At 59.7% G+C, this 57,671-nt stretch carries 49 protein-coding genes and 1 tRNA gene (1 of these 50 running past the window's edge); 44 read left to right on the plus strand and 6 right to left on the minus strand.

Annotation, left to right across the window (positions count from 1 at the left end; translation table 11 throughout):
- Positions 1–268: 268 nt before the first annotated feature.
- Positions 269–1,780, plus strand: coding sequence for an IMP dehydrogenase (locus tag AB5Z14_RS05590; protein WP_089571691.1), 1,512 nt, complete (start codon positions 269–271; stop codon positions 1,778–1,780).
- Between the two features lie 58 nt (positions 1,781–1,838).
- Here AB5Z14_RS05590 and AB5Z14_RS05595 read toward each other — a convergent pair whose 3' ends face one another.
- Positions 1,839–2,702 (minus strand): SinI family restriction endonuclease, encoded by an 864-nt coding sequence (locus AB5Z14_RS05595; protein WP_368130647.1) that lies wholly within the window; start codon positions 2,700–2,702, stop codon positions 1,839–1,841.
- Between the two features lie 111 nt (positions 2,703–2,813).
- Between AB5Z14_RS05595 and AB5Z14_RS05600 the strand changes: the two genes are divergently transcribed.
- Together AB5Z14_RS05600 and leuS are read left to right on the plus strand one after the other, a co-directional pair.
- The gene (locus AB5Z14_RS05600) at positions 2,814–4,163 is read left to right on the plus strand and encodes a DNA cytosine methyltransferase (protein ID WP_368130648.1); all 1,350 of its coding nucleotides are present in this window, start codon (positions 2,814–2,816) and stop codon (positions 4,161–4,163) included.
- A 213-nt stretch (positions 4,164–4,376) separates the two neighbouring features.
- Entirely contained in the window at positions 4,377–6,953 is a 2,577-nt protein-coding gene (gene leuS, locus AB5Z14_RS05605; RefSeq protein ID WP_368130649.1) for a leucine--tRNA ligase, read from the plus strand.
- A gap of 104 nt (positions 6,954–7,057) precedes the next feature.
- Here leuS and AB5Z14_RS05610 read toward each other — a convergent pair whose 3' ends face one another.
- A complete protein-coding gene (locus AB5Z14_RS05610) occupies positions 7,058–7,630 on the minus strand; it encodes a DUF3558 domain-containing protein (RefSeq protein WP_368130650.1) in 573 nt (190 codons plus the stop codon).
- Positions 7,631–7,999: 369 nt separating this feature from the next.
- On the opposite strand from AB5Z14_RS05610, the gene rimP reads away from it, so the two are divergent.
- The 24 genes from rimP to ffh all read left to right on the plus strand — a co-directional run bounded on the left by rimP (position 8,000) and on the right by ffh (position 34,846).
- Entirely contained in the window at positions 8,000–8,494 is a 495-nt protein-coding gene (gene rimP / locus AB5Z14_RS05615; protein ID WP_118267782.1) for a ribosome maturation factor RimP, read from the plus strand.
- A gap of 1 nt (position 8,495) precedes the next feature.
- Entirely contained in the window at positions 8,496–9,743 is a 1,248-nt protein-coding gene (nusA, locus tag AB5Z14_RS05620; protein WP_368130651.1) for a transcription termination factor NusA, read from the plus strand.
- A 91-nt stretch (positions 9,744–9,834) separates the two neighbouring features.
- The gene (gene infB, locus AB5Z14_RS05625; RefSeq protein ID WP_089571695.1) at positions 9,835–12,549 is read left to right on the plus strand and encodes a translation initiation factor IF-2; all 2,715 of its coding nucleotides are present in this window, start codon (positions 9,835–9,837) and stop codon (positions 12,547–12,549) included.
- An 11-nt stretch (positions 12,550–12,560) separates the two neighbouring features.
- On the plus strand, positions 12,561–12,971 hold the full coding sequence (gene rbfA / locus AB5Z14_RS05630; protein ID WP_006234038.1) for a 30S ribosome-binding factor RbfA: 411 nt from the start codon (positions 12,561–12,563) through the stop codon (positions 12,969–12,971).
- Complete coding sequence (locus AB5Z14_RS05635) at positions 12,964–14,007, plus strand: DHH family phosphoesterase (RefSeq protein ID WP_368130652.1); 1,044 nt, start codon at positions 12,964–12,966, stop codon at positions 14,005–14,007. The genes rbfA and AB5Z14_RS05635 overlap by 8 nt, the downstream gene beginning before the upstream one ends.
- Positions 14,008–14,022: 15 nt before the next feature.
- Positions 14,023–14,955 (plus strand): tRNA pseudouridine(55) synthase TruB, encoded by a 933-nt coding sequence (truB, locus tag AB5Z14_RS05640; RefSeq protein WP_368130653.1) that lies wholly within the window; start codon positions 14,023–14,025, stop codon positions 14,953–14,955.
- On the plus strand, positions 14,952–15,959 hold the full coding sequence (ribF, locus tag AB5Z14_RS05645) for a riboflavin biosynthesis protein RibF (protein WP_368130655.1): 1,008 nt from the start codon (positions 14,952–14,954) through the stop codon (positions 15,957–15,959). The genes truB and ribF overlap by 4 nt, the downstream gene beginning before the upstream one ends.
- The gene (dnaG, locus tag AB5Z14_RS05650; protein WP_368130656.1) at positions 15,952–18,060 is read left to right on the plus strand and encodes a DNA primase; all 2,109 of its coding nucleotides are present in this window, start codon (positions 15,952–15,954) and stop codon (positions 18,058–18,060) included. The genes ribF and dnaG overlap by 8 nt, the downstream gene beginning before the upstream one ends.
- A 110-nt stretch (positions 18,061–18,170) precedes the next feature.
- Positions 18,171–19,520: an RNA polymerase sigma factor RpoD gene (gene rpoD / locus AB5Z14_RS05655; RefSeq protein ID WP_055286388.1), complete on the plus strand. Its 1,350-nt coding sequence runs from the start codon at positions 18,171–18,173 to the stop codon at positions 19,518–19,520.
- 164 nt (positions 19,521–19,684) lie between these two features.
- Positions 19,685–19,759: transfer RNA gene (locus AB5Z14_RS05660), tRNA-Asn, on the plus strand.
- A 194-nt stretch (positions 19,760–19,953) separates the two neighbouring features.
- Positions 19,954–20,310: an Asp23/Gls24 family envelope stress response protein gene (locus AB5Z14_RS05665; RefSeq protein WP_022093773.1), complete on the plus strand. Its 357-nt coding sequence runs from the start codon at positions 19,954–19,956 to the stop codon at positions 20,308–20,310.
- 27 nt (positions 20,311–20,337) lie between these two features.
- Complete coding sequence (locus AB5Z14_RS05670) at positions 20,338–21,999, plus strand: DAK2 domain-containing protein (protein ID WP_117765715.1); 1,662 nt, start codon at positions 20,338–20,340, stop codon at positions 21,997–21,999.
- A 10-nt stretch (positions 22,000–22,009) separates the two neighbouring features.
- Complete coding sequence (gene recG, locus AB5Z14_RS05675; protein WP_368130658.1) at positions 22,010–24,187, plus strand: ATP-dependent DNA helicase RecG; 2,178 nt, start codon at positions 22,010–22,012, stop codon at positions 24,185–24,187.
- Complete coding sequence (gene rsmD, locus AB5Z14_RS05680; protein ID WP_368130659.1) at positions 24,184–24,840, plus strand: 16S rRNA (guanine(966)-N(2))-methyltransferase RsmD; 657 nt, start codon at positions 24,184–24,186, stop codon at positions 24,838–24,840. Before recG ends, rsmD begins: the two co-directional genes overlap by 4 nt.
- Entirely contained in the window at positions 24,833–25,330 is a 498-nt protein-coding gene (gene coaD, locus AB5Z14_RS05685; protein WP_117564151.1) for a pantetheine-phosphate adenylyltransferase, read from the plus strand. The genes rsmD and coaD overlap by 8 nt, the downstream gene beginning before the upstream one ends.
- 68 nt (positions 25,331–25,398) lie before the next feature.
- Entirely contained in the window at positions 25,399–25,896 is a 498-nt protein-coding gene (locus tag AB5Z14_RS05690) for an ATP synthase subunit B family protein (RefSeq protein ID WP_040358176.1), read from the plus strand.
- Entirely contained in the window at positions 25,896–26,450 is a 555-nt protein-coding gene (locus tag AB5Z14_RS05695) for a YceD family protein (protein WP_055309521.1), read from the plus strand. Before AB5Z14_RS05690 ends, AB5Z14_RS05695 begins: the two co-directional genes overlap by 1 nt.
- 64 nt (positions 26,451–26,514) lie before the next feature.
- Positions 26,515–26,694, plus strand: a complete 180-nt coding sequence (rpmF, locus tag AB5Z14_RS05700) for a 50S ribosomal protein L32 (RefSeq protein WP_022094017.1) — start codon at positions 26,515–26,517, stop codon at positions 26,692–26,694.
- An 87-nt stretch (positions 26,695–26,781) separates the two neighbouring features.
- Positions 26,782–27,801 carry a phosphate acyltransferase PlsX gene (gene plsX, locus AB5Z14_RS05705; protein WP_368130660.1) on the plus strand — a complete coding sequence of 340 codons (1,020 nt, stop codon included), beginning with the start codon at positions 26,782–26,784 and terminating at the stop codon, positions 27,799–27,801.
- Between the two features lie 123 nt (positions 27,802–27,924).
- Positions 27,925–28,167, plus strand: coding sequence for an acyl carrier protein (locus AB5Z14_RS05710; protein ID WP_006234023.1), 243 nt, complete (start codon positions 27,925–27,927; stop codon positions 28,165–28,167).
- Positions 28,168–28,170: 3 nt separating this feature from the next.
- Positions 28,171–28,896, plus strand: a complete 726-nt coding sequence (gene rnc, locus AB5Z14_RS05715) for a ribonuclease III (RefSeq protein WP_368130662.1) — start codon at positions 28,171–28,173, stop codon at positions 28,894–28,896.
- Between the two features lie 10 nt (positions 28,897–28,906).
- Entirely contained in the window at positions 28,907–32,443 is a 3,537-nt protein-coding gene (gene smc, locus AB5Z14_RS05720; protein ID WP_368130663.1) for a chromosome segregation protein SMC, read from the plus strand.
- Positions 32,443–33,360: a signal recognition particle-docking protein FtsY gene (gene ftsY / locus AB5Z14_RS05725; protein WP_117629291.1), complete on the plus strand. Its 918-nt coding sequence runs from the start codon at positions 32,443–32,445 to the stop codon at positions 33,358–33,360. The genes smc and ftsY overlap by 1 nt, the downstream gene beginning before the upstream one ends.
- Before the next feature lie 10 nt (positions 33,361–33,370).
- On the plus strand, positions 33,371–34,846 hold the full coding sequence (gene ffh, locus AB5Z14_RS05730) for a signal recognition particle protein (protein WP_117637757.1): 1,476 nt from the start codon (positions 33,371–33,373) through the stop codon (positions 34,844–34,846).
- Between the two features lie 120 nt (positions 34,847–34,966).
- Here the strand turns inward: ffh and AB5Z14_RS05735 are convergent, their stop codons facing one another.
- Entirely contained in the window at positions 34,967–35,731 is a 765-nt protein-coding gene (locus AB5Z14_RS05735) for a DUF134 domain-containing protein (RefSeq protein WP_195535312.1), read from the minus strand.
- A gap of 216 nt (positions 35,732–35,947) precedes the next feature.
- On the opposite strand from AB5Z14_RS05735, the gene thyA reads away from it, so the two are divergent.
- The 4 genes from thyA (at position 35,948) to AB5Z14_RS05755 (ending at position 39,823) form a co-directional block, all read left to right on the plus strand.
- Positions 35,948–36,796 (plus strand): thymidylate synthase, encoded by an 849-nt coding sequence (thyA, locus tag AB5Z14_RS05740; protein ID WP_368130664.1) that lies wholly within the window; start codon positions 35,948–35,950, stop codon positions 36,794–36,796.
- Between the two features lie 9 nt (positions 36,797–36,805).
- A complete protein-coding gene (locus tag AB5Z14_RS05745; RefSeq protein WP_368130665.1) occupies positions 36,806–37,324 on the plus strand; it encodes a dihydrofolate reductase in 519 nt (172 codons plus the stop codon).
- Between the two features lie 109 nt (positions 37,325–37,433).
- Positions 37,434–38,348, plus strand: coding sequence for a TrmH family RNA methyltransferase (locus AB5Z14_RS05750; protein ID WP_117655408.1), 915 nt, complete (start codon positions 37,434–37,436; stop codon positions 38,346–38,348).
- Between the two features lie 125 nt (positions 38,349–38,473).
- Positions 38,474–39,823 carry an MATE family efflux transporter gene (locus tag AB5Z14_RS05755; RefSeq protein WP_195625085.1) on the plus strand — a complete coding sequence of 450 codons (1,350 nt, stop codon included), beginning with the start codon at positions 38,474–38,476 and terminating at the stop codon, positions 39,821–39,823.
- A 129-nt stretch (positions 39,824–39,952) separates the two neighbouring features.
- On the opposite strand, the gene AB5Z14_RS05760 is transcribed toward AB5Z14_RS05755, so the two are convergent.
- Positions 39,953–40,438 (minus strand): cob(I)yrinic acid a,c-diamide adenosyltransferase, encoded by a 486-nt coding sequence (locus AB5Z14_RS05760; RefSeq protein WP_368130666.1) that lies wholly within the window; start codon positions 40,436–40,438, stop codon positions 39,953–39,955.
- Positions 40,439–40,530: 92 nt separating this feature from the next.
- Between AB5Z14_RS05760 and ftsH the strand changes: the two genes are divergently transcribed.
- Together ftsH and AB5Z14_RS05770 are read left to right on the plus strand one after the other, a co-directional pair.
- A complete protein-coding gene (ftsH, locus tag AB5Z14_RS05765; RefSeq protein WP_195520463.1) occupies positions 40,531–42,423 on the plus strand; it encodes an ATP-dependent zinc metalloprotease FtsH in 1,893 nt (630 codons plus the stop codon).
- A gap of 82 nt (positions 42,424–42,505) precedes the next feature.
- Positions 42,506–42,997: a 2-thiouracil desulfurase family protein gene (locus tag AB5Z14_RS05770; protein WP_368130667.1), complete on the plus strand. Its 492-nt coding sequence runs from the start codon at positions 42,506–42,508 to the stop codon at positions 42,995–42,997.
- 180 nt (positions 42,998–43,177) lie between these two features.
- On the opposite strand, the gene AB5Z14_RS05775 is transcribed toward AB5Z14_RS05770, so the two are convergent.
- Both AB5Z14_RS05775 and AB5Z14_RS05780 read right to left on the minus strand, forming a co-directional pair.
- Positions 43,178–43,780: a Type 1 glutamine amidotransferase-like domain-containing protein gene (locus AB5Z14_RS05775; RefSeq protein WP_368130668.1), complete on the minus strand. Its 603-nt coding sequence runs from the start codon at positions 43,778–43,780 to the stop codon at positions 43,178–43,180.
- 539 nt (positions 43,781–44,319) lie between these two features.
- Complete coding sequence (locus AB5Z14_RS05780) at positions 44,320–45,402, minus strand: iron-containing alcohol dehydrogenase family protein (RefSeq protein ID WP_368130669.1); 1,083 nt, start codon at positions 45,400–45,402, stop codon at positions 44,320–44,322.
- 510 nt (positions 45,403–45,912) lie between these two features.
- Between AB5Z14_RS05780 and ileS the strand changes: the two genes are divergently transcribed.
- The 11 genes from ileS to AB5Z14_RS05835 form a co-directional block, all read left to right on the plus strand.
- Positions 45,913–48,690 carry an isoleucine--tRNA ligase gene (gene ileS, locus AB5Z14_RS05785; RefSeq protein WP_438265658.1) on the plus strand — a complete coding sequence of 926 codons (2,778 nt, stop codon included), beginning with the start codon at positions 45,913–45,915 and terminating at the stop codon, positions 48,688–48,690.
- A gap of 445 nt (positions 48,691–49,135) precedes the next feature.
- A complete protein-coding gene (gene lspA, locus AB5Z14_RS05790; RefSeq protein ID WP_253276051.1) occupies positions 49,136–49,663 on the plus strand; it encodes a signal peptidase II in 528 nt (175 codons plus the stop codon).
- Positions 49,663–50,676 carry an RluA family pseudouridine synthase gene (locus tag AB5Z14_RS05795; protein ID WP_225093519.1) on the plus strand — a complete coding sequence of 338 codons (1,014 nt, stop codon included), beginning with the start codon at positions 49,663–49,665 and terminating at the stop codon, positions 50,674–50,676. The genes lspA and AB5Z14_RS05795 overlap by 1 nt, the downstream gene beginning before the upstream one ends.
- A gap of 82 nt (positions 50,677–50,758) precedes the next feature.
- Positions 50,759–52,054 carry a glycosyltransferase family 2 protein gene (locus AB5Z14_RS05800; RefSeq protein WP_368130671.1) on the plus strand — a complete coding sequence of 432 codons (1,296 nt, stop codon included), beginning with the start codon at positions 50,759–50,761 and terminating at the stop codon, positions 52,052–52,054.
- An 81-nt stretch (positions 52,055–52,135) separates the two neighbouring features.
- The gene (locus tag AB5Z14_RS05805; RefSeq protein ID WP_346963831.1) at positions 52,136–52,558 is read left to right on the plus strand and encodes a prepilin peptidase; all 423 of its coding nucleotides are present in this window, start codon (positions 52,136–52,138) and stop codon (positions 52,556–52,558) included.
- Positions 52,559–52,589: 31 nt separating this feature from the next.
- Positions 52,590–53,837, plus strand: a complete 1,248-nt coding sequence (locus tag AB5Z14_RS05810; RefSeq protein ID WP_368130673.1) for a deoxyguanosinetriphosphate triphosphohydrolase family protein — start codon at positions 52,590–52,592, stop codon at positions 53,835–53,837.
- A 60-nt stretch (positions 53,838–53,897) separates the two neighbouring features.
- Positions 53,898–55,247: a replication-associated recombination protein A gene (locus AB5Z14_RS05815; protein WP_368130674.1), complete on the plus strand. Its 1,350-nt coding sequence runs from the start codon at positions 53,898–53,900 to the stop codon at positions 55,245–55,247.
- 100 nt (positions 55,248–55,347) lie between these two features.
- Positions 55,348–55,938, plus strand: a complete 591-nt coding sequence (locus tag AB5Z14_RS05820; protein ID WP_161160184.1) for a hypothetical protein — start codon at positions 55,348–55,350, stop codon at positions 55,936–55,938.
- Positions 55,931–56,308: a hypothetical protein gene (locus AB5Z14_RS05825; RefSeq protein ID WP_022094590.1), complete on the plus strand. Its 378-nt coding sequence runs from the start codon at positions 55,931–55,933 to the stop codon at positions 56,306–56,308. Before AB5Z14_RS05820 ends, AB5Z14_RS05825 begins: the two co-directional genes overlap by 8 nt.
- A gap of 1 nt (position 56,309) precedes the next feature.
- Positions 56,310–57,101, plus strand: a complete 792-nt coding sequence (locus tag AB5Z14_RS05830; RefSeq protein ID WP_022094589.1) for an RNA polymerase sigma factor SigF — start codon at positions 56,310–56,312, stop codon at positions 57,099–57,101.
- Positions 57,098–57,671 carry the 5' end (the start) of an AI-2E family transporter gene (locus tag AB5Z14_RS05835; protein WP_368130675.1) on the plus strand. The gene runs 839 nt beyond the window's last position, so the window shows 574 of its 1,413 coding nt (coding positions 1–574); its start codon is at positions 57,098–57,100; the stop codon falls past the right edge of the window. Before AB5Z14_RS05830 ends, AB5Z14_RS05835 begins: the two co-directional genes overlap by 4 nt.

The raw sequence follows: 57,671 nt of genomic DNA on the forward strand, positions 1-57,671 counted from the left end.
GCCGTGGCCGAACACGCCCGGCAGATCCTTGTCGCACGACTGAATGACCAACTTTGCCGTCGTCTTGTACTCCATACGCCCCACGTCTCCCCGCTAAAGTGTTTGCTGGGCAAACGCAAAGCCTGCGTCAAACCCTCGTGTGCTCTTCTTAAATCATGCATTGTAGCAGTCAAAGTGCGTTAAGATAATTCGCCAGTATTGGGCGCCCAAGGTTGGGCTGGGTCCTACGAGGCCTGCAGCCGACCGGTCGCATGGAAAAAGGAGAAACATGGCTACGTTCTTTCCCGGTGAGTCCCACACGTTTTCGGAGTATCTGCTGGTCCCTGGCTATTCGTCCTCGCAGTGCATCCCCAACAACGTCTCTCTTAAGACGCCGCTAACCCGCTTTAAGCGCGGTGAGAAGCCGGCAATCACCCTGAACATCCCCATGGTTTCCGCCATCATGCAGTCCGTCTCGGGCGTCGACATGGGTGTCGCGCTTGCTACCGAGGGTGGCCTGTCCTTCATCTACGGTTCTCAGACCCCCGAGTCCGAGGCTGCTATGGTCAAGGCCGTTAAGGATCACAAGGCTGGTTTCGTTCAGTCCGATTCCACGCTGACCCCCGACATGACCATGGAGCAGGTTATCGAGCTCAAGGAGAAGACCGGCCACTCCACCATGCCGGTCACCGACGATGGCACCCCCAAGGGCAAGCTCCTGGGTATCGTTACCAGCCGTGACTATCGTCCCAGCCGCGATGACCACCAGAAGAAGGTTTCCGAGTTCATGACCCCGCGTGAGCAGCTCATCGTGGGCGACAAGAACATCAGCCTCAAGGTCGCCAACGACGTCATCTGGGACAACAAGCTCAACGCTCTGCCCATCGTCGACGACAACGATCACCTCATGGGCATCGTCTTCCGCAAGGACTACGACAGCCACAAGACCAACCCCAACGAGCTCCTCGATAACGACAAGCGCTACATGGTCGGCGCCGGCATCAACACCCGCGACTATGCCGAGCGTGTGCCGCTGCTCATCGAGGCCGGTGCCGATGTCCTGTGCATCGACTCCTCCGAGGGCTTCAGCGAGTGGCAGAAGCGCACCATCGAGTGGATCCGCGCCAACTACGGCGAGGACGTCAAGGTCGGTGCCGGTAACGTTGTCGACGCCGAGGGCTTCCGCTTCCTGGCCGACTGCGGTGCCGACTTCATCAAGGTCGGTATCGGCGGCGGTTCCATCTGCATCACTCGCGAGACCAAGGGTATCGGTCGTGGCCAGGCCACCGCGCTGATCGACGTCTGCCGCGCCCGTGACGAGTACTACGAGGAGACCGGTGTTTACGTGCCCGTGTGCTCCGACGGCGGTATCGTCTACGACTACCACATGACGCTCGCCCTTGCTATGGGTGCCGACTTTATGATGCTTGGTCGCTACTTCGCCCGCTTCGATGAGAGCCCGACCGAGCGCGTCAACGTCAACGGCCAGTACATGAAGGAGTACTGGGGCGAGGGTTCTGCGCGTGCACGCAACTGGCAGCGTTACGACCTGGGCGGCGCCGCGAAGCTCAGCTTTGTCGAGGGCGTCGACTCCTACGTTCCCTACGCCGGCTCCCTCAAGGACGGTGTGGGCGGCACGCTCTACAAGGTCAAGTCCACGATGTGCAACTGCGGCGCCCTCTCGATCCCCGAGCTCCAGGAAAAGGCACGCCTGACCCTGGTCAGCTCTACCTCCATCGTCGAAGGCGGCGCCCACGACGTAGTCGTGAAAGATTCGCAGCAGTCCGTAAGTTATCGCTAGTTACTAAATAATTTATGAAAATGGGGTCGCGTGTCTGGTGGATTGCGACCCCATTTTGTTATAGGTCTCCTTCTCTTTCGCTAATCAGATAAGGATTGTTTCTGACCGTGTTTGAAACAAAATCCAAATAGTCTGCCTCGGTGACGAGATCATTCGGAACAGGTTTATCTACCGTACTGCCCTCTCGAACAATTTCAATCAACTTTGGCCAATATGTTTCAATCTTTCCGTTACGACGCTCCGCCTTCATTCGATTCCATGCTTTTGCGCCGCAGGATTCTCTGAAACCCTTTCCTGAACTATTTTCAGTATTCGTTTTGTTTTTTACCTGAAACATGGCAGTGCATTCATCGTTGCAAAAGTCGATTGCCGTGAGAATCTTCCCTCTGCACCAAATCCATCCATATGGCTTAATTTTTGAATATATGTACTCCTCCAATAGGTTGCCACCTATATTTTCAGCACTCATGAATAAATTGTGGTGCGCCGCCCACTCGTAAGCGCGCTCTTTTGATCCTGCGTGTTTTGCGTCCATTACCATATGTATCAGTGCTTCATCGGTAACCGTCTTTTTGGGATTCGCGACATAATCACTTGGAAGCGACTGCCATCCCGAAAGAAATTTTGAAATCCATTTGTTTAGCCAAAGTTCCAAAAATGCTTTCGAGTCTAGTTCGAGTATATCTGGCTTCATTGGAATCGAGGGAATCATTGCTGAGGTTTCGGCTTGGAGAAGAATGGGAAATAGCGACTTCATTTCCCTTTTTCTTTCATCGGCGTTATAGCGACAGGTTTCGTTGTTAATTGTTCGGTCTGCGATGGATTCAAAGAGTTCTTGCGCCGGAATGTGATGCGAGTTGCAGTAATTCAGTGATTCGGATAATTTCTTTTTGACATCTTCACGTTTTGCGTTTTTAGCCATGGTCGTGCCTCCTTTGTGTTGATTTTCAACTAGATAAAACCTATACACAAGCGTATATTTGAATTAAAATGGACTAAAAAATGTTCAATTACTTAATTACTGGAGTCCATTTTGGAAAATGAGGCGATACTGTCTTCCGCGGAAGTTGCGAGCCGTCTTGGGGTGACATCTCAGACTGTTACAAGACTATCTCGTAACGGAGATCTCAATTATGCGCTTGTTGGTAAGCGTAGAGTCTATAGAGAGAACGAAATAATCAGCTTTATGAGGAAAAAAAATCTATGCTTCGCTCCCGCAGACCATCGCGCTACTGAAGTAGTTGATTCGGCATTAACTGCGGTTTCTTTTTTTTCTGGGGCGCTTGGCTTGGATTATGGAATGGAGAGGGCCGGTATTTCGTCCAGTCTTTACTGTGAAAATGACACGAAGTGCCGAATGACTATTGCGTCCAATCGGCCTAATGTTGGTTTGTTAGGAGACATTAATAAGGTTACTCCCGATCGGGTATTTGATTATTCGGGCATTAGCCCCAAAAGGGGTATAGATGTTATGTTTGGCGGGCCTCCTTGTCAGGCATTTTCTACGGCTGGAGCGCGTCGCGCCTTCGATGACGTTAGGGGCAACGTATTCCTAAAGTATCTCGATCTTGCTGACCATCTTCGACCTAAGTATTTGGTAATTGAAAATGTCAGGGGGCTCTTGTCTACGGCATATCCTTTGGAAGCTGGCGGAGAGCCTGTACACGGCGGCGCTATGAAAACGGTTCTGAACAAACTTGAATCAATGGGCTATGGCGTGAGCTTCAATTTGTATAATGCTGCGAATTTTGGGGCTCCTCAAATTAGGGAGAGAGTTGTCTTGATTGCTAAACGAGACGGTTCAATCTGTGATTGGCTGACCCCCACGAATTCAAATGACCCCAAGTGGCAACTTAATCCTTGGATGACTTTTTCAGATGCCGTTCGGGGATTAAAAGACGAACACCATTACGTTCAGTTTCCGGAAAAAAGGCTTAAGTATTTTAAGTTGCTTAAAGAGGGTGAGTATTGGAAGAATTTGCCTGTGGAGCTTCAGGAAGAGGCGATGGGGAAAGCGTACCGGCTTGGAGGCGGTAAAACGGGTTTTTATAGAAGAATATGGAATGATCGGCCTTCTCCAACTTTAGTCACAAGCCCGACAATGCCTGCTACCGATTTGTGCCACCCCACAGAAGATCGCCCTCTTTCAATTGAGGAATATCGTGCCATTCAGGGCTTTCCGGATGATTGGATTTTCCGAGGTGATATTAGCGATATATATAGGCAAATCGGCAATGCTGTTCCCATTGCTTTGGGGGAGGCTATAGGCAAGTCAATTCTTAAAGACATGTCGAAGTCCAATGGCAACAATAAAGACTTGTTCGAAGGCTTCCCGTATTCAAGATATAAAAACTCAAGCCAGTTGACTTGGAGTATTCGATAGTTCGGTTTGTTGCAAGTTGCATACACCTTGTATTTCGTGATTTGCTATCATCAGTCGAGTTAACGATGTGGCGGGGCGTTCTCACCTTTGCTCGCTGCAAGTTCCGCACGAGCCGAAGAGCACTTAATGTGCTCTTCGTGCGAGCAGGACTGTCCGCAGCAGCGAGCAAAGGTAAGAACGCCCCGCCCCAACCGAGATAACAAAGGAGCTGATATGTGCGATTGCACAGATCATAAGGACGAGATCCCTGCTTACGACGCGCAGGCCATTGAGTCCAAGTGGATGAAGGCCTGGGAGGACTCCAACCTCTTTGCCGTCGACACCGACGCCAGCAAGCCCAAGAAGTACGTGCTCGAGATGTTCCCGTATCCGTCGGGCGACCTGCACATGGGCCACGCGCGCAACTACACCATCGGCGATGCCATGGCCCGTCAGGCCCGCATGCGCGGCTACGACGTGCTGCATCCTATCGGCTTTGACGCCTTTGGCCTGCCCGCCGAGAACGCCGCCATCAAGCACAACACGCAGGCTGCCGCTTGGACGTACAAGAACATGGACCAGGCGCTCGCCACGATGAAGCGCATGGGCTTCTCCTACGATCTGGATCGCATGGTCAAGACCTGCAGCCCCGACTACTACCGCTGGGGTCAGTGGATCTTTGAGAAGCTGTGGGAAAAGGGTCTGGTCTACCGCAAGAAGAACCCGGTCAACTGGTGCCCTAACTGCAAGACTGTTCTGGCCAACGAGCAGGTCACCGAGGGTAAGTGCTGGCGCTGCGGCACCGAGCCCGAGAAGCGCGACCTTGAGCAGTGGTACTTCAAGATCACCGAGTACTCCCAGGAGCTGCTCGACGACTTGGAGAAGCTCCCCGGCTGGCCCGAGCGCGTCAAGCAGATGCAGGCCAACTGGATCGGTCGCTCCGAGGGCGCCGAGGTCGACTTTACCCTGTGCGACCAGGATGGCGAGCCCATCGAAGGCGACGAGGGCAAGATCACCGTCTTCACCACGCGTGCCGACACCCTTTTTGGCGTCTCCTTCTTTGTTCTGGCTCCCGAGTACGCCGGCCTGCATGAACTCGTCGAGGGCACAGAGTACGAGGAGGCCGTCACCAAGATCGTCGAGGACTCCAAGCATATCTCTGCCGTCGAGCGTGCCCAGGGCACCCTCGAGAAGCACGGTGCCTTCACGGGCCGCTATGTGGTAAACCCCGTCAACGGCGAGAAGGTCCCCGTGTGGGTTGCCGATTATGTCGTTGCCGACTACGGTACCGGTGCCGTCATGGCCGTTCCCTGTGGCGACCAGCGCGACTTTGAGTTCGCCCGCAAGTACGACCTGCCGATCGTGCCGATTATCCTGGACGATGACGACCGCGCAGCCGTCGAGGCTAACGGTGAGACCATCGATACCTTCCATGCCGAGACTGTCGACTGGGATTGCGCCCACGCTGCCGAGGGCACGCTCGTCCAGTCCGGCAAGTACACCGGCATGCGCGGCGGCAAGCACTCCGAGGGCGAGGCTGCGATCGTGGCCGACCTCGAGGCCATGGGCTGCGGTCGTCGCAAGGTCGAGTTCCGTCTGCGCGACTGGCTCATTTCCCGTCAGCGCTATTGGGGCAACCCCATCCCGGCCATCCACTGCGAACACTGCGGCATCGTGCCCGTGCCCGAGGATCAGCTGCCGGTGACGCTGCCCGAGAACCTGGACCTGGGCGCCGGCGAAACCCTCGCCGAGTGCAAGGAGTTCTACGAGACCACCTGCCCGGTCTGCGGTCGCCCGGCCAAGCGCGAGACCGATACCATGGACACCTTCACTTGCTCCAGCTGGTACTACCTGCGCTATACCGACCCGCACAACACTGAGCTGCCCTTCTCCAAGGAAGCCGCCGACCGTTGGATGCCCGTCGATAACTACATCGGCGGCATCGAGCACGCCATTCTGCACCTGCTCTACAGCCGTTTCTTTACCAAGGCACTGCGCGACTTGGGCCTGCTGAGCGTGGACGAGCCCTTCACCAACCTGCTGTGCCAGGGCATGGTCAAGGACGAGAACGGCGACACCATGTCCAAGTCCAAGGGCAACGTCGTGCCCCCGAGCTCGGTTATTGAGCCCTACGGTGCCGACACCATGCGTCTGGCGATCCTGTTTATCGCCCCGCCCGAGAAGGACTTCGACTGGGATCCCAAGGCCGTCGAGGGCGCCAACCGCTTCATTAAGCGCGCCTGGCGTATCGTTTGGCAGCTCGTCCAGTCCGGCGACGCCAACGTGGCCTTCGACAAGTCCGCGCTCGACGAGGTCGCGATGAAGCTCTATCGCGAGCGTCACCGCACCATCGCCAAGTGCACCGAGGACTTCGATCGCGGCCAGTTCAACACCGCCATCTCGGCCATCATGGAGCTCGTCAACGCGGCGAGCGCCTACCTCAATGCCACCGAGGGTGCTGACCGCGACAAGGCCCTGTGCTACGGCGTGGCCAAGGACATCGTGAGCGTCCTGGCGCCCATCTGCCCGTTCTGGGCCGACGAGCTGTGGCACGAGGCCCTCGGCTGCGAGGGCAACGCCTACACCGCCGCCTGGCCCGAGTTCGACCTGGCCGAGTCCATCGAGGACACGGTGCAGATCGTCGTCCAGGTGCTCGGCAAGGTCCGTGGCCGCATCGACGTGGCTCGCGATGCCTCCAACGAGGAAATGCAGGCTGCCGCCGAGGCCGCTGTCGCTAAGTGGACCGAGGGCAAGACGGTCGTCAAGGCCATCTGCGTGCCCGGCAAGCTTGTCAACCTGGTGGTTAAGTAAACGCCGCGCGCATTGTTGACGTGTTAAAGACGAGGGGCGATCCGATTGGGTCGTCCCTCGTTTTGCGTTATATGCCCTGCTTGGCTTGTGCCGAGCGTCACCCTCTACGGAATGTGTACCAAGTCCCTAAAGTAGACGTTGCCGGTTTGCTCCTCGAACATCCAGATATTAAGGTAGATGTCGTTGAGGGCGTTGTTCACATCAAAGTCCGGGTCGTCGAAGGTGCCTACAAAGGTGAGCATGGCGGTCGCTTCTTCGCCTGCGGCGACGGGCTGGCGCATGCGTACGTCGCGGACGACACCGTTGACGTAGGCATAGGAGTCCACATCGCCAAACATCATGTCGACACCGGTATTGTTGGTCACCGTAAAGACGAGCGCGGCGTCGCCGTAGCCGTCGGTGTCCTTGCCCACGCAGGTAACATGGACGTTTTCGTCTGCCTCAAGGTCAATGGGGAACTGTTCTTGTGGGTCTGGACTCAGGCCCTGGGGATCGACGATGTCTTCGTTTATTTTGTCGAAGCTCGCCGGGGGTTCGGTTTTCTCGATGGCTTTGGTGCTGCCGGGATCCGGTTCGCATGTTCCGGTTTTGCTGCTCGTTTTGCCACAGCCCGCGAGGGCCAACGAGCACGTTGCGATGGCGAGCGCAGTCATGCAGAGGGTGCCTAGGCGATTCATGGGTGCCTCCTTGCCGTAGAAGATCTCGAAAGGTTCGTCGTTGCGCGACTTGCTGGCTGGCTTGTTACAGAATGTCCCTTAGCGTAAGTCTGATCGATAGGGGCTCGGGGAGGAATGCCCTTGGGGTCCGAACGGGCCTGTGGATTGGGACGCATGGCCCGTTTTGTGGCTGTTGAGGGTGCGCCGCATGGGGTTCCTCGACCAATTGTCCTATTCTTGTGGAGAAGCTGTGCGCACGCTGACCTGCAGATTCGTACGGTGCTTGCACGTTTCCGCAGCTATTGTTATAGTTTGCTTGCAAATGAAGTTGTAATTGAAAGAAGTGGGGTTTCGGCCCCGCTTCTTTTTTGTATGGATGGAGGTGCCGCAATGGTCAAGACCAAGACCGAGCAGGCCATCATCGACGCGCTCGAGGCCGTCGCCCCCCAGCACGATGTCGACATCGTCGACGTCGAGCTCGTGGGTGCCACCAAGGCCCCCTGCGTGCGCGTGCGTATCGAGGGTGCCGAGGGTCAGAGCCTGTCGCTCAACGACGTCACGGCCAACACCAAGTGGGTCGGCGATGTGATTGAGGAGCTCGACCCCATCTCTTCGAGCTATACGCTCGAGGTGTCGAGCCCGGGTATGGCGCGTCCGCTGCGCCGCCCGAGTGACTTTGCCCGCTTTGTGGGCGAAAACTGCGAGCTCACCTCCACCGCCACCGAGGGCCGTCGCAAGTACGCCGGCAAGATTGCCGCCGCCACCGAGACGAACGTGACCCTCGAGCTCGAGGACGGCGAGTCCGTTACCCTCGATTTTTCTGATGTTAAAAAGTGCAAGTTGAAGCCCACCTACGACTTCAAGCCCGCGAAGGAAGGAAAGTAAGATGGCAGCATCCGACATGATGTCCGCCCTGATGGAGCTTTGCCAGGAGAAGCACATCGACCAGCTCTACCTGATCGACCGCCTGGAGCAGTCGCTCGCCAAGAGCTATGCCGAGATCCTGCATCTTGAGTGGGGCGCCAAGGTGACCATCGACCGCACCACCGGCAAGATCTACGTCTACCGTCTGGAGCCGATCGACGATTCCATGGACGAGGAGGGCAACTTCACCGAGTTCGAGGAGATCGACGTCACCCCCAAGAACACGAGCCGTATCGCTGCCCAGCACGCCAAGGCCGAGATCAACGCCATCGTGCGCAACTCCGCCCGCGAGCAGATCTACGAGGAGTTCTCCGGCCGCATCGGTGACCTCATCAGCGGTACCGTGCTGCAGTCCACGCCCGACTTCACGATCGTCAAGATCCGCGAGGGCGTCGAGGCCGAGCTGCCGCACTTCGATCAGCGTCGTTACGAGAACGAGCGCAACGAGCGTCCGATGGGCGAGCGCTACCTGCACAACCAGCACATCAAGGCCGTGATCATCGACGTTCGCGACCCCAACTCCAACCTGCAACCGGTTCGCGGCGAGCACAGCCGTCCGCCGATTGTCATCTCCCGTACCCACCCCGAGCTCATGCGTCGTCTGTTTGAGCAGGAGGTGCCCGAGATCTATGAGGGCACCGTCCAGATCAAGTCGATCGCCCGCGAGCCCGGCCAGCGTTCCAAGGTCGCCGTCCACTCGCTCGACGACCGTCTGGATCCCGTGGGCGCCTGCGTCGGCCCCAAGGGCAGCCGCGTGCGCGCCGTCGTGGGCGAGCTCCGTGGCGAGCGCGTCGACGTCATCCTGTGGGATGCCGATCCTGCCGTCTACGTCGCCAGCGCCCTGTCGCCTGCCAAGGTCACCCGCGTCCTCATCGACGAGGAGAAGGCCTACGCCGGCGTCATCGTGCCCGACGACCAGCTGTCCCTTGCCATCGGCAAGGAGGGCCAGAACGCCCGCCTCGCCGCGCGCCTGACCGGCTGGCACATCGACATCAAGTCCGAGACGCTTGCCGCCGACATCCTCAAGAACGTTCCCGTTCACGAGGAGCCCGCCGCCGACCTGATCGGTGACGAGGAGGACGAGGACGTCCGCCGCTGCGAGTACGTGTCCGAGGACGGCATCCAGTGCCGCAACCAGGCCCGTCCCGGCTCCCGTTTCTGCGGTGTCCACGACACCGACGCCTTCGATGATGCGGAGGACCTGATCTAGCGCGCGGTCGCGCCGGGCAGGTCCCGGCGCATCTCCCACGCTCGTTCAGTCTCTAGGCACCCAAGGTGCCAGAAAGGGTAGGTGAAGTCATATGGCAAAAGTCCGTGTGTCCACCCTGGCCAAAGAGTTCGGCATGACCTCCAAGGAACTGATGGGTCATCTCGCCGATATGAAGATTCCCGCTAAGTCCGCTTCCTCCACCTTGGAGGACGCCTATGTCGCCATGGTCCGCAAGCAGCTCGCCTCGGTGATCGAGGCCCGCGCTCAGGAAGTCGAGGCCGCCAAGCAGGCCGAGGAGCAGGCAGCTGCCGCCGAGGAGGCCGCACGCGCCGCCGAGGCCGAGCGCGAGCGCATCGCCGCCGAGAAGGCCCGCGAGGAGGAGCGCCGCCAGTTTGCCGCAGCCCAGGCTGCCGAGGAGGCTGCCCGCGCCGAGGCCGAGGCCAAGAAGAAGGCCGAGCAGGAGCGCCTTGCCCGCGAGAAGGAGGAGGCTGCCCGCGAGGCCCAGCGCCGCGCCGTTCCCGCTTCCGACTCCGGTTCGCGCTTCCGTTCGCTGCTCGACCAGATCGCCGCACAGGAGACCGTGCTCAAGGAGAAGAAGGACGCCGAGGACAAGGCTAAGGCCGAGCGCGCCGCCGAGCGCGGTAACCGTCGTGGCGGCAACAACGACCGCCGCGGTGGCCGTCGTAACGATCGCAACGCCTCCGACAACAACTCCGAGCGCAACGCCTCCGAGAGCCGTCCGCACAGCCATCGCACCAACGCCAGCAACAACGTCGCTGCCGGCATGGACTTCCCCAACCCCGATAAGCAGGGCAAGGGCAAGAAGCGCAAGGGCGGTCACAACAACGAAGAGGACCACTACAGCCGTATGGCTCGCGAGGCCGAGGAGTACAGCCGCGAGAAGGTGCTCGAGGAGGCTCGTGCCGCCGTCGAGGAGGCCTCTCGCGAGTCCACCGGTCGCCGCAAGAAGCGCAAGGAGAAGCGCGAGCGCGAGGCTGCCAAGGCTCAGGAGGAGCGCAAGATAGAGGAAGCGCTGGCCCAGGGCGTGAACCCCGAGGAGCTCGACGCCATCAAGGTTTCCCAGGGCGTTACCGTCCAGGAGCTCGCCGAGGCGCTCGACGTTCCGGCCAACGACATCATCAAGCGCCTGTTCCTGCTGGGTACGCCGCTCACCATGACGCAGTCCATGTCCGACGACCTCGTCGAGCTCGTTGCCGACGACTTGGGTCGTCAGATCAAGATCATCACCCCCGAGGAGGAGAACACCTTCTCGTTCTACGACGATCCCGCCGACCTTAAGCCGCGCGCACCGGTCGTCACCGTCATGGGCCACGTCGACCACGGCAAGACGAGCCTCCTCGACGCCATCCGTCACACCGGCGTTGCTGCCGGCGAGGCGGGCGGCATTACGCAGGCCATCGGTGCTTCGCAGGTCATGATCAACGACCGCAAGATCACCTTCATCGATACCCCGGGTCATGCCACCTTTACGGCTATGCGTGCCCGTGGCGCCAAGGTGACCGACATCGTCATTCTGATCGTGGCTGCCGACGACGGTGTCATGCCCCAGACGGTCGAGTCGATCAACCACGCCAAGGCCGCCGGCGTACCCATCGTTGTCGCCGTCAACAAGATCGATAAGCCCGGCGCCAACCCCGACCGTGTGCGTCAGGAGCTCACCGAGTACGGCGTCATCCCCGAGGAGTGGGGCGGACAGAACATGTTCGTCAACATCTCGGCCAAGCAGAAGATCGGTATCGACGATCTGCTCGAGACCGTGCTGCTCCAGGCAGATGTGCTCGAGCTCAAGGCCAACCCGGACACCTTTGCCTCCGGCAACGTCCTCGAGGCCAAGCTCGACAAGGGCCGCGGCTCGGTCGCTACCGTGCTCGTGACCCGCGGTACCCTGCACGTGGGCGATACGCTTGTCGCCGGCCTCACCTACGGCCGCGTCCGCGCCATGCTCGACCCCAAGGGCCGCGCCGTCACCGAGGCCGGTCCCTCTGACGCCGTCGAGATCCTGGGCCTGCAGTCCGTGCCCAACGCCGGTGACGAGTTCCGCGTGTTCGAGGACGAGCGTGAGGCTCGCGCGCTTGCTGACGAGCGTTCGCTCAAGGCCCGTATCGAGGAGCAGAGCCGCGTCAAGCACGTCACGCTCGAGAACCTCTTCGAGACCATTGCCGACGCCGAGGTCAAGGAGCTTAACCTGATCATCAAGGCCGACGTCCAGGGCTCCATCGAGGCCCTTCAGGACTCGCTCGACAAGATGGACCAGTCCGAGGTGCGCATCAACACGATCCACTCCGCGGTCGGCGCTATCAACGAGACCGACGTCGTCCTGGCCGACGCCTCCAACGCCATCATCATCGGCTTTGGCGTTCGTCCCGACGGTAAGGCCCGCTCCGCTGCCGAGCGCGAGGGTGTCGAGATCCGTTGCTACGACGTTATCTACAAGTGCCTCGAGGAACTCGACGCTGCCCGTATCGGTATGCTCAAGCCCACCGAGGTCGAGGTCTCCACGGGTACCGCGACCGTTCTGGACACCTTCAAGGTGCCCAAAGTCGGTATCGCCGCCGGTGTCCGCGTCGAAGAGGGCGAGATCGCTGCGACCGATTCCGTGCGCCTGGTGCGTGACGGCATCGTGGTCTTCAACGGCAAGATCGCCTCGATGCGCCACTACAAGGACGAGGCCAAGAGCCTCAAGAGCGGCTCCGAGGGCGGCATTGGCCTGGAGAACTTCCAGGACATCAAGCCCGGCGACCAGATCGAGGGTTACCGCATCGACCAGGTTGCCCGTACCGAGTAGGGGGTAGCGTTATGAAGCAAACGCAGGCAACCCGCCGTCTGGGCGAGCAGCTTCGCGAGAAGCTTGGTTATATCCTGCTCTTTGAGGTTTCCGATCCGCGTCTCGACCTGGTTACTTTGACCGCGGTCGAGGTCGCGGTGGACCGTTCGTTCGCGCGCGTGTACGTGTCGTGCGATGCGAGCCGCTACGACGAGGTCATGGAGGCGCTTGCAAGCGCCAAGGGCCGTATTCGCAGCCTGTTGGCTCGCTCGCTCGATTGGCGTGTCACGCCCGAGCTCGATTTTCGCATCGATCGCTCGACCGATGAGGCCGAGCGCATCACGCGTGCGCTGGAAAACGTTCCCGCCACGCTTGCGATCGAAAAGGACGAGGACGGCTATCCGATAGCGGATGCCGCCCAGGAGGCAGCTTTAGATGACTAATTCCGCCGACCTCGCCTCGTGCGAGTCTGCAGATATTCAGCGACGCATCCTCGAGCTCATCGAGGGTGCGTCCTCCATTGCGATTTCGGGACATACTTCTCCCGATGGCGATGCCTTGGGCTCCGTGTTGGGTCTGGGCCTTTCGCTTATGAAGTTTTTCCCTAACAAGGACATTGCCCTGCTGCTGGCAGACGATGACCCGGTTCCGCGTATCTACCGCTTTATGGAGGGTGCCGATCGCCTGGTACCGGCATCTGCGTATACCGGCAATCCGGACCTGTTCATCTCGGTGGACGTGCCGGTCGTCGAGCGTCTCAATAATTCCGCCGAGGTGCTTCGTCGCTCCAAGCATGTGGTGTGCTTCGATCACCATCCGGCGCGCGAGGAGTTTGCCGAGCTCAGCCTGAGGCGCGTCGAAGCTGCAGCCTGCGCCATGATCATCGACCGCTTCTTGGACAATTGCGGCATTGTCGCACGTGATGGCGTTGCGACCTGCCTGCTGTGTGGCTTGGTTACCGATACCGGCCGTTTTCAGTACCAAAACGCCGATGCCGCCGCGTTCCATGCAGCCTCGCGTCTGGTTGCCCACGGTGCCGATCCGGCGCGTGTGGCACTCGAGGTTTACCAGAGCATGCGCGTTGAGTTTTTGCACCTCAAGTCCATCGTTATGGGCCGCATCAAGACGGTGGCCCACGGGCGCGTCGCGTATAGCTACGCGTACCAGAGTGACCTTGAGGCCTGCGGTGTCACCTCGGATGAGTGCGACGGCCTGGTTGACGTGGTGCGCTCGGTGATGGGCGTCGAGGTCTGCCTGTTCCTGAAGGGCATTGAGGGCGATACCAAGGTGCGCGGCAACCTGCGCTCCAAGGGTGACCTCAACGTGTCCGAGATCGCTGCTGCCTTTGGCGGAGGCGGACATCCCGCTGCCGCCGGTTTCTCCAACAACGGAACGATTCTCGAGACGCTCACCGTGGCACTTCCCATGCTGGCCGAACTGGTAGGGGAGGATCCCGCTTCGGTGACCGTCGAGCTTTAACTTTTTGGATGGTACATGGCTCGTCGTACGCCTTCTCAACTGAATATGCTGCTCGCCGTCGATAAGCCGGTGGGCTGCACGTCCCACGACGTGGTTTCGCAATGCCGACGCGCCCTCCATGAGCGGCGTGTCGGCCATGCCGGCACGCTCGACCCCATGGCATCGGGTGTCATGGTGGTGGGTGTGGGCCAGGCCACCCGTCTGCTGGGCATGCTAACCCTCGATACCAAAAGCTATGTCGCCGACATCTCGTTTGGCGCCGAGACAAATACCGATGATGCGGAGGGCGAGGCGGTCCGCACGGTGACTGTTGCCAACGAGCTCCGCGATCCTGCCTATGCCCGTGAGCGCTTGGCCGCCATGCTGGGTCCGCAGATGCAGGTGCCGCCGGCTTTTTCGGCTATCTCGGTCAATGGCGTTCGCGCCTACAAGTCTGCTCGCGAGGGCAATGCGGTGGACTTACCTCCGCGTCCCGTCGAGGTCTATGCCGCCGACCTGATCGCCGTGGGCGGCGAAGGTGATACGTGTGTGTGGACCGTGGCGTTCTCGGTGAGCAAGGGCACCTATATCCGTGCGCTCGCTCGCGACTTGGGCCGCGCCTGCGAGAGCGCCGCGCACATTTCTGCGCTGCGCCGCACGGCCTCCGGTGTTGTTTCCATTGGCGCTTGTCATGCGGTTGAGGAGCTTTCTCCCGAGTCCGCGGCTGGCTTTGCCCTGGATCCCATTGCAGCCCTGGGCGCCACGCGTGTTGATTTGCCGGGCGACCTTGCCGACGACCTGCTCTGCGGCCGACGCATTCCCGTTGAGCGTGCGCTTGCCGATTTCGATACCGCGAAGGCGCCTTTTGCGTTGGTGCTCGATAGGGGACTCAAGGCGCTCGCCCGCATTGAAAGTGGCCGCTTTGTCATGGAACACGTGTTTCCGCAGGCTATCGGCGGTGTTCGATGATGTTGTCCGCTTGCGAGCTCGCGCGTATCTTTTTTGAAGGCGAGTCAGACGAGGCTCGCATCGTCACTGCCGATGCGTTTGATGAGTGCGAGCACTTGGGTGCTGCCTCGATCGCCATTGGCGTGTTCGATGGCGTTCACCGTGGACACCGGGAACTCATCGAAGCGCTTGTCCGTGATGCCCGTGCCCATGGCTGCAAGGCGGTCGTGGTCACTTTCGATCCCGATCCGGACGTTGTGGTGAGTCCTTCGCCCGCTCAAAAATTGATGACGACGGCCGACCGTCTACATGCCTTGGCTCAGACCGGGGTCGATGCAGTGGTGGCCGTTCCCTTTACGCCTGAGGTTGCGGCACTCGACCATGTCGGTTTTCTCACACTGTTGTCACGCGTGGTCGACATTCGTTCGATTCGCGTTGGCAGCGATTTTAGGCTGGGTCGTGGCGGTGCTTCTGGTGTTGCCGAGATGCGCGCCTGGGGTTCCGAGCACGGCGTTGACGTGTATGGTCACGATCTGCTTTGCGAGGGCGGTGAGGCCATTTGCGCCACCCGCATCCGTCATGAGCTGGGACAGGGCCATGTGGAGCTGGCTGCTGAGTTGCTCGGCCGCCCGTATATGCTGCGCGGCGGTGTTATTCGCGGCCGTCACGAGGGCTCTGGCATGGGCTTTCCCACGGCAAACCTGCAGGTTCCCGACGGCATTCAGGTGCCTGCCGATGGCGTGTATGAGGGCCTGGTGCTCGTCGATGACACCGTATGGCCTGCTGCCGTTAACGTCGGCCTGCCGCCGACGTATGCCGACGATGCCGCTTCATCGCATCTCGAGGCTAACTTAATTGGTTATACGGGCGACCTGTACGGCGCTTCCGTTTCGCTGGCGTTTACGCGCTGGCTGCGTCCCTCGCGTGTGTTCGAATCGCTGGATGAGTTGATCTCGACCGTCGAGGGTAATATCGAGGACATTCGTCACAACTTGGGCGAGCAGGGGGTGAGTATCCGTGATTAGCGATGAGGAAAAAGACCAGGTACGCGCTGCGTCCGACTTAGTTGCCATCGTGCAGGAAACGGTTGAGCTCAAGCCCCGCGGCCATGAGTTTTGGGGTTGCTGCCCCTTCCATGGCGAAAAGACGCCTTCTTTCCACATTATCCCCGCTACGCAGGTCTGGCACTGCTTTGGCTGCGGCGAAGGCGGCGACGTCTTCACCTATATCATGAAGCGCGAAAACCTGAGCTTTCCCGAGTCAATCCGCTATTTGGCCGATCGTGCGGGTATTGAGCTGCATGACACCGGAGATCGTCGCGAGCGCGGTACCAAGCGTGCCCGCATCTACGATCTGTGTGCCGAGACCGCCCAGTTCTACCACACCATGCTTATGCGCGGTAAGGACGGCCGTCCACGCGAGTACTTTGCCAGCCGTGGTATGGGTGGCGACGTCTGCCGCCGCTACTGCCTGGGCTTTGCACCGGGCCGCAACGCGCTGGTGTCGCACCTGTCCCAGGCGGGTTTTACCCCGCAGGAGATGATCGACGCCAACGTTGCCGTGAGCCGCGGGCGCGGGCAGCTTGCCGACCGCTTCTACGACCGCGTGATGTTTCCCATCTTTGACGAGCAGGGTCACAACATTGCCTTTGGCGGGCGCATCATGGGTGACGGCCAACCCAAGTACCTCAACACCGCCGAGACGAGCGTGTTCCATAAAAAGCGAAACCTCTATGGCTTTAACTGGGCCAAGGAGTTTATCGTCGCGCAGGATACGGCCATCGTGGTGGAGGGCTATACCGATTGCATCGCCTGCTGGGAGGCGGGGATCAAAAACGTTGTCGCCACGCTGGGCACCGCGCTCACGGAGCATCACGTCAAGACGCTCACCCGCTTTGCCAAGCGTATCGTGTATATGTTCGATGGCGATGCCGCGGGCCAGAAGGCCGCCCGTCGCGCGATTCAATTTATCGAGCAGGATTCGATGGACCTGCGCTGCGTGGTGCTGCCCGACGGCAACGACCCCATGGAGTTCATCACAGCGCATGGTGGACAGGAGCTTCAGGCGCGCATCGACGCTGCCGAGCCGCTCATGGACTTTGTCTACCGTTCGCTGCAGGAGTCGAGTGACATCACCACGCCGGGCGGTCGTGCCAAGGCGCTGGAAGATGCGCTGACGCTTATCTATCCGCTGCGCGATAGCTATATGATCGACACATACTTTATTCAGATTGCCGATCTGCTGGGTTTGGATCTGGAGACGGTTCGCGTGAGTTCGGGTCGCGTGTTTCGCGATGTCGCCAAGCGCGAAGATGCGGAACGACGTCGTGAGCAGAACTATGAGCGCCAGCGGGCACAGGCTGAGCGGTCCGGCGGGACGGGCAGTCGGGCGTCGAGTTCTCGCGATGCCGGTCGTGGTGCTTGGGCATCGGGCGCGACGCCGCCGGTGTCCGCGCCGGTCGAAGAAGAGCCGTACGACTATGTCCCGCTCGATGCCTACGGTGCCGCGCCCGTGGAGGTCGTCGACGACCTGCCGCCGATCGATGTGCCTGATGGTATGGGTGCTGTGCCTGTGACTGATGGTTCGGGCGCTCCGGCTGCGGCGGCGCCGATGGTTCTTACTGATCTTGAGCGCAAGTCCTTGGCAGGGGAGCGCGAGCTGTTGACGATGCTCACGAGCTACCCCGACCTGTTCCGCACGTATGCCGACCGCATCTGCTCTATCGAGTGGGTTGACCCACGTCACGAGTCCATCGCATGGGCCGTTCTGGCAACGCCGCCGGGAACCGATCCTGCAGCCTGCATGGATGCGGCGCGCTCGGTCTGTCCCGAGGCGGCAACGCTTGTGAGTGCCGGGCGCATCTCCGCGACGAGCAAGCACCCCACCGAGACGAACATCGTGTTCATGCTCGATACGCTCGAGCTCTACACCATCAAGCGCCGCATGCGTGCCGCACAGGCCAAGCTGCGCCAAGACCGTTCGCTCGATGATGAGGCCCGTCGCGCGCTGACCGTGCAGGCCGCGCAGGATTCGCAGCGTCAACGCGAGCTGCAAAAGTCTATCGGCGGCGTGGCGGACCCGTTCCGTTTGATCGGTCTGGAGGCCGCAGGCACCGAACAGGCCTAGATGTTGTGGTCAACCAGCGTATTCTCGCCTATATCCAGTCCTCTTTTTGGGTATAGACGTCTATGTGTGTGCTAAAGTATTGAGTCCTGTGGACTATGAAGGGAGAATCTGTGCCAAAAAAGACTGAGAGCACGGGTACTGGGCTGGAATCCTACGTTGCAAAGCTCATGGGCAACGGCTCAAACAGGACTTCGGTAACCGAGGACGAGATTCAGGTCGCCCTGAAGGATATCGATGTTTCTGACGAGCAGCTCACCGCGGTGTATTCCGCGCTGCGCAACAGCGGCATCCAGATTATCTCCGCGAGCGGTAACGACGACGCCCCCATGGACGTCGACGATGACGATAACGATACCGATACCGACGATTTTGATGACGACGATGAGCACGATTCCGGCTCGCTCGACGATCACGAGCTCAAGATGGCCCGTCAGGCCGACGCCGAGATGGGTTCTTCCAAGAGCAAGAAGAAGCGCACCGTGCGCACGTCCCGTTCACGCTCCCGCGTGCGTGGCATCGATGCCTCCACGGTGATGCTGACCGGCGATCCGGTTCGTATGTACCTCAAAGAGATCGGCAAGGTCGACCTGCTGACCGCCTCCGAAGAGGTCGATCTGGCCATGAAGATCGAGGCCGGTCTCGAGGCCACCGAGAAACTCGAGGCCGCCGATGCCGGTGAGCTCGAGCTCACGCGTGCCGAGATGCGTCGTCTTACGCGCATTGAGAACGTCGGCCTCGAAGCCAAGCAGGCACTCATCAGCGCAAACCTGCGTCTGGTCGTCTCCATCGCCAAGCGCTATGTCGGCCGCGGCATGCTGTTCCTTGACCTGATCCAGGAGGGTAACCTCGGTCTGATTCGCGCCGTTGAGAAGTTCGACTACCAGAAGGGCTTCAAGTTCTCCACGTACGCCACGTGGTGGATCCGTCAGGCCATTACGCGCGCTATCGCCGACCAGGCCCGTACCATCCGTATTCCCGTGCATATGGTCGAGACTATCAACAAGCTCGTCCGCGTGCAGCGCCAGCTCCTTCAGGACCTGGGTCGCGACCCGACCCCCGAGGAGATCGGTGCCGAGATGGACATGAGCGCCGACCGCGTCCGCGAGATCCAGAAGATCTCGCAGGAGCCCGTGTCGCTTGAGACCCCCATCGGCGAGGAAGAGGATTCCCAGCTGGGCGACTTTATCGAGGACTCCCAGGCTATCGTTCCGCCCGATGCCGCCAGCTTCTCCATGCTGCAGGAGCAACTCACTCAGGTGCTCGACTCGCTTGCCGATCGTGAGCGCAAGGTTATCGAGCTGCGCTTTGGCCTTGTCGACGGGCATCCCCGCACGCTCGAGGAAGTCGGCCGCGAGTTTGGCGTCACGCGCGAGCGTATCCGCCAGATCGAGTCCAAGACCTTGGCCAAGCTCCGCCACCCGAGCCGCAGCAGCAAGCTGAAGGACTACATCGAGTCATAACCTCGCAAGCAAGAAGCGCCCTCAAGCACATCCGCTTGGGGGCGCTTCCATGTGGTCATTGGGGACGTCCCCAATGACTAGGTCGGAAAAATTCTTAAAAAAGTTCTTGCCCTGAGCTGATTCGTCCGTATAATAAACTTCGTTGCTTGAGAGCACGCACCTATTCCTCGGTAGCTCAATGGTAGAGCACGCGGCTGTTAACCGCGCTGTTGTAGGTTCGAGTCCTACCCGGGGAGCCAGGTTGTAAAACCCGTCGCTTATGCGGCGGGTTTTTTCATGCCGCGACCACTTGACTCGGACGTTGCCATATCAACATTTCGTGTCGAGGATGTAATCCCGCGACCCATCACCTCAACATGGCGCGGTCGTTGTAGAATATTGCAATGATTGCTCCCACGACATGGTGCCGTGAGCACCAGATAAGGAGATTCTTGTGTCTGAGACCATCAACGGCAGCCTGAGCGTCTCGAACGACGTTATTGCCGATATTGCCGGTTATGCCGCGATGACGTGCTATGGCGTCGTCGGTATGGCTGAGCAGCTCCAGGGCGCCGAGAGCGTGCGCCTGCTTGCCGGTCAGCGCCTCCGCAAGGGCGTGCTTGTCTCCGCCGACGAGAACGGCCTTACGGTCGATCTTCACGTCGTGCTCGAGAACGGCGTCAACATGAAGTCCGTCTGCCACAATCTTTCGAGCTCCGTTGCCTTCACCCTGCAGGAGATCGCCCAGATCGATCCCGCCAGCCTTAAGATCGGCATTCACATCGACGCGCTCAAGAGCCGTCTGAACTAGCATCCGAAAACGGAGATTCAAATACCCATGATTGCAAAGACCATTCGCACCTGTTTTCCGATCGCTGCGGCTGCTGTTTCCGACAAGGCCGAGGAGATCAACAAGCTCAATGTCTTCCCCGTACCCGACGGCGACACCGGTACCAACATGTCGCTCACGCTCGCCTCGGTGACCAAGGAGCTTTCCGCCCTTCCCGCCGATGCCGATATGGAGGCCATCGCCGGCGCCATCACCCACGGCTCCCTGATGGGTGCCCGCGGCAACTCCGGCGTCATCACCTCGCAGATCCTGCGCGGTGTGGCCGAGGGTCTCGTTTCTGCCGATGAGCCCATTACGTCCGCCAACATCGCCTATGCGTTCCGCCGAGCCGTCAAGGTCGCCTTCCAGGCCGTCCGCAAGCCCATCGAGGGCACGATCCTCACGGTGCTGCGCGATGTCTCGACCAAGGCCGACGAGTGCGAGAAGAAGAAGTTCTCGGCCGAGGACGCGCTCGACGCTATCGTCGTCGAGGCATATCAGTCTGTCGCTCGCACGCCCGACCTTCTGCCCGTTCTGAAGGAGAACGGCGTGGTCGACTCCGGCGCCTTTGGCTTTGCCATCTTCCTGGAGAACTTTGTGGCTGCAGCACTTGGTCGCAGCACCGTTGTCGAGGATTTCTCCGCTACGTTCGATTCCGCTGGCTCTGCACGCGATGCCGCTCTTGGCCGCGTTGAGATCGAGGCCAACGACGATTGGGAGGGCTCGGAGTTCCGCTACTGCAACGAGTTCCTCTTTAAGGCCGACGCCCCGTTTGACGAGGATGAGTGCCTTAAGTTCCTGGGTTCCATGGGCGACTGTGAGCTACTCGTGGGCGCCTACCCCGATTACAAGATCCACGTGCACTCCAACACCCCCAACCTGGTGCTCGAGCACATGCTTCAGCTTGGTCAGATCTACGAGGTCTTTATCCACAACATGGAGATGGAGGCCCACGACCGTACCGCCAAGATTCATGAGGACCAGGAAAAGGCCGCCGAGCCCGCCAAGGCGCTGGGCTTTGTCGCCGTTGCCGCTGGGTCCGGCGAGGCAGACATCCTCAAGTCCCTCGGCGTCGACGTGATCGTGTCGGGTGGTCAGACCATGAACCCCTCGACTGCAGACCTGCTGGGCGCTGTTGACCAGGTCAACGCGACCTCGGTCATCATCCTGCCCAACAACGGCAACATCCGCATGGCCGCTGAGGCCGCTGCCTCAGCCTGCACCGACAAGAAGGTCGCCGTCGTTCCCACCAAGACCGTTCCGCAGGCCTTCTCCGCGCTGTTCGCGGTCCTGCCCGATTCCGAGCTCGAGGATGCCGTCGCCGCTATGGTCGACGCCATCAGCGAGGTCCGCGATGGCGAGGTCACCCGCGCCGTGCGCGACTCCAGCGCCTCCGACGGTTCGCCAATTCACTCCGGTGACGTCATGGGCATCATTGCCGGCTCCATCGATGTGGTCGGCTCCGACGTGAAGCAGGTCACGCTCGATTGCATCAACCGCATGCAGGAGGAAGAGGAGGGCGACGCGCTGACGATTCTGGCCGGCGAGGAGCTGTCCGATGAAGCCTTCCAGGAGATCGTCGACGCTATCGAGGAGGCTCAGCCCGACCTGGAGATCGACGCCCATCGTGGCGAGCAGCCGCTCTATCCCGTGATCTTCTCGATCGAGTAGGCATCTGCCCATGTCCGAGCTCTGCTCCGTGCCGCGCGTCTCGGATCGCTTTGCCCAGAGCAATGCGCTCGACGAGGATATCGCGCGACTCAAATATGTTTCGGGTAAACGTGAGGAGGCCCTTCGCCGTCTGGGAATTCGGACGGTGGGGGACCTCCTTCTCCATATCCCTCATCGATACCTGGACTTTACGCGCTCCTGGTCCATCGAGATGGCGCCCATCGGTACCGTGTGTACCATCATCGCCACGGTCGATCGTATCGTCCAAAAGCAGCCGCGTCCGCGCATGCAGGTGACCGAGGTCTCACTCGTTGACGAGACGGGCGTGCTGCAGGTCGCCTTTTTCCGCCAGCCCTGGATTGCCCAGCAGCTTAAGCAGGGCGACCGCCTGGCCGTAATGGGTAAGGTCGAGTTTGCCTACGGCTTTAAGCAGATGGCCTCGCCGCACTTTGAAAAGCTTGAGGAAGGGCGCGCCGCGGGCACTATCCTGCCGGTCCATTACGTGAGTGACGGCGTGAGTCAGGCATGGATGCGCCGTATCGTAAGTGGCGCGCTCGAGGTCGTCGGCAATCCCTTCGACCCGATTCCCGCACGCTTACGCGTCAAGCGCCGCCTGATGAGCAATGCCCGTGCGCTTCGATCGATCCATTTTCCCTCGAGCATGGCTGAGCGCGATATCGCGCGCGCACGGCTTGCCTACGAGGAGTGCCTCTACCTGCAGCTGGCGCTGCGCCTGCGCAACGACGGTGTCTTGGTCGAAGTCGCTCCCTACGCCCACGCCGCGGGCGAGCACCTGGCCGCGCTCAAGCAGGCCCTGCCGTTTTCGCTGAGCGACGAGCAGGAGGCCGCGTTCCAAGACATCCTGCGCGATATGTGCGATGGCGGGCGCGTGATGAACCGCCTGCTGCTGGGCGATGTCGGTACCGGTAAGACCGCCGTTGCCGCCTGCGCGCTGGCTGTGGCTGCCGATAGCGGCACACAGGCCTGCGTTATGGCGCCCACGGGCGTGCTGGCGCGTCAATATGCCGATAAGACCGGCCCTCTGCTCTCGCAGGCCGGCATGTCTTGGGCGCTTCTGACGGGTGCCACGCCGGCCGCAGAGCGCGAGCGCATCCATGCACAGCTGGAATCGGGAGAGCTCGACGTCCTCTTTGGAACCCACGCGGTCCTTTCGGATAACGTGGCGTTTAAGTATCTGTCGCTCGTAGTCATCGATGAGCAGCACCGGTTTGGCGTCGGCCAACGCAATGCCTTGCGCGCGAAGGGCCCCGGTGCCGATCTGCTCGTTATGACGGCAACGCCCATCCCGCGTACGCTGGCGCTTTCGGTCTACGGCGATCTGGACACGAGTATCATCCGCCATCGGCCCGTCCCTGGCGCTGGCGTGACGACACGCGTGCTTACCGAGTCGAGTCGCGACCTTGCCTATGGCGCCATCCGCGAGGCGCATGAAAAGGGTCAGCAGGCCTACGTGATTTGCCCGCTCGTGGAGCCGAGTGACTCGGCCGATGATCTGGAGGACGTGCCCGGTATCGCCCGCGACGACGAGGGCCGCGTGACGGTCCCCGTGCCCCTGCACGATACGGCGACCGAGCTCGATCGCCTGCGTCTGGCGTTGCCGGGTCTTGCCATCGAGCGCCTTCACGGCCGCATGCCAGCGGGGGAGAAGGACCAGGTTATCGATGCCTTTAAGCGTGGCGAGATTGACGTGCTCGTCTCGACTACGGTGGTCGAGGTGGGCGTCGACGTGCCTAACGCCACCGTCATGGTCATCGAGAACGGGGAGCGCTTTGGTTTGGCTGCTCTGCACCAGCTGCGCGGTCGCGTGGGCCGTGGCAGTGTGTCGGGCACGTGCCTGGTCATGACGCACTCCAAGGGCAACGGCGGCGCTTCGGCAGCACAAGATCGCCTGCAATCGCTCGAAAAAACCTCGGATGGCTTTACGCTCGCCCAGATGGACCTGCGTCTGCGCCACGAGGGCGAAATCCTGGGGTACCGCCAGCATGGCGGAGTGACCCTGCGCTTTGTCGACCTGGATGCCGACGAGGAGCTGATCGAGTGGGCCCATTTGGACGCGGTCGAGCTCTTGCGGTATGCTTGCAACCTTGACTCCGTGGCGACGCGCCCCCTGCGCGATGCGGTCGCCATGCGATATCGACACATTTTTAAGGAGGTCAGCGGAGGATGAGAATCATCGGCGGCGAATGGCGCGGTCGTAAGATCGAGGAGCCCCGTGGTCGCGATGTCACCCGCCCCACGACCGATCGCGTGCGCGAGGCATGCGCATCTATGGTCATGTCGGCATTCGACTTCGATCTGGACGAGGTCCGCGTGCTGGACGCCTTTGGCGGCTCCGGTGCCTTAGGGTTAGAGATGCTCTCACGTGGTGCCCGCTTGCTCACGACGTTCGAGATCGATCGGAATGCCGCGCGGCTCATTACCAAGAATATCGAGTCGCTCTGCCGTGACCGTGCGCGTTGGCGCGTGATAACGGGCGACATGCTGGCGAGTGCCTCGCGCGGTCGTGTGCCGGGCGGCCCCTTTGATCTGGTCCTGCTCGACCCGCCCTATGCTTTTGGTGCCGAGCCGGTCGAGGAGCTGCTGCAGAAGCTGGCTCAGCAGGGTCTGCTTGCACCTGGCGCTTATGCCCTGTTTGAGCATGCCGCCGCCGATGCGGGCGCGCATCCGGCAGGCTTTGAGATCGTGCGCGAGAAGCGCTACGGCATTACCTCGGTCGACCTGCTTCGTTGGGTCGGCGATAACGATGGTGAGGAAGATTGCACCGGCACCGATGCTCACAACAACGATGCCATGACGGTTCAGGAGAACGCCCATGAATGACACCATCAACCGCGTGATCGTCCCGGGCACCTTCGATCCCATCACGTTTGGCCATATCGATGTGATCCGCCGCGCCCGTCGCATCTTTCCCAGCGTGATCGTCGCTGTTGCCGAGTCGCAGGGTAAAAACGGCGTGGGCACCACGTTTATGCTCGATGAGCGCGTGGCGCTGGCTCGCGAGGCGCTCGGTGATATCGACGGCGTCGAGGTCCTGCCCTTTACCGGCCTCTTGGTCGACTTCGCTCGCGAGCAGGGGGCGGGGGCCGTTGTCAAGGGCCTGCGCGCCATGACCGACTTTGAGTACGAGCTGCAGCAGGCAGACCTCAACTATCGCTTGGATAACGAGCTGGAGTCCATCTTTGTCATGAGTGCGCCGCAGTACGGCTATATCTCGAGTTCGGTCGTTCGCCAGATCGCCTCGCTCGGCAGCGATGTATCGACGTTTGTCCCGCCCAACGTGGTCGAAGCGCTCAGACACCGCTTTTCGTGACGTTTTTTATTGCCTGGTGGCATGTGGTAAACTAGCACGATGATATGTTACCTATGAAAGGAGACCGGATGCCGGGCGAGAATTTTCCTGGCGATAGGATCGTCAGCTTGGTCGATGAGCTCGAAGGGCTGATCGAGGAAGCCAAGCCGCCTTTCGGCAAGAACGCTCAGTTCAAGGTCATCGACGCCGACGTGTTCTTCAACATCCTCGACGAGATCCGCATGAGCTATCCCGAGGAGTGGCAGAAGTCCCGCCGTATCCTTAAGGAGCGCGAGGAGCTTATGGCTTCCGCCGCCGCTCAGGCCGATTCCATCATCGCCGACGCTCAGCAGCAGGCCCTCACCATTGCCGGTGAGCAGGAGATCGTCCGCTTGGCACAACAGCAGGCCGATGACATCCGCGATCGTGCCCAGCAGTACGAGCGCGAGACGCGTTATGCTGCCGAGGACTACGCAGAGCAGGTCTTTACGCACCTGGAGGAGAACCTCAAGAGCCTGACCGGCACCGTTACCCGTTGCCGTCAGCAGCTCAACGAGGGTGCCGCCCAACAGAATGGTCAGTGGTAATGGCTGAGTTCCCGAGCGTTACCGTCGATCTTTCCGAGCAGCTCGAGTTTCCTGGTGATTCGTATCCGCTGACCGGCAAGGTCGATGTCGCCACCTACACGGTGGGCGAGAAGGAGTACCAGCTGCAGGACGGCATCGACTACGACGTTGTCTTTACCAATGCCGGTACCGGTGTCTTGCTTACCGGCATGGTCCGCGCGCATGCCACCGGCGAGTGCGATCGTTGCCTGGAGCCCGCCTCGTTTGATATCGCCGGCGAGATCGAGGAGTTCTACCTCTTCGAGGAGCCCGAGGATCCCGAGGCTTACGAGGACGGCTACGAGCTCCTGGGTGAGGACCGCATCGTGGATCTGGGTGAGCCCATCAACGACGCGGTCGTTATGGACACGCCGTTTGTCGTTCTGTGCAAGCCCGATTGCCGCGGTCTGTGCCCCACTTGCGGTTGCAATCTCAATGTCGAGCAATGCGATTGCGCCGCCCAGGCAGAGGCAGAATGGGCCGCTGCCACGGAAAATCCATTTGCAGCATTGAAGAATCTCAAGCTCGATGAGTAAAACTGTGGTAGTATCGCTACTTGCGCGTAATCGCCACACTGGATAGTTCATAAGGAAGGTCACTATGCCCGTACCTAAACAAAAGCAGGGTCGTATCCGCACTCACACCCGTCGTTCCGCCAACATGAAGATCTCGGCTGCGGCTCAGTCCACGTGCCCCCGTTGCGGCGCTGTCAAGCTTCCGCACCACGTGTGCCCCAGCTGCGGTTTCTACAAGGACCGCGAGGTTATCGTTACCGAGTAAGGGTATACTCTGGATGCGATGCCGTTCCAAATGGAACCACAATGGCCGGCTCAATGAGTCGGCCATTTTTGTATAAGGAGCATGTATATGAGTAACGTTCGCGTTTGTGTAGACGTTGTGGGCGGAGACGAGAAACCTCAGGTTGTTCTCGATGGTATCGAGGCTGCACTTGCCGCTGATCCCGATATCGAGGTCTTGGCAGCTGGCCCCGCCGAAATCGTCAATCCCTTTGCTGCTTCCCATGCACGTGTTGAGGCCCTTGAGGCACCCGACGTTATCGCCATGGATGACGATCCTATTCGCGCCGTGATGACCAAGCGCAAGTCCTCGATCGTGCTTGCCTGCCGCGCCATCAAGAAGGGAAATGCGGACGCGTTCTTCTCCGCCGGCTCGACCGGTGCAATGACAGCTGCCGCGACCGCCTACGTCACACCGTTTAGGTATCAAGCCGAAGGCAAGAAGCAGCCGGTGCGCCCCTGTCTGACCAATGCGCTGCCCAATCGCGCCGGCGGTCTGACGGTGCTGTGCGATATGGGCGCCAACCCCGATGTCGAGGTCGACGACATGGTGCGTTTTGCCCAGATGGGTAGCGCCTATGCGCGCGTCGTCCTGGGCATCGAGCATCCCCGCGTGGGCCTGCTTGCCAATGGCACCGAGGACGAGAAGGGCTCCAACTTTACCAAGGCGTGCTTCCCGGCCATGAGGGCTGCCGTCCCCGGTTTTGTGGGCAACTGCGAGGGTACGGACCTCACCTCCGGCAACTTCGATGTCGTTGTTGCCGATGGTATGTCGGGCAACATCGCGCTCAAGGCTACCGAGGGCGCCGCTAAGTTTTTGCTGCAGGAGCTCAAAGGCGCCTTTATGTCCTCGCTTGGCACCAAGATTGCCGCGCTGCTCATTAAAAAGCAGATGCGCGAGATCAAGGCCAAGCTTTCGGGCGATGCCAAGGGCGGCGCGATTCTGCTGGGCCTGCGTGGCGTGGTCCTGATCGGCCACGGTGCCACCTCGGTCGAGGCCGTCAAAAACGGCACGCTCGCTGCGGCCGAGGCCGTGCGTGCGGGGCTTGTGGAAGACGTTGCCAACTCTATGGACGGTATCGTTTTGTAAGAGCGAGTTAGAGCGCTGTTATGTGCCTCGCGGCCCTCGTCGTGGGGTAGAATCAAAACCGTGTTTGACGCCGCCCGCGCGGTGCCAATCTTTTGGTATTCATGCACTATGAGAGGAAGCGCTATGGACCGCTCCGAAATCTTCGACAAGATCGCCGAGGTCGCCGCCGACGTTCTGGGCGTCGATGTTGCCGAAATTAGCGATGAGACCACGTTTGACGATCTCGATGCCAACTCGCTCGAGCGCCTGCAGCTGGTAACGGCCATCGAGGATGAGTTCAACCTCGAGATCGATGACGAGACCCTGCTCTCGCTCAACTCTGTCGCCGACGCCGTCGACGCTATCGAAGCTGCCAAGGAGGCCTAAGTCTTGGCTTTGTCTGAACGACTTTCGCGCGCCCAGGAAATCCTGGGCCATGAGTTCAATAACAAGGTGCTGCTGCGCGCGGCGCTCACGCATCCCTCTGCCGTGGAGGGCCAGCCGGTCTCGGCAAGCTACGAGCGCCTGGAGTTTTTGGGCGATTCCATTTTGGGTGCCGTCGTCGCCCGTTCGCTCTTTGAGTCCTATCCCGAGTTTGACGAGGGTAAGCTCACGCGCCTCAAGGTGTCGCTTGTCTCGGGTGCCACGCTGTCCGAGGTGTCCCACGAGCTGGGCATCGACGATATCATCATCTTTGGCGCCTCCGAGACCGGTACCGGTGCGCGCGGCCTGCATTCGGCGCTCGAGAACGTCTATGAGTCGCTTGTGGGCGCGCTGTATCTGGACGCCGGCTGGGATGCCGCGGCGGAGTTCATTCACCGTACGCTCAAGCCGCATTTGGCTTCCGAGCGTGCCGAACACCCCGCAAACCCCAAGTCGTTTTTGCAGGAGTGCGTGCAGGCCGACGGCCACGAGCCCCCGGCGTACAAGCTGGTGGGTTCCGAGGGCCCGGCGCATGCGCCCACCTTTACCGCCGTGGTGCTGATCGATGGCATTCGACAGGGTCGCGGCTCCGGTTCCTCAAAGAAGGAAGCCGAGGGAGCCGCCGCACTCGAGGCGCTCGACCGCATGGGTTACACCACCAACGGCGTGATTCTCAACAAGAAGCACGTATAAGCGAGGAACCGTGTATCTCAAGTCCCTCACGCTCAAAGGGTTCAAGTCGTTTGCCGACCGCGCCCACATGTCGTTTGAACCGGGCCTGACGGTCATCGTTGGCCCCAACGGCTCGGGAAAATCGAATATCTCCGATTCGATCCTGTGGGTCCTGGGCGAGCAGAGCGCCAAGCAGCTGCGCGGCCAGGCCATGGAGGACGTCATCTTCTCGGGCTCGTCGGCGCGCAAACCGGTGGGCGTGGCCGAGGTCACGCTGGTGCTCGACAACTCCGATCATATGCTGCCCGTCGACTTTGACGAGGTTGCCATCACCCGCCGTATGTATCGCTCGGGCGAGAGCGAGTACCTCATCAACTCGAGCCCGTGCCGCCTGATGGACATTCAGGACATCCTGCACGATTCGGGCCTGGGCAAGGATACACATTCCATCATCAGCCAGGGTAAGCTCGATGCCATTTTGCAGAGCCGTCCCGAGGAGCGCCGTGCCCTCATCGAGGAGGCCGCTGGCATCTCCAAGCACAAGCGCCGCAAGGAGCGGGCGCTCAAAAAGATTAAGTCGATGGACGAGCACTTGACCCGTGCCCGCGACATCAACAAGGAAATCGCCCGTCAGCTGCGCCCGCTGGAGCGTCAGGTCGATCGCGCGCGCAAGTACAAGGAGCTGTCCTCGCGCGCGAACGAGCTTACGCAGATGCTGGCCGTCGACGAGTTGCGTTCGCTGCAGTCGCAGTGGAACGATCTGGAGAGCCGTTCAAAGGAAGGTTCCGCCGAGCTGGAGCTGGCGCAGTACCGCCTGGGTGAGAAAGAGCGCGAGCTCGAGAAGCTTCAGGTCATGCTCGAGGAAAAGGGCCTGTTTGTGGGCGACCTGGGCGAGCAGCGCCGTCATATGCAAGACGTGGTCGGTCGCATTAACTCCGACATGCGCCTGCTCGAGGAAAAAGGCCACAACATGGTGTCGCGCCTGTCCGACATGCGCGGGCAGATCTCGGGCTCCGAGCATCAGCGCCGTCGCGTGGTCGAGGAGCTTGAGGACGCCCGCGCCCAGCTCGAGGAAGTGACCGGCGCGCATATGCAGGCCCAGGAGGACGTTGACGCCGCCGGTCCTGCCGCCGCCGAGCTTCACGAGCGTCGCGTGGCGCTCGATGCCCAAATTTCGCAGTTGACGCGCGAACAGCGCGATGTGCAGCGTCGGGCCGATAACGCGGCGCTCGAACTCGCCAAGGTAAAGGACTCGCTTTCCAACGCCGAGGTCGAGGACAACATGTATGCCTCGCGCCTGGAGCAGATCGACGAGCAGCTCGAGGAGGTCACGGCTTCGCTCGAGAGCCGCCGCGACCGTGCTGAGGAGCTTGAGGCCGCTCTTGAGGCGGCCCGTCAGGCCCAGACCGATGCACGCGAGGCCGCCGAGGTCGCTCGTGTGGCCCTGAAGGACCTGCGTGCCCGCGAGAGCGAGGCGCGCAACAAACTGTCCGAGGTGCGCTCGGAGCTTGCCAGCCAAAAGAAGCTCGATGCCCGCATGGCAGACAGCTCGCCGCTGGTGAGCCGTCTGGTGGGTGCGCTGGGCGACGATGTTGCGGGCCGTCTAGGTGACGTGCTCGAGGCTCCGCGCGAGCTCGAGGGCCTGGTCGAGCAGCTGCTCGCCGGTGATATCGATGCCCTGCTGTTCGATGATGCCGCCGCACTGGAGCGGGCCGGTCGCGCCGCTCTGGACCAGAAGAAGGCCTCGGGCGAGGCGTTGCTGGTGACGCGCGGCGTGAGTGGTTGTGCCGCCGCCGAGGGTGCCGCCGGTACCCGCCTGGTCGATCGCCTGTCCGTTCGCGCGGGCTATGGTCCGGTCGTCGAGGCGTTGCTCGGCGGCTATTACGTGGTCGACGACTTGGCTTCCGCGCTGGCAGCGCCGGTCGTGGACGGCGTGACCTATGTGACTCCCGATGGCGCGCGCGTTGCCTGCGGTGGTCTGGTGCGCGTGGGCCTCGATGCCGGCGAGGCTTCGGGTGCCTTGGAGCGCAAGCGTCGCATCCGCGAGCTGGAAGGCCTGGAGCCCGACTTGGCCGCCGTGTTTGAGCACGCTTCGGATCAGGTCGTCGAGGCCAATGCGGCCGTCGAGGAGGCCCGTGCCGCCGAGGGCGATGCTGCCGGCGAGATCGCCCGCCTTGAGGGCGAGCGCCGCTCCCTGCTGTCCGAGATTGGCCGTCTGGAGCAGAGCGCCAACAACGCCGAGGTCGAGCGCGTGCGCATCTCCAAGCGCCGCGAGCAGGCCGCCGAGGCCGTTCGCGCTGCGCGCCCGCGCGTTGACGAACTCACCCGTTCGCGTGACGAGGCGCGTGCACAGGCAAGCGACCTGGGTCTCCAGATTGCCGAGGCCAACGATGAGCTCGATCGCGTTCGCCGTGACGATTCCGAGGCCGCCGGTAAGCTCGCCGATGCCAAGGTGCGCCTGGCCCAGACGAGCGAGCGCCTGCGTTCGCTGAAGGGCCGCGTGCCCGACCTTGAGCATCGTCTTGAGGGCATCGACCGTCGTATCCGCGGAACACGCCAGGCTTCGCGCTCGCTCGAGCTGCTGCGCCTGCGCGTCGACCCCATGCACGAACGCTATTCTGCCCTGTTGGAACGCGCATCGGATTGGGCAGCGCGCCTGCGTGACCAGGCCTCTCTGGAAGAGGCGGACTCCGCTTCGCTCAAGAAGACCATCGAGGATGCCAAGGCCGGGGTCTCCCGTGCCAAGGAGCGGGTTGATGCCGCCACGGCGATGCAAAACGAGTTCAAGGTCGCACGCGGCAAGCTTGAGGTGCAGGTAGAGGCCGCCATTAAGGCCATTACCGCCGATGGCACCACGGTGCTCGAGGAAGCGCTCATGCTTCCTGCTCCCACCGACCGCGACGCCGCCGAGCGGGAGCTCAACCAGCTCGTGCGCCAGATCAACAATCTGGGCCCCGTGAACCAGGTTGCCATGGAGGAGTACGAGCAGCTCAAGCGCCGCGCCGACTACATCGAGGACCAGCTGGCCGATCTGGAGAGCGCGCGCAAGGCGCTCACCAAGATCACAGTGGCCATTGATCGCAAGATGCGCAAGGCGTTTCTGGTGACGTTTGAGAAGGTCGACGCGAACTTCCGCGAGATCTTCGCCATGCTGTTCCCGGGTGGCCAGGCTCATCTTGAGATGACCGATCCCGAGCATCCTGCCGAGACGGGCATTGAGGTTGTGGCGCAGCCGCGCGGCAAGCGCATTACTAAGATGATGCTCATGTCGGGTGGCGAGAAGAGTCTGACGGCGCTCGCCCTGCTCTTTGCCGTGTACCGCACGCGCACGGTGCCGTTCTATGTGCTTGACGAGGTCGAGGCGGCGCTTGATGACGCCAACCTGTCCAAGCTCATCGGAGCCCTCGATGTGCTGCGTTCCGATACACAGCTCTTGGTCATTTCGCATCAGCGCCGTACTATGGAGGACGCTGACGTTCTCTATGGCGTCTCGATGCAAGCCGACGGCGTCAGCCGCGTCGTCTCGCAAAAACTCGATCGCGAAACCGGAAAGGTCGTGAATGCATAATGGGATTCTTTGACGCTCTCTCGCGCGGACTTGAGCGCAGCCGCGAGGCCCTCAACGAGGTCTTCTACTTTGGCGGCGAGGTCGACGAGGACTTTTGGGAGGACCTTGAGGACACCCTCGTTATGGGTGACATGGGTGCCGAGGTCGCTATTCAGGTCTCCGATGACCTGCGCGATGCCGCAGCCAAGAAGAACCTCAAGACCGCACCGCAGCTTCGTCGCGCTCTGGCCGAGCAGCTTGAGCAGCACTTTGTGCCCATCGAGCGCGATCCGTTCTCCGATACGCCGAGCTGCGTGCTGTTTGTGGGCATCAACGGTGCCGGCAAGACCACGACGGTCGGCAAGATTGCGAGCGCCATGGCTTCCCGCGGCAAGAATGTCGTGATCGGTTCGGCCGATACCTTCCGCGCCGCCGCCATCGAGCAGCTCGATGTGTGGGGTCAGCGCGCCGGTGTTCCCGTCATCAAGCGCGACCGCGGCTCCGACCCGGCGAGCGTTTGTTACGACGTGCTCGACGAGGCCGACAGGCGCGGCAGCGACCTGGTGCTTATCGACACCGCCGGTCGTCTGCATACGAGCCCCGAGCTCATGCGCGAGCTCGCCAAGGTGGTCAACGTGACGCGTAAGCGCGCCGCCAATATGGCCGCCGGCCCCATGCCGGTTTCGGTCGTGCTTGTGATCGATGCCGCCACTGGTCAGAACGGTCTGAACCAGGCGCTCGAGTTTAACGAGGCGCTGGGCCTGGACGGTATTATCATGACTAAGCTCGACGGCACGGCTAAGGGCGGTATCGCCATGGCCGTGGCCGAGAAGCTCAAGCTCCCGATCCTGCGCATCGGCGTGGGCGAGCAGGTCGATGACCTGCAGGAGTTTAACGCCAAAGATTTCTGCCGCGCCCTGGTGGGCGAGTCCAATTAAGGAGTGACTAGTGTTTGATTCTCTGAGCGATCGCCTCAACGACACATTTGACCGCCTGCGCGGCAAGGGTAAGCTGACCGAGGCCGATATCACCTCGGCCATGCGCGACATTCGCATGGCGCTGCTCGAGGCCGACGTTAACTTTAAGGTCGTTAAGGAGTTCGTTGCTAAGACCAAGGAGCGCTGCATGACCGCCGAGGTCATGGAGTCGCTGTCGCCGGCGCAAAACGTCGTCAAGATTGTGCTCGACGAGCTCACCGAGATGCTCGGCTCCACCGAGAGCAAGCTCGTTTTTAGTAACCGCATTCCTAATGTCATCATGCTCGTGGGCCTGCAGGGCTCCGGTAAGACCACGGCTGCCGTAAAGCTTGCCTACCTGCTCAAGAAGCAGGGCCGCTCGCCGCTGCTCGCCGCGTGCGACGTCTACCGTCCCGCTGCTGCCGATCAGCTTGCCACGCTCGGTGGCGAGATCGGCGTGCCGGTCTTCCGCGGCGACGGTGCGCACCCGGTCGACATCGCCAAGGGCGCCATCCAGGAGGCCGTCGACCACCTTCGTGACGTGGTGATCGTCGATACCGCCGGTCGTCTTCAGATCGACGAGCAGATGATGCAGGAGGCCGTCGACATCAAGAAGGCCGTCAAGCCCGACCAGGTGCTGATGGTCGTCGACGCCATGACCGGCCAGGATATCGTCAACGTGGTCTCGACGTTTGCCGAGCGCACCGACTTTGATGGTGTGATTATCTCCAAGCTCGACGGTGACGCCCGTGGCGGTGGCGCGCTTTCGGTGCGTCAGGTGACCGGCAAGCCCATCAAGTTTGTGAGCATGGGCGAGAAACCCGATTCGCTTGAGCCGTTCTATCCCGATCGCATGGCCAAGCGAATCTTGGGCATGGGCGACGTTGTCGGCATCATCGAGAAGGCCCAGGAGGCCGCCGATGCCGAACAGCTTGAGGCTGCCGAGCGCATGCTGCGCGAGGGCTTTACCATGAATGACATGCTCGACCAGATGAAAGCCGTCAAAAAGATGGGCGGCATGAAGGGTATCCTGGGCATGCTCCCCGGTGGCCAGCGCGCGCTCAACCAGATGGGCGGTAACCTGGACGAGGGCATCTTCGACAAGAACGAGGCCATCATCATGTCGATGACCAAGGAGGAGCGTCTGCGTCCCTCCATCATCAACGGCCAGCGTCGCGCGCGTATCGCCAAGGGCGCCGGTGTGACCCCCACCGAGGTCAATAGCCTTATGAAGCAGTGGGGCGAGATGAACAAGATGATGGGCCGCATGCGCACGATGGCCAATCAGGCACAGGCCGGCGGCAAGAAGGGCAAAAAGGGCAAGAAGGGCAAGAAGATGCGCATGCCCAATATCCCTGGGCTGGACGCTATGGGTCTGGGCGGCATGGGCGGCCTGGGTACGGGCGGTCCCAAGTCCGATATGGAGCTGCTGCGCCAGATGGAAGCGCAGATGCGCAATAAGAAATAGGGCTGTAATTCCAGCTTGATATGGCAAAGGCCACTCGGAAGTTACCGGGTGGCCTTTGTTGTTGGCTTTGATAGTTGGGCTGCGTTCAGCGTCGCGCCTCGAGCTCGCGGTGCCGTGCCGTTAGTGGCAGCCGCAGCCCTCGTGGCCCTCGGGCTCGTGATGGCCGTGGCAGCTGCAGGACTCGCCATGTTCGTGGGCGTGGTCGTGGTCATGGCCGTGGCAGCTGCACGTGGCCTCGCCGTTCTGTGCGAGCGTTCCGGCGATAAGGGCCTCGACGCAAGCGTCGCAGCTGCCCTGAGCTCCTGCGTACACCGTGATGCCGGCTTGGGCAAGCGCGTTGATAGCGCCACCGCCGATGCCGCCGCAGATGAGCGTGTCCACGCCACCGTTGTCGAGCAGGCCCGCAAGGGCACCGTGGCCGGTGCCGTCGGTGCCCACGACCTGCTCGTTGAGTACCTTGCCATCCTGAATGTCGTAGATCTTGAACTGCTCGCTGTGGCCAAAGTGCATAAAGATGTTGCCGTTGTCGTACGTGGTTGCCACCCTCATGGTGTCGATCTCCTTTGCTGGCCATACGGCCGTTGCCGTGGTAATGGGGGAGTACGCGATATTGCCGCCTTCGATGACGATTGCCCGTCCATTGACCAACGCGTTTGCCACCTTGCGATGCGCTCGGCTGCAAATAGCCGCCACCGTGGCGCGCGCGATGCCCATCTGCTGTGCGGCTGCCTCTTGGTTAAGGCCTTCCAGGTCGCACAGGCGCAGTACTTCGAGCTCATCGACCGTCATCTCGATGGCGTCTCCGCTGGCAAGGCCGTCGGGGGTAAAGCCGCGATATTCGGGGATGATCCCAACACGGCGTAATTTTTCGCGTCTTCCTGCCATACTCTCTCCAAATCTGACATATGTCAGTAATAGGATAGCGTGTATGCGGTTCCGCGCAAGCTTTTTTAGCATATGTCAGAAATTCAAAGTTGTTACGTCTGCGATTGTGTGGGTGCTGGCTGCCGTGCATTGCGTGTGCCGACCCAAGTGTCCAATCCGACACTGCGCGCCTGGGCTACAATTAAAATCGCTTATAGGCGACTGACAGGAGGGTCAATGAGCAAGGCTGATCAACAGTTTGTAACCATGTGCCGCGATATTCTGGACCATGGAACCACCACCGAGGGCCAAAAGGTCCGCCCGGTGTGGGAGGATGGCACTCCTGCCTATACCATTAAAAACTTTGGTGTCACGGCACGCTATGACCTACGTGAGGAGTTTCCGGCGCTTACCTTGCGTCGTACGGCACTCAAATCTGCCATGGATGAGATCCTATGGATCTATCAAAAGAAGTCCAATAACGTGCATGACCTCAACAGCCATATTTGGGATGAGTGGGCCGACGAGACTGGCTCCATCGGCAAGGCCTACGGGTATCAGATTGGGCAGAAGAGCCATTATGCCGAGGGCGACTTTGACCAGATGGATCGCGTGCTGTACGACCTTAAGAACACGCCGTACAGCCGCCGCATTATGACGAACACCTATGTGTTTAGCGACCTGTCCGAGATGCACCTGTATCCGTGTGCCTACAGCGTGACGTATAACGTGACGCAGCGTCCGCAGGATGATAAACCGACGCTCAACATGATTCTCAACCAGCGCAGCCAGGATATTTTGGCTGCGAACAACTGGAATGTGTGCCAGTACGCCATTTTGCTGATGATGGTCGCGCAGTCGGTCGATATGATTCCCGGCGAGCTGCTGCATGTGATTTCCGATGCCCACATTTACGACCGTCATGTCGATATCGTTCGCGAGCTTATTGAGCGTCCGCAGTTTGCTGCGCCCAAGGTAACGCTCAACCCCGATGTGCATGACTTCTATGCGTTTACGACCGATGATCTGATCGTCGAGGGCTATGAGCACGGCCCTCAGGTCAAGAACATCCCCATTGCGGTGTAGGTGACGCGCATGACGTGTAAGCTTTCTGCCATTGTCGCCGTGTGTGACGACTGGGGCATTGGGTGCGAGGGTGACATGGTCGTGTCCAATCGCTCCGATATGCGCCATTTTGTGGCGTGCACCAAAGGTTGCCCGGTCATTATGGGACGCAAGACGCTGCTGAGTTTTCCCGGCGGGCGTCCGCTTAAGAACCGCCGCAATATCGTGCTCACGCGCGATGAGGACTTTGCTCCCGAGGGCGTCGACGTGGTGCATAGCATCGACGAAGCGCTCGCCGCGGTAGCCGATGAGACCGTTGCGTGGGTGATTGGCGGCGGCGAGGTATATCGACAGTTTTTGCCGTATTGCGTGGAGGCCGAGGTTACGCATAACCATTGCGTGCATGACGTGGATACGTACTTTCCCGATTTGGATGCCGATCCCGCGTGGGAGATTGCGCGGCGTGACGGTGTTGCCACGATTGCCTCGGGCGAGGGAGACGAGGGCGTCGATTATGAGTTCGTGACGTATCGTCGCGTTGAGGCGTAAATCGTCTGGCGTGAACGGTATCATCGGGTTGTTTGAATGCATGGGGCGGCGCTTGGCGTCGCCTCGTTTGGTATAGATGTGCTGTAAAGAAGGGTGCGGGCTGGCTGCTATGACTGATGCCGTTGAGGTGCTGCGAATCGATTCTCTCGAGGACGAGCGGCTCGATGCCTACGTGCGACTGACCGAGCGTGAGCTTCGCTGCGTGCTGGAGCCGCAGAAGGGCATTTTTATCGCCGAGAGTGCCAAGGTCATCGAGCGTGCGGTTCGCGCCGGATACCAGCCGGTGAGCTTTCTTTTGGGCGAGCGCTGGCTCGACCAGATGATGCCGCTGTTTGAGCGCCTGATTGTGCGCGAGGGCGCGGGTCCGGTTCCTGTGTTCGTTGCCTCCATGGAGCTTATGGAGCAGCTGACGGGCTTCAATGTGACGCGCGGTGCGCTCGCGGCATTCCGTCGTCCACGTCAGATTCCGGTAGCCGAGTTCTTGGGTGGCGTCGTCGATGCGGCGGGGGAGCGCCCGGTGCGCGTGTGCGTGCTCGAGGGCATTGTCGACCACACCAACGTCGGCGCGATTTTCCGCTCGGCGGCTGCGCTGAACGTCGATGGCATTTTGGTGAGCCCTACGTGCTGCGATCCGCTGTACCGTCGCTCGGCCCGCGTGAGCATGGGCACGGTGTTCCAGGTGCCCTGGACACGCATTGGCAGCGAAGCGCGCGTATGGCCGCATGATGGGCTGGCGGCGCTACACGATGCCGGCTTTTCGTGTGCCGCTATGGCGTTGACGGATGATTCGGTGTCGCTGGACGATCCCGCGCTCCAGGAGATTGACCGCCTGGCAATCTTTATGGGCACCGAGGGTGCTGGCTTGGGCGCCAAGACCATTGCAGGCTGCGACCGCGCCGTGCGTATTCCGATGGCACATGGGGTCGATTCACTCAACGTGGCCGCGGCAAGCGCTGTTGCCTTTTGGCAGCTGTGCCCGCATGTGAGCAACGAGTACCACTACCAGCCGGGGCTGTATCACTAGGCAGATAGTTAGCACCGGGCTCTGGTTCGGGGCGTTTCGGCCGACGTCGGTCGGTGCTAAGCTGGTATTGGCTTTGGTCTTAAATTGCCGTTTTGTTGTTTGACGTACGCTGGTGGGGAGGGCGTGTGGCTAAGAAATCTACGGCTATCGATGTAACGCAGGGTGTCATTTGGCAACAGCTGCTGTCGCTGTGCGTCCCTATCTTCTTTAGCTCGTTTTTTCAGCAGGCTTACACGCTTATTGGTACGTATATCGTCGGCCAGTTTGGCGGCAAGCTCGCGCTGGGTGGCATTCAAGCCACGATGGTGCTCACCGAGCTCTGCATTGGCTTTTGCGTTGGCGTTGGCGCTGGCTGCGCGGTCATTACCGGTCAGTATTTTGGTCAGCACGATGATGAGCGATTGAGTCGTTCGGTCCATACGGCCATGACGCTCGCGCTGGTGGGCGGTATCGTTTTCTCGATTCTTGGCATAGTGTTCGTTGAGCCCATGCTGGTACTTATGAACACGCCGCATGAACTATTGGCCGAGGGCGTGGCCTATGCTCGTTGCTATTTTGCCGCCATGGTTGCGGCGCTGCTGCTGAATATGGGAACCGCACTGCTGCGTGCCGTGGGCGACACGCGCGGCCCCGCCGTGATCATTGCCTCTGGCTGCCTGGTTAACGTGGTGCTGGATATCATTTTTGTCGCTGTGTTGCATATGGAGGCGCTGGGCTGCGGCATCGCGGTGGCGCTGACCATTTGCTCCAATGCCACGATGATCGTGTTGCGCATGATGCGCGCTCCGGGTGCATGGCGTCTTTCGCTGTCTAAGCTCGGTATCGATCGCGGTATTTGCAAGAGTATGATCTCGTGTGGTCTGCCACTCGGTTTTCAATCGGCTGCCTATTCGATCTCGAACGTGCTGATCCAGGTGTCGGTTAATTCGTTTGGCGCCGATGTCACGACTGCTTGGGGTCTATCTGGGCGCCTGGATGGCATTATCTGGATGGTGACCGAGGCGCTCGGCGTATCGATCACTACGTTCTCGGCGCAGAACTTTGGCGCGCGCAACTACGAGCGCATGCGCAAGGGCTACCATACGTCGCTCGTGCTGTCGTTTATGCTCATTGGTGGCCTGTCTGCCGTGCTGCTGGTGTTCTCGGGCCCGCTGTCGCGTTTGTTTGTCGACGATGCTTCGATTTCGGCGTACACCACGACTATCCTCCATTTCATTGCGCCGTTCTATGCGATTTTCTCGATTATCGAGAACGCCTCGGGTTCCATCCGCGGCGCCGGCGTGAGTTTGCAGCCTATGATGCTCACCATCTTTGGCACCGTTGTCTTGAGGGTGATCTGGGTGTTTGCGATCATGCCCTTCGATCCGTCGCTCGAGCATCTACTGCTGGTTTACCCCGTAACCTGGCTCATCACCGCAACCATGTTCACCATCTACCACCACAGCGGCAACTGGCTAGGTCGCGCCACCGCCTAGCTCATCCGTCAGATACCCCTGATAAGTTGCGGTGAAATAGTTCCTGAAAAGCCCTTGCGGACCGTCAAACAAGTACTATTCCACCGCAACTTCCTTATGAGCTGTAGGTGTTGGCGGAAAACGAATCAATTAGTATTCGATGCCTTGGCGGGCTAGGAGGCCTTCGTCGAAGTAGTGTTTGATGGGACGCATTTCGGTGACTAAGTCCGCGAGGTCGGCCAACGGCAGCAGCCCGCGGCCGGTGAGCACGAGTTCCGTGGTGGCGGGCTTTATCGCGATCAGCGCTTCGACATCCTCGCGCGTCACGAAGCCGCGGCGCATGGCCTCGCCGAGTTCGTCCAAAATCAGAACGTCGACCTGTGATATCTGCTCGCATGCGAGCTCCATGATCTGTGCGGCGCAAGCCTCGGGCGTGTCACGGTCGGCCTGTACAATGCGCAGTCCCAGGAGCGGTGCGGCATCGTGTTCGGCGCAGTGTAGCTTCTTGGCAAACTGCAGCATGAGCACGTCGAGTCCATAGCCCGTGGCACGCAGCGCGAGCCCCAGTGCGGCCGTGGTTTTGCCCTTACCATCGCCCGTGTAGATTTGAACCTTGCCGACTTCCAGTGATGCCATCTCTGTCCTTTCGTGCCCGGCGTCGGTTTATCGCCGCCCGGGTTGGGTATTCTAGAAATCATTATCAACCCCAGTAGATGGAGTTCAAGCAGATGGAGATGGATGACAACAAACGTAGACGGAATATGATCCTCTACGTGCTCATCGCCTTCGTCGTCTACCTCGTGCTCTCGACCGTTCTGTTCCCTAACATCGGTCACACGCAGCAGATTACGAAGACCGACTACTCGACGTTTGTCAAAGCGCTCGATAAGAAGAGCGTCGACAAGGTCGAGTACAACACGGACGATTACACGATTTATTACACCAAGAAGGGCGAGGACGAGAACATCGCCTACAAAACGACCGGTGTGCCGAACGATGCGGGCTTTACCGATCGCGTGCTTGAGTCTGGCGCTTCGCTGGAGTCGGTCGTTCCCGATAAAAACTCGGGTCTGATGACCTACTACCTGCTTACGCTCATTCTTCCCATGGCGATTTTCTTCCTCATTGGTTGGTGGCTCAACCGCCGCATGAAGAAGGCCATGGGCGATGACGGCCCGTCGATGAACTTTGGCGGCGGCGGTTTTGGCGGCGGCGGACTGGGTAAGTCCGGCGCGCGCGTGATCGCCTCCAAAGACGTGGGCGTGACCTTTAAGGACGTCGCCGGCCAGGAAGAGGCCAAGGAGTCCCTCAAGGAGGTCGTCGACTTTCTGGAGAAGCCGCAGCGCTACGAGGAGATCGGCGCCAAGCTGCCGCGCGGTGCCCTACTCGTTGGCCCTCCGGGTACCGGTAAGACCCTGCTCGCCAAGGCTGTTGCCGGCGAGGCGGGCGTTCCGTTCTTTAGCATTTCGGGTTCTGAGTTCGTCGAGATGTTCGTCGGCCGTGGCGCCGCCAAAGTGCGTGACCTGTTTAAGCAGGCAAAGGAAAAGGCCCCGTGTATCGTCTTTATCGATGAGATCGATACCATCGGTAAGAAGCGTGATGGCGGCGGCTTTAGCGGCAACGACGAGCGCGAGCAGACGCTCAATCAGCTGCTGACCGAGATGGATGGCTTCGATAACCATAAGGGTATCGTTGTCCTTGCCGCAACCAACCGCCCCGACAGTCTCGATCCCGCTCTACTGCGCCCCGGTCGTTTTGACCGCCGCATCCCCGTCGAGCTGCCCGATCTGACCGGCCGCAAGAACATCCTCGAGCTGCATGCCAAGAGCGTGAAGACCGAGCCGCCGATCGACCTGACCGCGATTGCCCGCGCCACGCCCGGTGCCTCGGGCGCCGACCTGGCCAATATCATCAACGAGGGCGCCCTGCGCGCCGTTCGCGAAGGTCGCAAGCGTGCAACCCAGGACGACTTCGAGGAGTCGGTGGAGGTCGTCATTGCCGGCCAACAGCGTAAGTCCACGGTGCTTTCCGACCACGAGAAGCAGGTCGTTTCCTACCATGAGATCGGCCATGCCATTGTTGCCGCTCGCCAGAAGGGCTCTGCGCCGGTCACGAAGATCACCATCGTTCCGCGCACGAGCGGTGCCCTGGGCTACACCATGCAGGTCGAGGAGGACGAGCGCTTCCTGACGACGCGCCAGGAGGTTCTGGACAAGCTCGCCGTCTACTGCGGTGGTCGCGCGGCCGAGGAGCTCATCTTTGGCGAGATGACGACCGGCGCCGCCAACGATATCGAGCAGGCTACCAAGCTCGCCCGCAACATGGTGACGCGCTTTGGTATGTCCGACGAGTTTGGCATGATGGCGCTCGGTACCGTTCAGAATGCGTACCTTAACCAGGACACGTCGCTCACCTGCGCCCCCGGCACGGCCGAGCGCGTGGACGCGATTGTCGCCAAGCTGATCGAGGACGCGCATGATCGCGCTCTGCAGATCCTGAAGGAGAACAAGTTTAAGCTCCACGAGCTGGCTCGTTATCTTTACAAGAAGGAGACGATCACGGGCGAGGAGTTCATGAACCTCCTCACGCGCGAGAATCCACTGATGCCCAAGCAGCAGTAACGTTGCGTTTGGGACAGTAAATATCGACGCCCCATTTGAGTGCAAGTCTCAAATGGGGCGTTTTTGCTAAGGAGGGATGTATATGAAGATTGTGGTGAGCGCCTGTTTAATGGGCGAGAGCTGCAAGTATAACGGGCTCGACAATTACCATCGCGAGCTGGTTGAGGCTTGCGAGCTTACGGGGACCGAGGTCCTCTTGGTGTGCCCCGAGGTTTTTGGCGGCTTGCCCACACCGCGCGACCCCTCCGAGATTGTGAACGGCGAGGTCCGTACCTGCGAGGGCATCTCGGTTGATCGCGAATTTCGCCTGGGTGCCCAACGTGCGCTCGATATGTGCGAGCAGGCAGGCGGACCGGAAGAGATAGTCGCGTGCATCCTGCAAGATCGCAGTCCCTCGTGCGGTGTCGGCCGTATCTACGACGGAACCTTCAGCGGCACGCTCACTCCGGGCAACGGTGTTTTCGTCGACCTGCTGCTGCGTCACGGGTACCGCGTGATTCCGGCTAGCGAGTTCGATCCCAGCATGTTGGAACATTATCCACAGCACTCGAACCCAACACTTCCTCACGGGTGACCGTTTTGGCATCATCCGTGAAGTTGATATTGAGTACGACCAGGTCATCAAAGACGTAGACCGAGTTGACAGGCGCCGTACCCAGGCAGTCCCTCCCCGCGGCCCTCGCGCAGGAACGCGTACAAGGCCCTCCTGCCCCAAACCCTGCTAGGAACGAGTGCAGCAAACTGGAATTTTAAATTAGTCTTTGCAAATAACCTTTGAACCTTCACCATCAATTACAATTCCCTGACGATTGTTATTTGGGCATAGATTCAAATCCGAAAACTCTGTCATTATTTTCTCGGTAACTTTCTTAAATGGTGCTGTAAGAAAATGCGGAAGAACATAGAAATCAATCAAATTAAGCCCTGCATCATCTTCTTGTGAGTAGTCCTCCGGCTTTTCATCCATTTGCTCGATATATTGGATGCTTGGAGCGCATACAATCGCACCTGCCGATTCACCAATCATCAGTTTTCCCTTTGCCAATTCTTTCTTCAACAGCTCATCCGTTCCCGTTTTACGGAGCTGGTCTATAAGGAAAAAAGAATTACCGCCGGTAAAATAGATCACATCCGCATCTTCAAAAAGAGACTTTATCGTTGGATAAGCCTCCGTTGAAATATCAATTTCAGTTACGATTGCTCCCAACTTTTTGAATAATTTTCGAGCCGAGCCGACATAACCGGTGTAGCCTTCACGCAGCGAGGCTGTTGGGATAAATGCGACTTTTTTATTTTCAATTTCTTCCTTTATCAGACTTCCTACACTTGAAAAGTGCGAACATAAAAACAGTTTCATCAGTATTCTCCTTTATATATAAATTCTTATTTGTTGAACTAAGCCGTGTTTACCATACTCTCCAATGAAAGAACGCCCTGATATAGCGTAATTTGCTGTTTCCTGCGTACGTGCGTACACACTCCACAGGAATTCTAAGGGCCCTGCCCCCTTAGCACACGGACTCTGGAACAAAGTCTAGTGTGTTACGCCTTGCCAGAGGTGTACAGGCTCCCGGTGCGCACGTTCGCAGCAATTGCCATTAATGCGCCATATAAGTGGCAATCAAGTTCGCACAAAGCGACCTTGATCCCGCAAAACAAAAGGCGGGATACCATCACCACGATGATATCCCGCCTTTTGTTCGTTCCTGTTTACCGTTCCGAGTAGTGCTTCCGCAGAATTTCCGATAAACAAAAAACGTACCCGAACCCTTTCTCGTAAAGAATCGGGTTCGAGTACGAACTGAATGGTGGAGCAATAAAAAACCACCACAAAGGTGCCTGTCCCCTTTGTGGTGGTTTAGGGTGCTGCTCCCTTGTGGTGGTTTTGGGCTAGGCCTAGAGCGTGTGGCCGTAGGCGTTGGCGGCCTTGATGGCGGCGGCGAATTTTTCGTCGGTGAAGGGCTCGGGGTTTCCCTGCTTCCACTCGTTGGTGGCGTGCGCGTACTCGCACAGGGCAGAGATATCAGTCTCGGAAAGCCCGACCTGCTCAAGCGTTACGGGCAGCCCCATCTGCTTGTTGAAGGCAGCATAGCGCTTAAGGTTCTCGGTGTCGCCCGTGTAGGCGAACAACACCAGCACGCCTAGACTCACGACTTCACCGTGCAGGTAGGTGCCCTCACGCGGAATGCTGCAGGTGGCGTTGTAGAACGCGTGCGCCACGCTCGAGTTGTAGTAGTAATCGTTTTGGTTGGTCAGGTTGGAGACGTAGCCCGTGTTGACCACGATGTCGAGCGCGATCTGCTTGACGGCCTCGCTCGACAGGTTCTGGCGCACGTCCTCAAGACCCTGGACGCCATAGGTAAACAGTGGCTCGGAACAGGTGTGGGCGAGCGCCAGGCCAAGACCGGCGGTGTGCTCCAGGTTGCCGGCGCTCGTGGCGTACTCGACCTCGGGCTGTTTAGACAGGGCATCGCCCACGCCGGCCCAGAAGTACTCTGCCGGTGCCTCGGCGATGATCTTGGGGTTGATGAAGATGTGCGCCGGTCTGTTGGGGTACGAATAGCCCTCGAGCGAGCCGTCGTCGTTATACACGACGGCAATGGCGGTCGCGGCCGAGCAGTTGGAGCAGATCGTCGGCACCGTAAAGACGATCTTCTTGAGCTCGATAGCTGCGGTCTTCACGGTGTCGAGCGCCTTGCCGCCGCCGCATGCGATAAGCACGTCGGCTTCCTGGCAGGCAGGGGAGTTTACGACCTTGGCGATATTTGCGCGCGTACTGTTGGTTCCGTAGACGCGCGTCTCCAGAATTTCGACGTCGGTACCCGCCAGCGCAGCTTCGATACCGGGAAGTGCTGCGGCCAGTGCCCGCTTGCCACCGATGATCGCGACCTTCTTCGCGCCGTACTCGGCCAGCGCGCCGGGCAGCTCGTCAAAGCAATCCTCGCCAACGGTGTAGTCGCTCATTCCAATCGTGCGCATAGCAACCTTCTTTCGTTCGATAAAGTGCTTTCAGGTATTTTGCTCCAAGAGAAGGTCCACAGCCGCGAGAAATTTCGAACGTATAAAACCAATGTTGAGGGTTTTTCGCTGGCGGTGACCGTGCTACCATACAACGCATAAGCGTTGATGGGGACGAGTAGTCGGCCGTCCGCATGCTACAGAGAACGGGGAGCGCTGAGAACCCGTGCATGCGACCGATGAAAATCACCCCGGAGCTGCGGTCCCAACGGACGCGCCGCACAGGCACGTCTTAGTAGATATCGCCGAGATGGTCGTCGATACAGACCAGCCGAGTAACGGATGCGAGCGCGCGGCGACGCGAGCGCGGGCATCTAAGCTGGGTGGTTAAGCGAAGAGCTTTTACGGACAGACTGTCCGTTTTGTGGCGCTTCGTCCCAGCTTGTAGGGACGGGCGCTTTTTTGGTGCCCAGAGGGCGTGCGCGCCCATGACAAGAAAGGGGTACCGTGGCAAACGAGTACAAGCAGACGATGAATCTGCCCAAAACCGGATTTCCCATGCGTGCCGGTCTTTCCAAGTCCGAGCCAAAGCGACTCAAGGACTGGCAGGACAACAAGGTCTACGAGCAAGTTCTAAAGAAGAACGAGGGTCACAAGAAGTTCGTGCTGCACGACGGCCCTCCGTACGCCAACGGCCCGATCCACATCGGCCACGCCATGAACAAGATCTCCAAGGACATGATCAACCGTTACCGGATGATGCAGGGCTATGAGGTTCCCTATGTTCCCGGTTGGGACTGCCACGGTCAGCCGATCGAACATAAGGTCGAGGAGAAGCTCGGCACCGAGAAGTTCAACCAGACCTCCACGGCTAAGATCCGCGAGCTTTGCAACAAGTTCGCTGTCGAGAACATCGAGCTCCAGAAGGCTGGCTTCCGTCGCCTTGGCGTGCTTGGCGACTGGGACAACCCGTATCTGACGCTCTATCACCAGCATGACGCCGCCGACATTGAGGTCTTCAAGGCCATGTTCGACAAGGGCATGATCTATCGCGGCCACAAGCCCGTCCACTGGTGCAAGCACTGCCACACCGCGCTGGCCGAGGCTGAGATCGAGTACTCCGACGAGACGAGCCCGTCCATCTTCGTGCGCTTTGAGATGACCTCCAAGCCCGCCGGTCTCGAGAACTTCGACGGCCCGGTCGACTTTATCATCTGGACGACCACGCCGTGGACCATCCCCTCCGACCAGGCAGTTTCCCTCAAGCCCGGCGCCGCCTACGTCGCCGTTGAGCACGACGGCCGCGCCGAGGTCATGCTCGAGGACCTGGCTCCTAAGTGCTGCGAGGAGTTTGGCTGGGAGTACACTCCGGTTATGGTCGACGGCAAGCCCTATGTGGTTCCCGCCGAGACCTTCCACCACATCCACTACAAGCAGCCGATCTTCGACGGTGTCGAGGGCGTGGCGCTGCTGGCCGATTACGTCGGTGTCGATGACGGTACCGGTATTGTCCACAACTCGCCCGGCCACGGCGTCGACGACTACTTTGCCTGCCTCAAGGAGGGCATCACCGACATCTGCATGCCGGTCGATGACGACGGCAAGTTCTACACCGGCGAGGAGTTTGGCACCGGTGGCCCCTTCAGCGGTATGGACACCGATGAGGCCAACCCGCACATCATCGAGTTCCTGCGCGAGCGCGGTACCCTAGTCCTCGAGAAGAAGATCACGCACAGCTATCCGCACTGCTGGCGTTGCAAGCACCCGGTGCTCTTCCGTGCTACCGACCAGTGGTTTGTCTCGATGGACAAGACCGGTTTGCGCGAGCAGGCTGGCAAAGAGGTCCGCGAGAACGTCAAGTGGTATCCGGCCCACGCGGCCAACCGCATCGGCGCCATGGTCGAGCAGCGTCCCGACTGGTGCATCAGCCGTCAGCGCAACTGGGGCGTGCCTATCCCCAGCTACACTTGCGCCGACTGCGGCGAGAAGGTCATGAACGACGCCACGCTCGACGCCGTCATCAAGCTCTTCCACGAGAAGGGCTCCGACGCCTGGTTCACCGACGCTCCCGAGAGTTACCTGGGCGAGGCTTGCGTTTGCCCCAAGTGTGGCGGCCATCACCTCAAGGCTGATAAGGACATTCTCGACGTGTGGTGGGACTCCGGCGTGTCCTGGAAGGCCGTCTGCGAGTATCGACCCGAGCTTGAGTACCCGGCTGACGTGTATCTCGAGGGATCCGACCAGCATCGCGGTTGGTTCCAGAGCTCGCTGCTCACCTCGGTGGGTGCCAACGGCCATGCTCCGTACAAGGCGGTCGTCTCGCAGGGCTTCACGCTCGATGGCCAGGGCCGCAAGATGTCCAAGTCGCTCGGCAACGTCATCGACCCCAACAAGGTCTGCGACGAGATGGGCGCTGACATCATCCGTCTCTGGGTTGCCTCCGTCGACACCAGCTCCGACGTCTCCATCGACCATGAGATTCTCGCTCGTACGTCCGATGCCTATCGTCGTTTCCGCAACACGCTGCGCTTCTTGCTCTCCGAGCTCGAGGGTCAGTTTGAGCCCGAGACCGACGGCGTCGCCTTTGCCGACCTGCTGCCGCTCGACAAGCTCATGGTTGCCCGTCTGACCCAGGTCCAGGCCGAGGTCGACGACGCCTACGCCAGCTATGAGTTCCCGCGCGCCTACCGTGCGCTCTATGACTTCGTGGTTACCGAGCTTTCCAACGTGTATCTCGACGCCCTGAAGGATCGTCTGTACTGCGACAAGCCCGGCTCGCTCGAGCGCCGCAGTGCCCAGACCGTGCTGGCCGAGCTCTTCTCGATGCTCATGCGCGACCTGCAGCCGATCCTGTCCTATACCGTCGACGAGGCCATGGCATATGCGCCCGCCGGCTGCGTCGATCACCAGAAGTACGCCGCGCTGCTCGATTGGTACAAGTCGCCCATCACGGTCGACGAGGCCAATGAGTTTGAGGGCGTGCTCGAGGCTTCGCTCGAGCTCCGTAGCGCCGTGACCAAGGCCCTTGAGGATGCCCGTTCTGCCGGCACCTTCACTAAGAGCCAGCAGGTCCGCGTCAAGGCGGTCGTTCCCGCCGAGATGTACGCGCTGCTGACCGGTGATAAGGCCGTCGACCTGGCCGAGTTCTACATCGTCTCCGATGTTGAGCTGACCCAGGGCGAGGAACTCTCCGTTGCCATTGAAGCTGCCGAGGGCGAGTGCTGCGACCGTTGCTGGAACTACCGCACCACCGTTGGCGAGTACAACGGCCACGCTCATATCTGCAAGCGCTGCGCTGACGCTTTGTAGGTTACGGCGTTCGTAGAACGCCGTAACCTACCGACGCTGCAAACGCCCCTAAGCGGCAATCTGACGTTCAATCGTCGGTCGCGTACCAAAGTACGCTTCCCTCCTCTTTCACGTCACCTTGCTCGCTTAGGGACGTTTTCGCTGTTGGTGACGATAACGCGGCGTTTCCATTGCTGGAGCTAGAGGCTTTCTTTCGACTTGCGTTTTTAGTCGAAAGCTATTAAGCGACATTCCGTTATTCGGAATGTCGCTTTCGTTTTTAGCTGGTTATTTCGCTTGCGTTGGTGGATATGTCGTGCGTTCTGCGTATGGCAATATAAGATAGTTCTTTGTATTAAACGTAATTCGATGATCTTGAGGGTAGGGGATTTCTTTGGGTCGTACTGGGGATATGACGCCGTCTTTGCGTTGGCGGTTGGGTGTTGCTGGTGGGGTGGCGCTCGTTGTGCTGCTTGTTGACCAGTTGACCAAGCTTGCGGTTCGTGCCGTGGGCGATGCACTGCATGTGACCGTCATCCCCGGCGTGATCGACTTCCTGTTTGTCCGCAATATCGGCGCTGCCTTTAGCATGGGCGAGGGGCATGGCATCGCGTTTGCCGTGCTGGCGCTGGCGGTCATTGTCGCTATTGCCGTGTACCTCATTCGTGCACCCCAGCTCGCCCATCTTGAGGTTGTGGGCATGGCGATGGTTGCGGGCGGTGCTATCGGCAACGCTATCGATCGTTTGGCCTTTGGCTTCGTGACCGATTTTATTGCCACCACCTTCATCGACTTCCCCGTCTTCAATGTGGCCGATATCGGCATTACCTTGGGCGTCGTGCTCGCCCTCTTCGGATACATGTTCTTGAGCCCCGCGGCCCGCGAGGTTGATGCGACTGCCGAGCTCAATGCCCGTGATGAGGCCCGCGCTAAGCGCAAGGCCAAGCAGCGTGGGGAGCGTGCCCGCAAGATTCGCGAAAGGAATGAGCGTTAATGGCCGACATCCATATTCTTGTTGCCGACGATTCCGCTGGTCAGCGTCTTGACGCCTATTTGGGCGCCAACGATGGCTGTCCCACGCGCTCTGCCTGCGCGCATCTGATCGAGGGAGGCGCCGTTGCCGTCAACGGTGAGACTTGTCTCTCTAAAAAGTGCGCCGTACGCGCCGGCGATCGCATCTCGGTCGACTTGCCCGAGCCGCACGACCCGACCGACGTGATTCCCGAGGCCATTCCCCTCGATATCCGCTACGAGGACGACTACCTTATCGTGCTCTCCAAGCAGCGGGGCCTGGTGTGCCATCCCGCCCATGGCCACGAGAGCGGCACCCTTGCGAACGCTCTGGTCTACCACTGCGGCATCGACCATCTTGGTACCGTACAGGGTGAGGACCGCCCCGGGATCGTGCATCGTTTGGATCGCGATACCTCGGGTCTCATGCTTGCGGCAAAGGACGACGACACGCAGCGCGCGCTTCAAAATCTCATTCGCACGCGCACGCTCGATCGTCGCTATATCACGCTCGTTCACGGGCACATCGCCATGGACGAGGGCACCATCAATACCGGTATCGCCCGTTCTACGCGCGACCGCGTCAAGATGGCGGTTTCGGACGACCCCTTTGCCCGTCAGGCCATTACGACCTTTAAAGTCCTCGAGCGCTTCGATTCCACGCGTTTCGACGACGGCTATACGCTCGTCGAGTGCCACCTGTTTACGGGCCGCACACATCAGATTCGCGTGCATATGCGCCATATCAACCACGCCTGCGTGGGCGATCCGCTCTACGGTAAGTGCGATGCGCGTGCCGATCAGGGTCTGACCAGGCAATTCCTTCATTCCTGGCGCGTCGCATTCGACCATCCCGTGACGGGTGAGCGCATCGAATGCCGCGACGAGCTGCCTTGGGATCTTGCTGCGGTTCTTGACGACCTGGCCCCGCGCTCGCTTGGCCGCACCGCCGCCGGCGACGACATCGTCCCGCAGCTTGGCCTTCTCGAAGCCTAGCCGGTATTAGGTGGTTTCTTGAACTCGGTAAGCCTGCGGTATGATATGCGGTTGTTTACGTAACGCGTTCTCGGGAGCCTGCATGCTCGCCTTTTTACAAACTAACACGCCCATCGTGATCTTTAACCAGATTGTGGTTACGCTGCTCACGGTCTGCTTTCTGTACCAGGTGGTCTTCTTTGTCATTGGCGCTCTTCGTGGCGAGGTCGCGCCTCCCAAGGCCAAAAAACTTCACCGCTATGCCTTCTTTATCGCGGCGCATAACGAGGAGGCCGTGATCGCCAACCTCGTTCGCTCCATCAAGGATCAGGATTATCCGTCCGAGCTTATCGAGGTCTTCGTGGTCGCCGATGCCTGCACCGACAACACGGCGCAGCTCGCGCGCGAGGCGGGCGCCATCGTTTATGAGCGCAACGACCTGGCCCGCAAGGGTAAGAGCTGGGTCATGGACTTTGGTTTTGATCGCATCCTTAACGAGTATCCCGACACGTTTGAGGGCTACTTTATCTTCGATGCCGATAACGTCATCTCCCGCGATTACGTGTCCAAGATGAACGATGCCTTTGACCAGGGATTCCACGTGGTCACGAGCTATCGTAACTCCAAGAACTTCGGCAGCTCGTGGATCTCGGCAGCTAATGCTACGTGGTATCTGCGCGAGGCGCGCTTTCTCAACAACGCGCGCAACATCTGCAAGACGTCTTGCGCCGTCTCAGGTTCGGGCTACCTCATCTCCGCCAGTGTTATCGAGGGCATGCACGGTTGGCAGTTCCACACGCTGACTGAGGACATTCAGTTCACCACGTTCTGCGCCATCCACGGCATTCGCATTGGCTATGCACCGGCGGAGTTCTTTGACGAACAGCCCGTGACGTTTAAGGCGTCCTGGAAACAGCGCATGCGTTGGACCAAGGGCTTCTACCAGGTGTTCTTTACTTACGGTAAGCACCTGATCAAGTCGACCTTCCGCTACCATCGCTTTGCCGCCTACGACATGTTCATGACGATCGCCCCGGGTATGCTGCTGTCGCTCATCTCGATGCTCGCCAATGCGACGTTCCTGATCGTGGGTGGACTCTCGCACGGCTTTTTGGCTACCGAGGTTGAGATGCAGGCGTGCGCCGCTTCGCTCATTTTGACCTTCGCCATGATGTATCAGACGTTCTTTATCCTGGCACTGCTCACGACTATCTTTGAGTACAAGCATATTCACTGCGCGCAAAAGTGGCGTCTGGTGACTAACCTGTTTACCTTCCCGATCTTTATGTTCAGCTATATCCCTATCACGGTGGCCGCGCTGTTCCTGAAGGTCGACTGGGTTCCTACCCAGCATGCCGTAAACGTCACCCTCGACGAGGTCATGCAAGGTGCCAAATAACCACCACCAAAACCACCGCAAAGGGGACAGGCACCTTTGTGGTGGTTTTTGCTTTTGCGATGCAGCTCGAGGAGGCGTCCGATGGTCTATATCCCGTTTTGGATTTGCATCTTTGCCGGCGTGGCAATTGATGCCCGAGAGCGACGGTTTCCCAATGGGCTTGCCGGCGCATGTGCCGTGGCGGCGTTGGCGGGTGTTTGGCTCGACCTCGGTTTGAACACTGCGCTTGACCACGCGGGTCTTGCCGTCATTGTGTATCTTGCTCTCGTGCTGACTGAGTCCCTCTGGCGTCGTCTTCGCCAAATCCCGGGCATCGGCATGGGGGATGCCAAGGCGCTCTTCGCGCTTTGCACGCTCGACCCTATGGGTGGCATCGTGGCATTTGCCGTCGCACTCCTGGCCCTGGCCCTCTCCTGCCTCTTCACAAAATCACGCTCCCTGCCATTGCTCCCGTTTTTGGTGCCGATTTTTGCCATAATCGAGGTCGTGGGCTGCACTTTGTAACCGATTGCGCATCCTTCTTAAGGAGCATGCCATGGCAACTAATCAAGAAACGGCCGTCATTAAGGCGCGCATGGACCGTATTCCCTCGGCGTTGTCGCCCGAGCTTGTCGAGCGCATTGCCGCCGATCGTGCTTCGGGCTATGTCAACCCGTATCGTTGCAACGACGATCAGGTCATTCGTCGTATTGATCGCGCCGCCGACAAAGGCACGCTTATGCGTCCGGCGTTTATGCGCGATACCGAAAAGATACTTCATCTTCCGGCGTACACCCGTTATGCAGGCAAAACGCAGGTCTTTAGCTTCCGTAGCAATGACGATCTGTCACGCCGCGGTTTGCACGTGCAGCTCGTCTCCCGCATTGCGCGCGATATCGGTCGCGCCCTGGGGCTCAATTGCGATCTGATCGAGGCGATTGGCCTGGGTCACGACTTGGGACACACGCCTTTCGGCCATGCCGGCGAGCGCTTCCTCAACGATATCTATCATGAGCGTACGGGGCGTTATTTTTTCCATAACGTGCAGTCGGTCCGCGTGCTCGACGCACTGTACGGCCGCAACGTGTCGCTCCAGACGCTCGACGGCGTGCTATGCCATAACGGCGAGTACGAGCAACGTGTGTTTGAGCTCTCGGACATGAGCTCCTTTGACCAGTTTGACCAGACGGTTGAGGATTGCATTGCCGCGGGTTACGGCGCAATTGAGCACCTGCGTCCCATGACGCTCGAAGGCTGCGTGGTCCGCATCTCGGATATCCTTGCCTACGTGGGGCGCGATCGCCAAGACGCCATTGCAGCGGGCCTGCTGTCACCCGACGCCTTTGACGATGACCTTGGCGGTGCCTACAACAGTTGGATCCTCACGCACGCTTCCATCGATATCGTGGAGCATAGCTATGGTAAGCCGCGCATCGAGATGAGCAAGGACCTGTTTGAGGAGATCCGCCGGGCCAAGCGCGAGAACTACGAGAAGATCTATAGCAAGGGCGGTATCGAAGGCGACTCCGAGGCGGAGCTGCGCGAAGCCTTCGAAAAGCTTTACGACCGTTGCCTGCAGGATATAAACGAAGGTGACGAGTCCTCGTATATCTTTAAACACCACATTTCTCGCATCGAGCAGCAGCTTTCCTACTACGATCGCGCCTATGCCTGGCAGGACGACAAGGATCAAGCCGTGGTGGATTATATCGCGAGCATGACGGACGGTTATTTCTGCGAACTGACGAGCAAGCTGTTCCCGGGTCTAAAGTTTCCGCATCGTACCTATATTAACGAACGATAGTTCGTATTAATTCGGTATACTGTTAGTGGAAAACGTATTTGATTAATACACGGGATGGCTATGGACGACCTTTTTTCTGCTTCGACGCGCGAGCGTTCCTTTCAGAATGCGCCGCTTGCGGTGCGCATGCGCCCCAATTCGCTCGACGAGTACGTGGGCCAGCAAAAGGCCGTCGGTAAGGGTTCATGGCTGCGTGCCGCGATCGAGCACGACGTGCTTTCGAGCGTGATTCTGTACGGGCCTGCCGGTACGGGCAAGACGACGCTGGCCCACATTATCGCCAACCATACCAAGAGCGAGTTTGTCGAGGTCAGCGCCGTCACGGGTACCGTGAAGGACCTGCGTCGTGTGATTGATGAGGCCAAGACGCGCCTGAATACGTACGACCGCCGCACCATTCTATTCATCGATGAGATTCACCGCTTCTCTAAGTCGCAGCAGGATGCCTTGCTGCATGCAGTTGAGAACCGTACCGTCATTATGATTGGCGCTACGACAGAGAACCCGTACTTCGAGGTCAACTCGGCACTGCTCTCACGTGGTCGCGTCGTGGAGCTTGAGCATCTGAAGGATGAGGATATCGCCACGCTTATTGAACGTGCGCTTGAGGCACCGCAGGGTTTGAACGGTAAGTTCTCGGCCGATGAGGATACGGTCAAGACCATTTGCACGCTGGCAGCGGGTGACGCTCGCTCGGCGCTCACGACGCTTGAGCTTGCGAGCGAGATTGCCGTCACGCGTCCCGATACCGAGGGAACGCCAGCGCCTGCGGCGGGGGAGCGCTATCCCATCACCGTGGATGACGTGAAGATCGCCAACCCGCGTCGCGGCTTTACGTATGACAAAAGCGGCGACATGCACTACGACATCATCAGTGCGTTTATTAAGTCTATGCGCGGTAGCGACCCCGATGCCACGATCTATTGGCTCGCGCGCATGATCGATGCTGGGGAGGATCCTAAGTTTATCGCTCGCCGCATTATGATTCACGCTTCTGAGGATGTTGGCAACGCCGACCCGCAGGCGCTTTTGGTGGCGCATGCTGCCTTTAAATCTGCTGAAGTTATTGGCTATCCTGAATGTCGCATTAACCTTGCACAAGCTGCGCTCTATGTGTGCTTGGCGCCCAAGTCCAATGCGTGCGAGGCCTCGATCGATGCGGCGCTAGCCGATATCCACAGCAGTGGTCTTCGCGAGGTGCCCAGCTACCTGCGCGATCGCCATCGCCCGGGCAGCGATGAATACGGTGTGTATAAGTATCCGCACGATTATCCCGAAGGCTGGGTCGATCAGCGCTATTTGCCCGAAGGCTTGGAACGCGGTGCATTTTGGCAGCCTGCCGGCCGCGGTTGGGAAGAATGGCGCGTAGAGCAAAGTGAACGCGACCGCAGCGGGAATGCACCGAAGTAGCTGCTGATAATTTTGTCCCACGTTGCTGCTCATGGCATGTTCGGTCCCCTTTGGGGTACCATGGAAACCGTCTGTATATCGATTCCTTTGGGAGGCTTGTATGAGTCCCATTCAAATCGCCCTGCTGCTGCTCGCTGTTGCCGGCGTGTGGGCCATCGTTGAGCTCGCGCTTACCCTGCGCAAGACCCGCACCGTTGTCGACTCGCTCGATAAGACCGTTAACGACCTCAACAACACCATCGCCGAGGCTCAGCCTGTGGTGGCAAAGCTCGATGGCGCTGTCGATGAGCTTACGCCGGCGCTTGCCCAGATGGAGCCGCTGCTTAAGTCGAGCAAGACGGCAGTTGATGCCCTTACCTCCAATCTCGTAGAGGTCGAAGCCGTGGTTCGCGACATTTCTGAGGTCACCGGTAGCATGGCCGAGGCCAGCAATGCTGTGTCGAGCGTGACTGATTCTGCGGCAGGTGCCGTGCAGAAACTCTTTAACAAGGTGAAGGCTCCCGCGGCCGACGCTGAGTGCAAGCTTTCCGCTGCCGAAGAAGCCGAGCAGCCGACCGAGCGTGTCCTGATTGGCGAAGCCGGGGACGATGTCGCTGCTGGTGACAATGATGCACAGAAGCCTGCTGCTAAAGCAGCCCAGTATTACACCTACACGCCCGCCGAGACCTCTGAGGAGTCCTGCGATGAGTAGCGAAGCAACTTGCCCCATTACGCTGACCGTTGCCGGCGACCCGCGTCTGGCGCGCCTTGTGCGCATGACGGCGGCAAATGTCGGTGCGCTCTGCTCCATGTCCGTCGATCGCATCGAGGACATTCGTATGGCTGCCGAGGAAGCATTTATTTTCGGCTGCACGGCTGTTGATTCCGATGACATCTCGATCAAATTCGATGTCGACGAATCTCACGTTGGCATGACCTTTACCTTTGGCGACCAGGCCACCGTCGACGAGGATGACCAGGCCGCTGTGTATGCCGAGCTCATTTTGGCGAGCGTGTGCGACTCCTACGAAAAGACTGCGGCGCCCCTGACGCTTTCCCTCGACCTCAAGGCGGATATCTAATATGACCGAACGTTCCCGGAGCGGTAAGACCGCTTGGGACAAGGAGAAAACCCGCGAGCTGTTTCGTCGCTATAAAGAGACCGGTGACCCGGACGCACGCGAGCAGCTCGTCATGTCCCACATGAACCTGGTAAGGTTTCTTGCCAACAAGTTTAAGAACCGCGGCGAGCCGCTCGATGACCTGATGCAGGTTGGTTATTTGGGCCTGCTCAAGGCTATCGACCGCTTTGACCCTGAGCGCGGACTCGAGTTCACCACGTTTGCCACGCCTACCATCTTGGGCGAGATTAAGCGTCACTTCCGCGACAAGGGCTGGAGCGTGCGCGTGCCCCGTCGCTTGCAGGAGCTCTCGGCCAAGGTCAACCAGGCTACCGATAAGCTCACCAACGAGCTACAGCGCTCGCCTAAGGTTGAGGAAATCGCTGAGTACTTGGACGTGACGGTCGATGAGGTGCTGGAGGCCATGGAATCGTCTTCGGCCTATACCTCGGTGCCCATCGAGGCTCCTGGTGCGTCCGATTCGGACGATGCCCCCTCGATTCTCGACCGTTACGCCGACGACGACAACGAGCTCGACTTTACCGATGACCGCCTAGTGATCGAGGAAGCCATCCGTGATTTCTCGCCGCGCGAGCGCGAGGTGATTGAGCTGCGCTTTGTGAAGGGCATGACCCAGATCGAGATCGCCAAGAAGCTGGGTATTTCTCAGGTACAGGTTTCGCGTCTGCTGCGCCGCACGCTTAAGAAGATTCAGGACAAGATCGACCCCGACGGAGTGATGATTCGTTCATGAGTGAGCACCCCCAACAAACCGATCGCGTGCTGCGCGACACCCGCATTCTGACGCTGCGCATTTGGGCTGTTGTCGGCTGCATTGTTATTGCTGCTGTCATCTTTAACCTTATGGGCATCCTGGCACCGGTTATTGAGTTTCTTGCCGTCGGCTCCATCATTGCTTTTGTGATGTCCCCGATCACCAACTGGCTCGAGCACCATGGCGTGAATCGCGGCATCGGTTCGCTTATCGCGCTTATTGTTGTTGTTGCCGTGCTCGTCGGTGTCGTTTGCATCTTGTCGCCGATTCTCTTTGGTCAGATCATGGAAGTCCTGAGCCGCCTGCCCGAGCAGCTTCGTGTTGCGGGTGGCGATCTCAATGAGATGATCTCGCATGCCAAGACGCTCAACAACACGCCGCTCAAGGAGTATTTGGACGATAACCTTTCGTCGCTTGTTACCGTGGCATCGAAGTATGTGTCTCAGATCGCTGCCGAGCTTGGCCGCGGTGTGTTCCCGCTCATCACCAATACGGCCTCGCAGTTGTTCGTGATCTTCCTTGGTCTGGTGCTTGCGTACTGGATGGCCT

This window comes from Collinsella aerofaciens, assembly GCF_040910265.1.
Classification (GTDB): domain Bacteria; phylum Actinomycetota; class Coriobacteriia; order Coriobacteriales; family Coriobacteriaceae; genus Collinsella; species Collinsella aerofaciens_BK.

What these genes read in the sequence shown, in the direction of transcription:
- AB5Z14_RS05770 (WP_368130667.1), top strand. Translation starts at nt 42,506, where the DNA reads ATGAAGATTGTGGTGAGCGCCTGTTTAATGGGCGAGAGCTGCAAGTAT.
- recG (WP_368130658.1), top strand. Translation starts at nt 22,010, where the DNA reads ATGTCCGAGCTCTGCTCCGTGCCGCGCGTCTCGGATCGCTTTGCCCAG.
- AB5Z14_RS05635 (WP_368130652.1), top strand. Translation starts at nt 12,964, where the DNA reads ATGACTAATTCCGCCGACCTCGCCTCGTGCGAGTCTGCAGATATTCAG.
- AB5Z14_RS05590 (WP_089571691.1), top strand. Translation starts at nt 269, where the DNA reads ATGGCTACGTTCTTTCCCGGTGAGTCCCACACGTTTTCGGAGTATCTG.
- AB5Z14_RS05670 (WP_117765715.1), top strand. Translation starts at nt 20,338, where the DNA reads ATGATTGCAAAGACCATTCGCACCTGTTTTCCGATCGCTGCGGCTGCT.
- rimP (WP_118267782.1), top strand. Translation starts at nt 8,000, where the DNA reads ATGGTCAAGACCAAGACCGAGCAGGCCATCATCGACGCGCTCGAGGCC.
- AB5Z14_RS05825 (WP_022094590.1), top strand. Translation starts at nt 55,931, where the DNA reads ATGAGTAGCGAAGCAACTTGCCCCATTACGCTGACCGTTGCCGGCGAC.
- rbfA (WP_006234038.1), top strand. Translation starts at nt 12,561, where the DNA reads ATGAAGCAAACGCAGGCAACCCGCCGTCTGGGCGAGCAGCTTCGCGAG.
- ftsH (WP_195520463.1), top strand. Translation starts at nt 40,531, where the DNA reads ATGGAGATGGATGACAACAAACGTAGACGGAATATGATCCTCTACGTG.
- plsX (WP_368130660.1), top strand. Translation starts at nt 26,782, where the DNA reads ATGAGTAACGTTCGCGTTTGTGTAGACGTTGTGGGCGGAGACGAGAAA.
- AB5Z14_RS05775 (WP_368130668.1), bottom strand. Translation starts at nt 43,780, where the DNA reads ATGAAACTGTTTTTATGTTCGCACTTTTCAAGTGTAGGAAGTCTGATA.
- leuS (WP_368130649.1), top strand. Translation starts at nt 4,377, where the DNA reads ATGTGCGATTGCACAGATCATAAGGACGAGATCCCTGCTTACGACGCG.
- AB5Z14_RS05595 (WP_368130647.1), bottom strand. Translation starts at nt 2,702, where the DNA reads ATGGCTAAAAACGCAAAACGTGAAGATGTCAAAAAGAAATTATCCGAA.
- rpmF (WP_022094017.1), top strand. Translation starts at nt 26,515, where the DNA reads ATGCCCGTACCTAAACAAAAGCAGGGTCGTATCCGCACTCACACCCGT.
- AB5Z14_RS05690 (WP_040358176.1), top strand. Translation starts at nt 25,399, where the DNA reads ATGCCGGGCGAGAATTTTCCTGGCGATAGGATCGTCAGCTTGGTCGAT.
- AB5Z14_RS05805 (WP_346963831.1), top strand. Translation starts at nt 52,136, where the DNA reads ATGGTCTATATCCCGTTTTGGATTTGCATCTTTGCCGGCGTGGCAATT.
- ileS (WP_438265658.1), top strand. Translation starts at nt 45,913, where the DNA reads ATGAATCTGCCCAAAACCGGATTTCCCATGCGTGCCGGTCTTTCCAAG.
- ftsY (WP_117629291.1), top strand. Translation starts at nt 32,443, where the DNA reads ATGGGATTCTTTGACGCTCTCTCGCGCGGACTTGAGCGCAGCCGCGAG.
- ribF (WP_368130655.1), top strand. Translation starts at nt 14,952, where the DNA reads ATGATGTTGTCCGCTTGCGAGCTCGCGCGTATCTTTTTTGAAGGCGAG.
- AB5Z14_RS05795 (WP_225093519.1), top strand. Translation starts at nt 49,663, where the DNA reads ATGGCCGACATCCATATTCTTGTTGCCGACGATTCCGCTGGTCAGCGT.
- AB5Z14_RS05780 (WP_368130669.1), bottom strand. Translation starts at nt 45,402, where the DNA reads ATGCGCACGATTGGAATGAGCGACTACACCGTTGGCGAGGATTGCTTT.
- AB5Z14_RS05750 (WP_117655408.1), top strand. Translation starts at nt 37,434, where the DNA reads ATGACTGATGCCGTTGAGGTGCTGCGAATCGATTCTCTCGAGGACGAG.
- AB5Z14_RS05710 (WP_006234023.1), top strand. Translation starts at nt 27,925, where the DNA reads ATGGACCGCTCCGAAATCTTCGACAAGATCGCCGAGGTCGCCGCCGAC.
- rsmD (WP_368130659.1), top strand. Translation starts at nt 24,184, where the DNA reads ATGAGAATCATCGGCGGCGAATGGCGCGGTCGTAAGATCGAGGAGCCC.
- AB5Z14_RS05820 (WP_161160184.1), top strand. Translation starts at nt 55,348, where the DNA reads ATGAGTCCCATTCAAATCGCCCTGCTGCTGCTCGCTGTTGCCGGCGTG.
- AB5Z14_RS05815 (WP_368130674.1), top strand. Translation starts at nt 53,898, where the DNA reads ATGGACGACCTTTTTTCTGCTTCGACGCGCGAGCGTTCCTTTCAGAAT.
- truB (WP_368130653.1), top strand. Translation starts at nt 14,023, where the DNA reads ATGGCTCGTCGTACGCCTTCTCAACTGAATATGCTGCTCGCCGTCGAT.
- AB5Z14_RS05695 (WP_055309521.1), top strand. Translation starts at nt 25,896, where the DNA reads ATGGCTGAGTTCCCGAGCGTTACCGTCGATCTTTCCGAGCAGCTCGAG.
- AB5Z14_RS05830 (WP_022094589.1), top strand. Translation starts at nt 56,310, where the DNA reads ATGACCGAACGTTCCCGGAGCGGTAAGACCGCTTGGGACAAGGAGAAA.
- coaD (WP_117564151.1), top strand. Translation starts at nt 24,833, where the DNA reads ATGAATGACACCATCAACCGCGTGATCGTCCCGGGCACCTTCGATCCC.
- AB5Z14_RS05610 (WP_368130650.1), bottom strand. Translation starts at nt 7,630, where the DNA reads ATGAATCGCCTAGGCACCCTCTGCATGACTGCGCTCGCCATCGCAACG.
- AB5Z14_RS05810 (WP_368130673.1), top strand. Translation starts at nt 52,590, where the DNA reads ATGGCAACTAATCAAGAAACGGCCGTCATTAAGGCGCGCATGGACCGT.
- AB5Z14_RS05745 (WP_368130665.1), top strand. Translation starts at nt 36,806, where the DNA reads ATGACGTGTAAGCTTTCTGCCATTGTCGCCGTGTGTGACGACTGGGGC.
- infB (WP_089571695.1), top strand. Translation starts at nt 9,835, where the DNA reads ATGGCAAAAGTCCGTGTGTCCACCCTGGCCAAAGAGTTCGGCATGACC.
- AB5Z14_RS05760 (WP_368130666.1), bottom strand. Translation starts at nt 40,438, where the DNA reads ATGGCATCACTGGAAGTCGGCAAGGTTCAAATCTACACGGGCGATGGT.
- AB5Z14_RS05735 (WP_195535312.1), bottom strand. Translation starts at nt 35,731, where the DNA reads ATGGCAGGAAGACGCGAAAAATTACGCCGTGTTGGGATCATCCCCGAA.
- nusA (WP_368130651.1), top strand. Translation starts at nt 8,496, where the DNA reads ATGGCAGCATCCGACATGATGTCCGCCCTGATGGAGCTTTGCCAGGAG.
- thyA (WP_368130664.1), top strand. Translation starts at nt 35,948, where the DNA reads ATGAGCAAGGCTGATCAACAGTTTGTAACCATGTGCCGCGATATTCTG.
- AB5Z14_RS05800 (WP_368130671.1), top strand. Translation starts at nt 50,759, where the DNA reads ATGCTCGCCTTTTTACAAACTAACACGCCCATCGTGATCTTTAACCAG.